70 protein-coding genes (2 of these 70 cut by a window edge) are annotated in these 54,906 nt (G+C 46.9%); 15 read left to right on the top strand and 55 right to left on the bottom strand.

The features are described from left to right. The 5 genes from thiQ to mpl all read right to left on the bottom strand — a co-directional run. A protein-coding gene (gene thiQ, locus J4N45_RS01780) for a thiamine ABC transporter ATP-binding protein (RefSeq protein ID WP_252013234.1) crosses the window boundary here: on the bottom strand, positions 1–698 show its 5' portion. The gene continues 7 nt to the left of window position 1, outside the view; the window shows 698 of its 705 coding nt (coding positions 1–698); it begins with the start codon at positions 696–698; the stop codon falls past the left edge of the window. After that, entirely contained in the window at positions 682–2,316 is a 1,635-nt protein-coding gene (gene thiP / locus J4N45_RS01775; protein ID WP_252013231.1) for a thiamine/thiamine pyrophosphate ABC transporter permease, read from the bottom strand. Before thiP ends, thiQ begins: the two co-directional genes overlap by 17 nt. A 125-nt stretch (positions 2,317–2,441) precedes the next feature. After that, positions 2,442–3,425 (bottom strand): thiamine ABC transporter substrate binding subunit, encoded by a 984-nt coding sequence (thiB, locus tag J4N45_RS01770; RefSeq protein WP_503056842.1) that lies wholly within the window; start codon positions 3,423–3,425, stop codon positions 2,442–2,444. A 355-nt stretch (positions 3,426–3,780) separates the two neighbouring features. Beyond that, complete coding sequence (locus J4N45_RS01765) at positions 3,781–4,401, bottom strand: flavin prenyltransferase UbiX (RefSeq protein ID WP_252013226.1); 621 nt, start codon at positions 4,399–4,401, stop codon at positions 3,781–3,783. Then, the gene (gene mpl, locus J4N45_RS01760) at positions 4,401–5,750 is read right to left on the bottom strand and encodes a UDP-N-acetylmuramate:L-alanyl-gamma-D-glutamyl-meso-diaminopimelate ligase (protein ID WP_252013224.1); all 1,350 of its coding nucleotides are present in this window, start codon (positions 5,748–5,750) and stop codon (positions 4,401–4,403) included. The genes J4N45_RS01765 and mpl overlap by 1 nt, the downstream gene beginning before the upstream one ends. A 284-nt stretch (positions 5,751–6,034) precedes the next feature. Between mpl and fbp the strand changes: the two genes are divergently transcribed. Both fbp and ppa read left to right on the top strand, forming a co-directional pair. Further along, positions 6,035–7,048 (top strand): class 1 fructose-bisphosphatase, encoded by a 1,014-nt coding sequence (gene fbp / locus J4N45_RS01755; protein ID WP_252013222.1) that lies wholly within the window; start codon positions 6,035–6,037, stop codon positions 7,046–7,048. Between the two features lie 135 nt (positions 7,049–7,183). Further along, entirely contained in the window at positions 7,184–7,714 is a 531-nt protein-coding gene (gene ppa, locus J4N45_RS01750) for an inorganic diphosphatase (RefSeq protein WP_252013220.1), read from the top strand. Positions 7,715–7,803: 89 nt separating this feature from the next. On the opposite strand, the gene J4N45_RS01745 is transcribed toward ppa, so the two are convergent. The 4 genes from J4N45_RS01745 to tamA all read right to left on the bottom strand — a co-directional run bounded on the left by J4N45_RS01745 (position 7,804) and on the right by tamA (position 14,091). Next, positions 7,804–8,163 (bottom strand): DUF2799 domain-containing protein, encoded by a 360-nt coding sequence (locus tag J4N45_RS01745; RefSeq protein ID WP_252013218.1) that lies wholly within the window; start codon positions 8,161–8,163, stop codon positions 7,804–7,806. 12 nt (positions 8,164–8,175) lie between these two features. Further along, positions 8,176–8,541: a DUF2799 domain-containing protein gene (locus tag J4N45_RS01740; protein ID WP_252013215.1), complete on the bottom strand. Its 366-nt coding sequence runs from the start codon at positions 8,539–8,541 to the stop codon at positions 8,176–8,178. Positions 8,542–8,617: 76 nt separating this feature from the next. After that, on the bottom strand, positions 8,618–12,376 hold the full coding sequence (tamB, locus tag J4N45_RS01735) for an autotransporter assembly complex protein TamB (RefSeq protein WP_252013213.1): 3,759 nt from the start codon (positions 12,374–12,376) through the stop codon (positions 8,618–8,620). Beyond that, positions 12,373–14,091 carry an autotransporter assembly complex protein TamA gene (gene tamA, locus J4N45_RS01730; protein WP_252013211.1) on the bottom strand — a complete coding sequence of 573 codons (1,719 nt, stop codon included), beginning with the start codon at positions 14,089–14,091 and terminating at the stop codon, positions 12,373–12,375. Before tamA ends, tamB begins: the two co-directional genes overlap by 4 nt. Before the next feature lie 167 nt (positions 14,092–14,258). Here tamA and msrA point away from each other — a divergent pair, with 167 nt between their 5' ends. After that, on the top strand, positions 14,259–14,885 hold the full coding sequence (gene msrA, locus J4N45_RS01725; protein WP_252013209.1) for a peptide-methionine (S)-S-oxide reductase MsrA: 627 nt from the start codon (positions 14,259–14,261) through the stop codon (positions 14,883–14,885). Positions 14,886–14,934: 49 nt separating this feature from the next. On the opposite strand, the gene J4N45_RS01720 is transcribed toward msrA, so the two are convergent. Further along, positions 14,935–15,135, bottom strand: a complete 201-nt coding sequence (locus J4N45_RS01720; RefSeq protein WP_042478719.1) for a DUF1107 domain-containing protein — start codon at positions 15,133–15,135, stop codon at positions 14,935–14,937. A gap of 281 nt (positions 15,136–15,416) precedes the next feature. Between J4N45_RS01720 and J4N45_RS01715 the strand changes: the two genes are divergently transcribed. The 6 genes from J4N45_RS01715 (at position 15,417) to J4N45_RS01690 (ending at position 20,705) form a co-directional block, all read left to right on the top strand. Next, the gene (locus J4N45_RS01715) at positions 15,417–15,968 is read left to right on the top strand and encodes a YtfJ family protein (protein ID WP_252013206.1); all 552 of its coding nucleotides are present in this window, start codon (positions 15,417–15,419) and stop codon (positions 15,966–15,968) included. Positions 15,969–16,211: 243 nt separating this feature from the next. Further along, positions 16,212–16,895 carry a zinc uptake protein ZrgA gene (gene zrgA / locus J4N45_RS01710; protein ID WP_252013204.1) on the top strand — a complete coding sequence of 228 codons (684 nt, stop codon included), beginning with the start codon at positions 16,212–16,214 and terminating at the stop codon, positions 16,893–16,895. A 56-nt stretch (positions 16,896–16,951) separates the two neighbouring features. Continuing rightward, on the top strand, positions 16,952–17,641 hold the full coding sequence (locus tag J4N45_RS01705) for an ABC transporter ATP-binding protein (RefSeq protein WP_234494632.1): 690 nt from the start codon (positions 16,952–16,954) through the stop codon (positions 17,639–17,641). Further along, the gene (locus J4N45_RS01700; protein WP_252013202.1) at positions 17,638–18,897 is read left to right on the top strand and encodes an ABC transporter permease; all 1,260 of its coding nucleotides are present in this window, start codon (positions 17,638–17,640) and stop codon (positions 18,895–18,897) included. The genes J4N45_RS01705 and J4N45_RS01700 overlap by 4 nt, the downstream gene beginning before the upstream one ends. 79 nt (positions 18,898–18,976) lie before the next feature. Further along, positions 18,977–19,438: a DUF3299 domain-containing protein gene (locus tag J4N45_RS01695; protein WP_394154659.1), complete on the top strand. Its 462-nt coding sequence runs from the start codon at positions 18,977–18,979 to the stop codon at positions 19,436–19,438. 364 nt (positions 19,439–19,802) lie between these two features. Next, positions 19,803–20,705: a TIGR03899 family protein gene (locus J4N45_RS01690; RefSeq protein WP_128649137.1), complete on the top strand. Its 903-nt coding sequence runs from the start codon at positions 19,803–19,805 to the stop codon at positions 20,703–20,705. A 13-nt stretch (positions 20,706–20,718) separates the two neighbouring features. Here the strand turns inward: J4N45_RS01690 and cysC are convergent, their stop codons facing one another. The 5 genes from cysC to cobA form a co-directional block, all read right to left on the bottom strand. Further along, a complete protein-coding gene (cysC, locus tag J4N45_RS01685) occupies positions 20,719–21,351 on the bottom strand; it encodes an adenylyl-sulfate kinase (RefSeq protein ID WP_128649136.1) in 633 nt (210 codons plus the stop codon). Between the two features lie 22 nt (positions 21,352–21,373). Then, positions 21,374–23,098, bottom strand: a complete 1,725-nt coding sequence (locus tag J4N45_RS01680; RefSeq protein WP_252013197.1) for an SLC13 family permease — start codon at positions 23,096–23,098, stop codon at positions 21,374–21,376. 79 nt (positions 23,099–23,177) lie between these two features. Beyond that, positions 23,178–24,590 (bottom strand): sulfate adenylyltransferase subunit CysN, encoded by a 1,413-nt coding sequence (gene cysN, locus J4N45_RS01675; protein WP_234494637.1) that lies wholly within the window; start codon positions 24,588–24,590, stop codon positions 23,178–23,180. An 18-nt stretch (positions 24,591–24,608) separates the two neighbouring features. Beyond that, positions 24,609–25,517: a sulfate adenylyltransferase subunit CysD gene (gene cysD, locus J4N45_RS01670; protein ID WP_042478708.1), complete on the bottom strand. Its 909-nt coding sequence runs from the start codon at positions 25,515–25,517 to the stop codon at positions 24,609–24,611. 83 nt (positions 25,518–25,600) lie between these two features. Then, the gene (gene cobA, locus J4N45_RS01665) at positions 25,601–26,476 is read right to left on the bottom strand and encodes a uroporphyrinogen-III C-methyltransferase (protein ID WP_503055666.1); all 876 of its coding nucleotides are present in this window, start codon (positions 26,474–26,476) and stop codon (positions 25,601–25,603) included. 319 nt (positions 26,477–26,795) lie between these two features. Between cobA and cpdB the strand changes: the two genes are divergently transcribed. Both cpdB and J4N45_RS01655 read left to right on the top strand, forming a co-directional pair. Next, positions 26,796–28,757, top strand: a complete 1,962-nt coding sequence (cpdB, locus tag J4N45_RS01660; protein ID WP_252013193.1) for a 2',3'-cyclic-nucleotide 2'-phosphodiesterase — start codon at positions 26,796–26,798, stop codon at positions 28,755–28,757. A 114-nt stretch (positions 28,758–28,871) separates the two neighbouring features. Next, positions 28,872–29,324 (top strand): GNAT family N-acetyltransferase, encoded by a 453-nt coding sequence (locus tag J4N45_RS01655; RefSeq protein WP_252013191.1) that lies wholly within the window; start codon positions 28,872–28,874, stop codon positions 29,322–29,324. A gap of 33 nt (positions 29,325–29,357) precedes the next feature. On the opposite strand, the gene J4N45_RS01650 is transcribed toward J4N45_RS01655, so the two are convergent. Then, positions 29,358–29,954, bottom strand: coding sequence for a LysM-like peptidoglycan-binding domain-containing protein (locus J4N45_RS01650; protein WP_252014634.1), 597 nt, complete (start codon positions 29,952–29,954; stop codon positions 29,358–29,360). Between the two features lie 211 nt (positions 29,955–30,165). Between J4N45_RS01650 and bamJ the strand changes: the two genes are divergently transcribed. Together bamJ and J4N45_RS01640 are read left to right on the top strand one after the other, a co-directional pair. Further along, positions 30,166–30,789, top strand: a complete 624-nt coding sequence (bamJ, locus tag J4N45_RS01645) for a BamJ family beta-barrel-assembly machinery protein (RefSeq protein ID WP_042478697.1) — start codon at positions 30,166–30,168, stop codon at positions 30,787–30,789. 94 nt (positions 30,790–30,883) lie between these two features. After that, positions 30,884–31,351, top strand: coding sequence for a DUF2780 domain-containing protein (locus tag J4N45_RS01640; protein WP_252013189.1), 468 nt, complete (start codon positions 30,884–30,886; stop codon positions 31,349–31,351). Between the two features lie 99 nt (positions 31,352–31,450). On the opposite strand, the gene rplQ is transcribed toward J4N45_RS01640, so the two are convergent. The 39 genes from rplQ to fkpA form a co-directional block, all read right to left on the bottom strand. After that, complete coding sequence (gene rplQ / locus J4N45_RS01635; protein ID WP_031493230.1) at positions 31,451–31,837, bottom strand: 50S ribosomal protein L17; 387 nt, start codon at positions 31,835–31,837, stop codon at positions 31,451–31,453. A 26-nt stretch (positions 31,838–31,863) separates the two neighbouring features. After that, positions 31,864–32,856 carry a DNA-directed RNA polymerase subunit alpha gene (locus J4N45_RS01630; RefSeq protein ID WP_042478691.1) on the bottom strand — a complete coding sequence of 331 codons (993 nt, stop codon included), beginning with the start codon at positions 32,854–32,856 and terminating at the stop codon, positions 31,864–31,866. A 24-nt stretch (positions 32,857–32,880) separates the two neighbouring features. Beyond that, entirely contained in the window at positions 32,881–33,501 is a 621-nt protein-coding gene (gene rpsD, locus J4N45_RS01625) for a 30S ribosomal protein S4 (protein ID WP_042478689.1), read from the bottom strand. Positions 33,502–33,528: 27 nt separating this feature from the next. After that, the gene (gene rpsK, locus J4N45_RS01620; RefSeq protein WP_001118870.1) at positions 33,529–33,918 is read right to left on the bottom strand and encodes a 30S ribosomal protein S11; all 390 of its coding nucleotides are present in this window, start codon (positions 33,916–33,918) and stop codon (positions 33,529–33,531) included. A gap of 18 nt (positions 33,919–33,936) precedes the next feature. Next, positions 33,937–34,293, bottom strand: a complete 357-nt coding sequence (gene rpsM, locus J4N45_RS01615) for a 30S ribosomal protein S13 (protein ID WP_005450559.1) — start codon at positions 34,291–34,293, stop codon at positions 33,937–33,939. A gap of 148 nt (positions 34,294–34,441) precedes the next feature. Then, positions 34,442–34,558 (bottom strand): 50S ribosomal protein L36, encoded by a 117-nt coding sequence (gene rpmJ, locus J4N45_RS01610; protein WP_042478686.1) that lies wholly within the window; start codon positions 34,556–34,558, stop codon positions 34,442–34,444. Between the two features lie 39 nt (positions 34,559–34,597). Further along, positions 34,598–35,932 (bottom strand): preprotein translocase subunit SecY, encoded by a 1,335-nt coding sequence (gene secY / locus J4N45_RS01605; RefSeq protein WP_234494643.1) that lies wholly within the window; start codon positions 35,930–35,932, stop codon positions 34,598–34,600. A 20-nt stretch (positions 35,933–35,952) separates the two neighbouring features. Continuing rightward, a complete protein-coding gene (rplO, locus tag J4N45_RS01600; RefSeq protein ID WP_021712509.1) occupies positions 35,953–36,387 on the bottom strand; it encodes a 50S ribosomal protein L15 in 435 nt (144 codons plus the stop codon). A 5-nt stretch (positions 36,388–36,392) separates the two neighbouring features. Then, on the bottom strand, positions 36,393–36,569 hold the full coding sequence (rpmD, locus tag J4N45_RS01595) for a 50S ribosomal protein L30 (protein WP_004410429.1): 177 nt from the start codon (positions 36,567–36,569) through the stop codon (positions 36,393–36,395). A gap of 7 nt (positions 36,570–36,576) precedes the next feature. Then, entirely contained in the window at positions 36,577–37,077 is a 501-nt protein-coding gene (rpsE, locus tag J4N45_RS01590) for a 30S ribosomal protein S5 (RefSeq protein ID WP_042478682.1), read from the bottom strand. A 14-nt stretch (positions 37,078–37,091) separates the two neighbouring features. After that, on the bottom strand, positions 37,092–37,445 hold the full coding sequence (rplR, locus tag J4N45_RS01585; RefSeq protein WP_038228845.1) for a 50S ribosomal protein L18: 354 nt from the start codon (positions 37,443–37,445) through the stop codon (positions 37,092–37,094). Between the two features lie 9 nt (positions 37,446–37,454). Further along, the gene (rplF, locus tag J4N45_RS01580; protein ID WP_042478679.1) at positions 37,455–37,988 is read right to left on the bottom strand and encodes a 50S ribosomal protein L6; all 534 of its coding nucleotides are present in this window, start codon (positions 37,986–37,988) and stop codon (positions 37,455–37,457) included. Between the two features lie 12 nt (positions 37,989–38,000). Continuing rightward, positions 38,001–38,393 carry a 30S ribosomal protein S8 gene (rpsH, locus tag J4N45_RS01575; RefSeq protein ID WP_252013187.1) on the bottom strand — a complete coding sequence of 131 codons (393 nt, stop codon included), beginning with the start codon at positions 38,391–38,393 and terminating at the stop codon, positions 38,001–38,003. A gap of 29 nt (positions 38,394–38,422) precedes the next feature. After that, complete coding sequence (gene rpsN / locus J4N45_RS01570) at positions 38,423–38,728, bottom strand: 30S ribosomal protein S14 (protein ID WP_252013185.1); 306 nt, start codon at positions 38,726–38,728, stop codon at positions 38,423–38,425. Positions 38,729–38,745: 17 nt separating this feature from the next. Continuing rightward, positions 38,746–39,285: a 50S ribosomal protein L5 gene (rplE, locus tag J4N45_RS01565; protein ID WP_006075572.1), complete on the bottom strand. Its 540-nt coding sequence runs from the start codon at positions 39,283–39,285 to the stop codon at positions 38,746–38,748. A 24-nt stretch (positions 39,286–39,309) separates the two neighbouring features. Next, positions 39,310–39,627, bottom strand: a complete 318-nt coding sequence (gene rplX, locus J4N45_RS01560; protein WP_042478676.1) for a 50S ribosomal protein L24 — start codon at positions 39,625–39,627, stop codon at positions 39,310–39,312. 11 nt (positions 39,628–39,638) lie between these two features. Further along, positions 39,639–40,010: a 50S ribosomal protein L14 gene (gene rplN, locus J4N45_RS01555; protein WP_006075569.1), complete on the bottom strand. Its 372-nt coding sequence runs from the start codon at positions 40,008–40,010 to the stop codon at positions 39,639–39,641. 160 nt (positions 40,011–40,170) lie between these two features. Continuing rightward, a complete protein-coding gene (rpsQ, locus tag J4N45_RS01550; RefSeq protein WP_042478674.1) occupies positions 40,171–40,425 on the bottom strand; it encodes a 30S ribosomal protein S17 in 255 nt (84 codons plus the stop codon). Continuing rightward, entirely contained in the window at positions 40,425–40,616 is a 192-nt protein-coding gene (gene rpmC / locus J4N45_RS01545) for a 50S ribosomal protein L29 (RefSeq protein WP_004736737.1), read from the bottom strand. The genes rpsQ and rpmC overlap by 1 nt, the downstream gene beginning before the upstream one ends. Then, positions 40,616–41,026, bottom strand: coding sequence for a 50S ribosomal protein L16 (rplP, locus tag J4N45_RS01540; RefSeq protein ID WP_006075723.1), 411 nt, complete (start codon positions 41,024–41,026; stop codon positions 40,616–40,618). Before rplP ends, rpmC begins: the two co-directional genes overlap by 1 nt. An 11-nt stretch (positions 41,027–41,037) precedes the next feature. Continuing rightward, the gene (gene rpsC / locus J4N45_RS01535) at positions 41,038–41,736 is read right to left on the bottom strand and encodes a 30S ribosomal protein S3 (RefSeq protein ID WP_112481252.1); all 699 of its coding nucleotides are present in this window, start codon (positions 41,734–41,736) and stop codon (positions 41,038–41,040) included. 16 nt (positions 41,737–41,752) lie between these two features. Next, positions 41,753–42,085, bottom strand: a complete 333-nt coding sequence (gene rplV, locus J4N45_RS01530) for a 50S ribosomal protein L22 (protein ID WP_042478670.1) — start codon at positions 42,083–42,085, stop codon at positions 41,753–41,755. A 10-nt stretch (positions 42,086–42,095) separates the two neighbouring features. Further along, on the bottom strand, positions 42,096–42,374 hold the full coding sequence (gene rpsS / locus J4N45_RS01525; protein WP_031495622.1) for a 30S ribosomal protein S19: 279 nt from the start codon (positions 42,372–42,374) through the stop codon (positions 42,096–42,098). Positions 42,375–42,393: 19 nt separating this feature from the next. Then, entirely contained in the window at positions 42,394–43,218 is an 825-nt protein-coding gene (gene rplB / locus J4N45_RS01520; protein WP_042478666.1) for a 50S ribosomal protein L2, read from the bottom strand. A 15-nt stretch (positions 43,219–43,233) separates the two neighbouring features. Beyond that, positions 43,234–43,536 carry a 50S ribosomal protein L23 gene (rplW, locus tag J4N45_RS01515; protein WP_042478664.1) on the bottom strand — a complete coding sequence of 101 codons (303 nt, stop codon included), beginning with the start codon at positions 43,534–43,536 and terminating at the stop codon, positions 43,234–43,236. Continuing rightward, on the bottom strand, positions 43,533–44,135 hold the full coding sequence (gene rplD, locus J4N45_RS01510) for a 50S ribosomal protein L4 (RefSeq protein WP_042478663.1): 603 nt from the start codon (positions 44,133–44,135) through the stop codon (positions 43,533–43,535). The genes rplW and rplD overlap by 4 nt, the downstream gene beginning before the upstream one ends. 16 nt (positions 44,136–44,151) lie before the next feature. Then, complete coding sequence (gene rplC / locus J4N45_RS01505; RefSeq protein WP_042478661.1) at positions 44,152–44,781, bottom strand: 50S ribosomal protein L3; 630 nt, start codon at positions 44,779–44,781, stop codon at positions 44,152–44,154. Positions 44,782–44,795: 14 nt separating this feature from the next. Beyond that, complete coding sequence (gene rpsJ / locus J4N45_RS01500) at positions 44,796–45,107, bottom strand: 30S ribosomal protein S10 (protein ID WP_031495630.1); 312 nt, start codon at positions 45,105–45,107, stop codon at positions 44,796–44,798. Between the two features lie 371 nt (positions 45,108–45,478). Then, positions 45,479–45,955 (bottom strand): bacterioferritin, encoded by a 477-nt coding sequence (gene bfr / locus J4N45_RS01495; RefSeq protein ID WP_042478657.1) that lies wholly within the window; start codon positions 45,953–45,955, stop codon positions 45,479–45,481. Between the two features lie 81 nt (positions 45,956–46,036). Continuing rightward, the gene (locus J4N45_RS01490; RefSeq protein ID WP_252013184.1) at positions 46,037–46,225 is read right to left on the bottom strand and encodes a (2Fe-2S)-binding protein; all 189 of its coding nucleotides are present in this window, start codon (positions 46,223–46,225) and stop codon (positions 46,037–46,039) included. A gap of 192 nt (positions 46,226–46,417) precedes the next feature. Next, positions 46,418–47,602 carry an elongation factor Tu gene (gene tuf, locus J4N45_RS01485; RefSeq protein ID WP_252012881.1) on the bottom strand — a complete coding sequence of 395 codons (1,185 nt, stop codon included), beginning with the start codon at positions 47,600–47,602 and terminating at the stop codon, positions 46,418–46,420. A gap of 123 nt (positions 47,603–47,725) precedes the next feature. Continuing rightward, complete coding sequence (fusA, locus tag J4N45_RS01480; protein WP_252013183.1) at positions 47,726–49,822, bottom strand: elongation factor G; 2,097 nt, start codon at positions 49,820–49,822, stop codon at positions 47,726–47,728. 77 nt (positions 49,823–49,899) lie between these two features. Further along, a complete protein-coding gene (rpsG, locus tag J4N45_RS01475) occupies positions 49,900–50,370 on the bottom strand; it encodes a 30S ribosomal protein S7 (protein WP_042478937.1) in 471 nt (156 codons plus the stop codon). A 120-nt stretch (positions 50,371–50,490) separates the two neighbouring features. After that, a complete protein-coding gene (gene rpsL, locus J4N45_RS01470; protein WP_004399892.1) occupies positions 50,491–50,865 on the bottom strand; it encodes a 30S ribosomal protein S12 in 375 nt (124 codons plus the stop codon). Between the two features lie 175 nt (positions 50,866–51,040). Further along, a complete protein-coding gene (locus tag J4N45_RS01465) occupies positions 51,041–51,304 on the bottom strand; it encodes a DsrH/TusB family sulfur metabolism protein (protein ID WP_042478939.1) in 264 nt (87 codons plus the stop codon). A 7-nt stretch (positions 51,305–51,311) separates the two neighbouring features. Next, positions 51,312–51,668 carry a sulfurtransferase complex subunit TusC gene (gene tusC, locus J4N45_RS01460; RefSeq protein WP_252013182.1) on the bottom strand — a complete coding sequence of 119 codons (357 nt, stop codon included), beginning with the start codon at positions 51,666–51,668 and terminating at the stop codon, positions 51,312–51,314. Next, positions 51,665–52,060 (bottom strand): sulfurtransferase complex subunit TusD, encoded by a 396-nt coding sequence (gene tusD / locus J4N45_RS01455; protein WP_197058851.1) that lies wholly within the window; start codon positions 52,058–52,060, stop codon positions 51,665–51,667. Before tusD ends, tusC begins: the two co-directional genes overlap by 4 nt. Beyond that, positions 52,061–52,735 carry a helix-turn-helix transcriptional regulator gene (locus J4N45_RS01450; RefSeq protein WP_042478957.1) on the bottom strand — a complete coding sequence of 225 codons (675 nt, stop codon included), beginning with the start codon at positions 52,733–52,735 and terminating at the stop codon, positions 52,061–52,063. A gap of 223 nt (positions 52,736–52,958) precedes the next feature. Then, entirely contained in the window at positions 52,959–53,747 is a 789-nt protein-coding gene (gene fkpA, locus J4N45_RS01445; protein WP_128650077.1) for an FKBP-type peptidyl-prolyl cis-trans isomerase, read from the bottom strand. 168 nt (positions 53,748–53,915) lie between these two features. Here fkpA and J4N45_RS01440 point away from each other — a divergent pair, with 168 nt between their 5' ends. Beyond that, positions 53,916–54,896, top strand: a complete 981-nt coding sequence (locus J4N45_RS01440) for a WD40 repeat domain-containing protein (protein ID WP_252014633.1) — start codon at positions 53,916–53,918, stop codon at positions 54,894–54,896. A gap of 4 nt (positions 54,897–54,900) precedes the next feature. Continuing rightward, positions 54,901–54,906: the 5' end (the start) of a SlyX family protein gene (locus J4N45_RS01435; protein WP_042478959.1), read on the top strand. Its footprint extends 222 nt past the window's final position; the window shows 6 of its 228 coding nt (coding positions 1–6); it begins with the start codon at positions 54,901–54,903; its stop codon lies beyond the right edge, outside the window.

Genomic DNA, 54,906 nt, shown 5'->3' with positions numbered 1-54,906 from the left:
GCAGCTTGTACAAATGCCGCTAGTGCTTGGTTAGGGTGCGTTGAGGTTAATTCTTCTATCTCCTCGATTACCTCGATTTTGCCCTTGGCAAGATAAGCAAAACGATTGGCAATAGCACGCGCGTCACTAAGATGATGCGTCACCATAATCACCGTTGCCTGTTTTTCTGTTGCCAAATCTTGCACCACCGACAGCATCTCTTTGCGAAGGATGGGGTCAAGCGCGGAAAAAGGCTCATCCAAAAGCCAAATAGGATGCGGCTGCACGAAACAGCGTGCAAGGGCGACTCGCTGTTTTTGACCACCTGAGAGCTCTGAGGGTAAGCGAGTTAACATCTCCCCTAACCCTACCTTGTCTGCCGCACTGACCACCGTCGCTTTATCAGAACTAGTGAGCTTAAGTGCTGGGTTCAACCCTAAACCAATATTGTCGAACACCGTCAAATGATCGAAAAGGTTGTGCTCTTGAAATAACATAGAGAGTGGTCTTTCATGAGGCTGCAAAGACGTAATACCCCGCCCTTCGACCTCAATATCGCCAGATTCTGGCTGACAAAAGCCAGAGACCAAAGCCAATAGTGTTGACTTGCCAGCCCCGCTTGGACCAATAAGGGAAACAATATCGCCGCGTTTTACCTCGAGCGAGAAATGAAACCAATCACTGTGGTAACGATAGGCGACGTTATTTAGATTCAGCATGACGAGAGCTTTCCTGACGTTTGGTTTGAGACGTGACGGTATGTGAGTACGAGGCTCGATTCAATGAATCGGTGAGTGAAAAAATACCAATGCTGAAAGCAAATAGCACCAGTGACACCACCGCTGCGGCCTCTAGCTGGTAGCTACCCATCAACTGATAAAGGTAAAGCGGTAAGGTGTTAAAATCTTGGCTACCAAACAATGCAATTACGGTAAGGTCACCCATAGACAAGATAAAACTGATGGCAAAAGCATGCAGTATCGGAGCACGAATAGCACGCCACTCCATCAACCAGAACCGACGCAATCCTTGCATACCTAGGCTCTGCCACAATGGATAGTACTGAGTCGCAATACGTTGCATCGGTTGATTTAGGGTTTTGATGACATAAGGCAGTGCCATCAAAGCATTGACCAACACCACAATGCCAAACGCCAAGCTAAATACGTTCGTCATGCCTCGCAGCATCAAGAAGGTTGCTGTACTGAGCACTAAGGCTGGCGTGACTAGGATGATGGTGCCAATTAGCTCAATGCCATCGGCGCGACGAGGCTGAGATTTGAGCCTGAGCACGCGGGTGGTTGAGAGCAAGATAACACCCACCAGCAGTGAGATACACGCTGCAAGTATAGCCACCTGAATAGACGTGCTGACGGCACTCCAAAAGCGTGGGTCGCTAAGCACGCCCGTCAACTTTGAGTTCAATCCACTAAGCACAATAGCGAGTATAGGAGGGATAACGAGCATTAGGGTTGCCATGATCCAAATGCTATCCCAACTCTTTTTCAGCAGCGTGTCTTTGGGCTGTAGGCTTGGTTTAGTGCGAAAATTACTCTTACCCGATACCTGTTTGCTAAAGCGTCCCACCAACATCACTAAAGCGGCGCATATCACCATCTGCCACAGCGCTAGCACAGCGCCAGTCTGCAAATCAAAATCAAACTTTATCGCTTGATAGATGGCAAGCTCGATGGTGGTCGCCTGTGGACCTCCCCCCAACGCCATAACTGTGGCAAAACTGGTAAAGCAAAGCATGAACACCAACCCAATGACATGGGGAAGATGTGATTTGAGCCTTGGCCACTCCACCAAGCGAAAACATTGCCAACTGTTCATACCAAGATGAAGCGCGAGTTTACGCTGCTCTTCCGGCACGCCTTCGATGGTCACTAGCAACAGACGCGTAGCAAAAGGAAGATTAAAGAAAACGTGCGCTAGGAGAATTCCGTTTAGCCCATAGATGGAAAAAAGCGCCGAGCCATCATTCAACCACCTTGAGATAATGCCTTGATTGCCATAGATGGCAACAATACCAAACACACCGACCAGAACCGGCATCACTAAAGTGGTAGCAAACAACTTGAGCAGCCACTCTCGTCCCCAAAAATGGCGACGGGAGAAAGCGTGAGCGACAGGCACGGCTAGCCCTACGCTCAATAGCGTAGACAGGCTTGCTTGCCAAAAACTAAACTTGGCAACGTATTGATAATACGGGTCAGTAAAAAGAAGACCGATATCACTAATCGAAGAGTATGACAGCAGTGTCCACAGGGACGCCAATACATACACAGCGATAAATAAGGCGACCACTAAGCCAGCTTTAGGGGTTTGAATCACAGTTACCTCAATGGAAAGTGGATGCCTAGAAAAGTCACTCTCAAAACAGGGGAGTAACATCATCGATTGGTGAAAACCGCTCGCCCTTTATGTCTGCACACGGAGGGCGAACGTATTTCTGGGCGTTACTTGATCAGCGCAGCTTGCCACTCACGAATCCAAGCTTTGCGATTGCTTGCGACTTCATCTGGTGAGAACGACAGAGCTTTCGCTGGAATAGTTAGGTTTTCAAACCCTTCTGGCAGCTTTCTATCTACAACAGGGTACATCCAATTTCCAGTTGGGATGTTGGATTGGAAGCCGTCCGATACAATGAACTGCATAAACTCATCGGCGAGTTTCTGGTTTTTACTGCCCGCTACTTTCGCTGCAACTTCAACCTGAGTGTAGTGACCCTCAGCAAAGTCAGCCGCGACAAAGCGATTATCTTGCTCGGCAATGATGTGATAAGCCGGCGATGTGGTGTACGACAATACAAGATCCGATTCTCCCTCTAGGAACATCGAATAAGCTTCTGACCACCCCTTAGTCACTGTCACGGTTTTCTTCGCTAGCTGCTGCCATGCCGCACTAGAATCGTCACCGTAGACCGACTTCATCCAAAGCAATAAACCTTGTCCTGGTGTGGAGGTGCGAGGGTCTTGGTAGATAACCTTTAGGTCATCACGCTGCTCGACCAGCTCCTTAAGGCTCTTAGGTGGGTTAGTCACTTTCTCTTTGTTGTACACAAACGCGAAATAACCGTAGTCAAATGGGACAAAAATATCATTGCTCCAACCGTTTGGTAGCGACACTGAAGACAAGTCTGCGTTGTGCTTGTCGAGCAGGCCTGATTTCTTCGCTTCACTCATCAAATTGTTGTCCAAACCCAGCACCACATCGGCTTGTGTGCTGCTGCCTTCTAGGCGCAGTCGATTAAGGATCGAGACACCATCGTCAAGGGCAACAAAGTTTAGATCACAGCCACACTGTGCTTCGAATGCTTTCTCAATCGCAGGACCAGGTCCCCAGTCAGAAGCAAACGAATCATAGGTGTAGACCGTCAGCGTGTCGGCTGCGGCAAGATGAGAGGTCGCAAGAAGTGCGGTCGCTAGAGCGACTTTGGTGATTGAGTGGTTTTTCACTGGTTCTGTCCTTAGTTATTGTTGTCAGATCCAGAAAAAATGTCGGAACGTTCTATAGCAGCAAAGAGCTATTAAACGCGATGCGATGGACAGAAATAACAGTCACCAGACATCATGATTCAAACCAAGTGAACATGCTCAGTGAGTATTGCAGCCTCATCCCTACGCCAGCATTATCTGGATCAGGGCTGTTCTCGAAAGTACGCGGGTATCAGGCTTCGCCTTCTCTCAGCACCACTGCTAGTGCACCCCGTGAGTTACAACCTTTTGCAGGCGAATTGTAACCTTTTCGTCACAGATTCGCCAAATCTATCCTTAATTTCAGTTAGCCCACGCTTAATTATCGTTGGTCATATCCCCAGCGAGGCACAAGGTTTTGCTCAAGCCCCATATGGTCCAACACGCGAGCAACAATAAAGTCCACCAAGTCATCAATAGACTGAGGCTGATGATAAAAGCCAGGAGCCGCAGGCATTATCGTCACGCCCATCAGTGACAACTTGTGCATGTTCTCCAGATGAATGGTCGAAAATGGCGTTTCACGCACCACTAAAAGAAGCTGACCTTTTTCTTTGATGACCACATCCGCAGCACGCTCGATCAGGTTATCTGACATACCATGCGCAATTGCCGCCACACTGCCCGCAGAGCAAGGACAAACGATCATTTGCTTAGGTGCCGCAGAGCCTGATGCGACAGGAGAGAACCAATCCTCTTTACCACAAACAACCAGCTTCTCTGGGTCGCAGTTAAGGCGCTCGACTAGGGCTTTGTGTGCCGCATCTGGACCACTTGGCAGCTTGATATCGTGCTCGGTCGCCAACACCACGCGAGCCGCGGAAGAGATAAGAAGATAGACGGTGTAATCTTGAGCAAGCAAACATTCGAGCAAGCGCATGCCGTAAGGCGCGCCTGACGCGCCCGTGAATGCAAGAGTAATGGCTTTGTCTGCCGGTTTCATTAGGCAAGTGCCTCCAGTAATTTCTGATGAATGCCACCAAAACCGCCGTTACTCATGACGAGGATTTGATCACCCGCTTGAGCCTGCTCCGCGATCATTGCGACCAGTGAATCGATATCATCACTGACGCGAGCTGGCTGGATACAAGCATCAGCAATGTCTTGCACGGACCACTCAATGCTATCTGGCTGGAACAAGAAGACTTGGTCGGCTATGGTTAAAGATTGCGCTAGCGTTGCTTTGTGTACACCGCGCTTCATCGTTGCGCTGCGCGGCTCTAATACCGCAAAGATTCGCTTATCGCCGACCTTGTTACGAAGCCCATCCAATGTGAGTTCAATGGCTGTTGGATGATGGGCAAAGTCATCATAGACCGTCACTTGATTGACTTCACCTTTTAGCTCTAAACGTCGCTTGGTATTGATGAATTTACCCAGCGCTTCGCAAGCGAGATCCGGTGTTACCCCGACATGTCTCGCCCCAGCGATGGCCATCAGCGCATTATCCACATTGTGATCGCCAACCAAATCCCAGTTGACCTCTCCCACCTTTTCGCCGTGCAAGTAGACCTCAAAGTGTGAGCCATCGATATTTAGTTTATTCGCATGCCAGTCAGCATCAAGGCCGGTGTGCTCGACCTCACTCCAGCAGCCACGCCCTAACACATCCACCAAGGCTTTATCGACTTTCGGCGCCATAATGCGACCGTTACCTGGCACGGTTCTCACTAAGTGGTGGAATTGGCGCTTGATCGCCTCAAGATCATCGAAGATGTCCGCATGATCAAACTCCAGGTTATTCATGATCAAGGTGCGTGGGTGGTAGTGTACAAACTTAGAACGCTTGTCGAAAAAAGCACTGTCGTACTCATCCGCTTCGACGACAAAAAACATTGATTCACCTAGCCTTGCCGACTGACCAAAGTTCCCTAATACACCGCCAACCAAGAAACCCGGTTGATAACCGCAGTCTTCTAATATCCAGCTCAGCATACTGGACGTGGTGGTTTTGCCATGCGTCCCTGATACCGCCAATACCCAGCGGTCATGCAATAAGAATTCTTGTAGCCACTGAGGACCTGAGGTGTATCGAAGATTGTGATTAAGTACATACTCGACACAAGGATTGCCGCGACTCATTGCATTTCCGATAACAACAAGGTCTGGTGCAGGGTTAAGCTGCGATGGGTCGAAGCCCTCGATGATCTCGATACCCTCAGATTCCAATAAGGTGCTCATTGGGGGGTAGACGTTGGCATCACTGCCCGTCACTCGATGTCCTAACTGCTGCGCCAAAACGGCAGCGCCACCCATAAAGGTGCCGCAGATACCAAGGATATGAATATGCATAACTTGCTCTCTTAATCTTTGTTGCGTGTTAGTTTACGCCATTGTCGCTATATATACCCAAAGCGCGTGTTAAAAGCGAGAAAGTTAGTGGTTAGACAAATAAATGTGACATTCATCATACAAATTAACACTCTGTAGTCTTACTTCATTACCATTAAAAAGTTCTGCCCCCTACAATAACCATGTGTGTAGATGAATACCCCCAAACTCGCGCAATCGTTTGACTGCGCGTCACTCCACGCACATACCCCCAAGAAAATAAGCAAAAAAGTTAAGGATATAACATGTCTGATATGCGCACCCTTGGCGAATTCATTGTTGAGAAGCAACATGATTTCCCCCACGCTAGCGGTGATCTCTCCTCTCTTTTGTCTTCTATTAGACTTGCTGCAAAAATTGTTAACCGCGAAATCAACAAGGCCGGTCTTGTTGATATCACTGGTGCTGTTGGCACAGACAATGTTCAAGGCGAAGCTCAACAAAAACTTGATGTCTATGCGAACGATAAGTTCAAAGCAGCGCTAGAAGCGCGTGACCAAGTTTGTGGTGTCGCGAGTGAAGAAGAAGATGAGGCAGTCGCGTTCAATAAAGAACTCAACAAGAACGCTAAGTATGTGGTGTTGATGGATCCTCTAGACGGTTCGTCAAACATCGATGTTAACGTATCGGTTGGTACTATCTTCTCTATTTATCGTCGAATCTCTCCGGTAGGCACTCCACCTACTCAAGAAGACTTCCTACAGCCTGGTAACAAACAAGTTGCCGCAGGTTACGTCGTCTACGGTTCATCAACCATGTTGGTATACACAACGGGTAAAGGCGTTAACGGCTTCACCTATGACCCGTCGATCGGCAGCTTCTGCCTGTCTCATGAGAATATGATGATCCCTGAAGATGGCACTATCTACTCGATCAACGAAGGGAACTACATCCGTTTCCCTATGGGTGTGAAGAAGTACATCAAGTACTGTCAGGAGAATGTGCCAGAAGATAAGCGTCCATATACGTCACGCTACATCGGTTCATTGGTATCTGACTTCCACCGCAACCTGCTAAAAGGTGGCATCTACCTGTACCCAAGTACGCAGAGTCACCCAAGCGGTAAACTGCGTCTACTTTACGAGTGCAACCCTATGGCATTCATTATGGAGCAAGCCGGCGGTGTCGCTTCCGATGGTGAACAGCGCATCATGGATATCAAGCCTACTGAGCTCCACCAGCGCGTGCCATTCTTTGTCGGCTCTAAGCGAATGGTCGAAAAAGTCGAATCATTCCTCGAAGAGTATAAAGACCAATAACTTCGAAGTGCCTCTCATTAGAGGCACTTTTTGTTTCAAAAGTAAGCAAGTATACTGACCTGTAAACGATTCGTGTTTCAGCCCCACATTCCTTGCGTCAAAGGGAATGATGTATAAAGAAAAAGGAAAGTCAAAATGAGCTTAAACAATGTACCAGCGGGTAAGTCGCTGCCTGATGACATCTATGTAGTAATCGAAATTCCTGCCAACGCAGACCCTATCAAGTACGAAGTAGATAAAGATTCTGGCGCAGTATTTGTCGATCGTTTCATGTCTGCCCCTATGTTCTACCCGTGTAACTATGGTTACGTTAACCATACGCTCTCTTTGGATGGAGACCCAGTAGACGTATTGGTTCCAACGCCTTATCCACTGATGCCAGGCTCAGTGATTCGATGCCGCCCTGTTGGCGTCTTGAAGATGACTGATGAGTCAGGTGAAGACGCAAAAGTGTTTGCCGTACCGCACAGCAAGCTTTCAAAAGAGTATGACCATATTCAAGATGTCGGTGATATCCCAGAGTTACTAAAAGCGCAAATCACGCAGTTCTTTGAGCGCTACAAAGAGCTCGAAGCAGGTAAGTGGGTGAAAGTGGACGGTTGGGCTGACGTGCAATCGGCTCGTGATGAGATTCAATCTTCATACGACCGCGCGCAAGGTAAGTAATCGAAGCGGTAATTAATCGAAGTAAATAGCATTTAAAAAGCTCTCGGCTTAACGTTCGAGAGCTTTTTTTGTGGATGACGCTTTACTACTCAATAAAGGCTTCTGCCCCTCGAGGCTTTGCCGTTGTTGTACCAGGTACGAAACGTCGGTCGTAACTCATCACAAATGCCGCGATAGAGCTCGCCTTTCTTACCCAGAATTTTGGGGTCTTGCTTACAGTACTCTGCTCTTCCTTGCTCGTACCCATCAGAATACGCACTGTAGATCTCATTCGTTACTGAAACCGTTGCAGCCGCTGCTAGCTCTTGCGTGGTTTGTTTGACATAACCAACCAGCGCTTCCTCTTTGCCATATTGACGCCAATCGCTCGGCTTATTGCTTGCCGGCCCTGAAGACTGCGCACAAGCGACCAACAGCAACAGGGTTAGAGATGCCATTAACACTCTCATATCTCCCCCTTATCAACGTCGAGCGCGGGCATTCTTGCCACGCCAGTATTCTTCGGCATAACGTCTATCTAAATCATTACAAATGCCGTAGTAGATCTTTCCTTGGTGCCCAAGAATGAACGGGTCCTGCTTACAATATTCATTCTTTCCAGATTGATAGCCCGATTGATAACTTTTGAAATTATCATCGCTGATATTCGGTACTTTTTTGGCAAGTTCATTCTGGCTTTCAATAATGTAGCCTTTCATCGCCCACTGGTAACCAAAATCTTGCCAGTTCTGTTGGTCACCTTGTGTCGGCGGCTTGAGCTGCACGCAAGCGGATATCAGCACCAATGTACTCAGTAGTAACAAGTGTCTCTGCATTTTCTTTGGCATAGAACCTCCTATTCACTTATCTAGTACGAGACAGCCTTGTCTTTGCATCAACTCACTGCTCTTCGTTCGAGGACCGCTAGTCGACCTCAAACTGATATAAGAAGGTCACCGAACTGTACAAGCCCGATACCGCTTCTACGTAGAAATCTTCGATGATTCGATAGCGCACTGTAAACTCACCGAGTGAGTTGAAGATACCTACGCCATATTTGACCTGAAGCCCAGGCAATACATAACCACTCACCGTTACCTGTGAGTCATCACCCGTGCCCGCGGTGTCTAGTTGTAGGTCTTGTACACCGAATGCCTGACCAATATCACCCACAACCTTACCGCTGCGAGCTAGACTCAAGCCGATCAAGGTCGTTGTTAGCGCGTTGCCCCCCGTCTCACCATCAATATCCTGACCTCTAAGTAGATAGGACAGCGCGTTTGCTTGTGGCATTGTTGGGTCAGAGAAGATCTCGATTGTCGGCTCCGTCGCCAATCCAGAGACCTTTACCCCCGCTTTAACATCATCAGCCGTTGTATCTGGATTTCGAATCGCGGTGATGTTGACGTATGGCTGATCCACTGGTCCCGTCATCAGGATCTTACCCTCTTCGATAAGAAGATCTTGACCAAATGAGCTATAGGAACCATCAACAATATTCACTTCACCTTGGACAAACGGACCTTGGTCTTTTTGTGATACATGCAGTTTGCCTCGCAAGCCACCTTTAAGACCGAACGCGGTAATGGTGAAGTCATTGCCAATAGTGATCGAAACGTCGGTTTCAATATTAAATGGCACTGCCGTCTCTTCGTCGACAGGCGTCATATCAGGGTTTAGTAGAACCTGATCGCTTGAGACAGCAACCGCACTCTGTGGCAGTTCCTCGACTAGAATTCGTCCCCATGGCAAACCGATAGAACCCGTTACTTTAGCTAGATTAGGGTTTGCCTCTATGGTCATATCTGGCACTACTTTGACTTTCACCATGGGCGGAACATCCACATTCAGCTCGTCCGCAAACACTCTAAGTTTAGTACGCCAAGCCTTAAGGTCTTGCCAGTTACCATCACCCGCTAGTTTTAGCTCACCGTCAGAGGTTTGAATCTTGGCATCAAGCAGCGCATCGTAGCCACTAAAATCTATGTCTACCTGACCAGAGTCAACTTGGATTGGCGAGATATCACCTTGCAGGGAGAGATCGGAAACTGAGAACTGACCGAATAATTGCGGGTGCAGTGCGTCACCTTTGATCTTAATGTCGGCAGCAAGGTTCGCTTTCAGCTTATTGAACTCACCAACGATAGGTTGCAGAAAGTCTAAATTAAACGTCGATAGGTTAAGCTCGCCGTCGATGGTCTTATTTTCTGCCAATACATTCGGCAAGGTTACCTTACCCGACAGGTCGCCGTTGTCTGTAACATCGATTAGCCAACTGGCATCAAGCTTGTCTTCTGCAAGGTTTGCTTTCACGCTCACCTGTTCCCAGCCGATCACCAATGGCGTTTCTATGTTCTGTGTGACAGTGCCTTTTGGTAGTGCCACATCCAGTTTCACTTCTGGAGAGACATCAGGAGCCCACTTCGCCCACGCGGTAATATTGGCACTGCCATCAATGACCGTATTTTCCGGAATGTAAGCTTTGATCTGATCAAAGTTAAAATTCTTGATCGTAACGAGCGCCTCACCCGACTGTCCCGCCTCAATATCTTTCTCTAGACACAGTCTAGAGTCAGCTTGAGCCCAGCAGTGCGCAGCAACATTGGCAACCTGTTTATCAATATCAACCTTAATTGCGACAGGCTCTGTTAGGTCTAACGGCCCTTGTTCCGTTTCAAGATGAACGTCAGCCAACTCTCCTGCCCATGTAAGGCTCGGCTTCTCTGTCAATGCTCCGCTAACAGCAAGCTTAATCGAAGCAAGCTTGGAGACCACATCGAGTGTCAATGTATGCGCAGCCTGTGTCCCAGAAAGCGTTACGTTTGCAGAATCGACCGACTGATCCTGATACTTGAGCCCACTCGCATTCAAACGAATATCGGCTTGTGCTTGCTCGATCGGCAGAGGTTTAGCGGTACCTACTAAAGAGAGCTGCTCAAGGCTAGCCTCTTGTTTCCACTGAACCTTTTCGATTCGAAGATCGGTAGCAATATCGGGCTCTTGCATCGCGCCTTTGAGCTCAACATTTCCCCTTAAGATGCCGGATAAATCGGGGACGGATTTCGCCAGATCAGAAAAATCGATATCGACCTTCATATCCCAAGTTTTGTCCAGCTTACCCTGAGCATTGAGCTTGTTCGGTCCGTGAGCGATGGATAGCCCTTGAGTATCGACCTTAAACTCACCTGAGCCTTTCTCATCTGACGCCTCGACTTGCCCCTTAATATCGATAGGGTAGTCACGCAGAATACCAACCACATCGAGTGTCGGTACGGCTACTTGCCATCCACCCGCATCGGTTAGAGAGCCCGAGGTAACGATGTGCCCACTGATATTACCCTCAGCATCTGGCCACTGTAGTCCTGGCTGAATATTGGTGAGGTTAATATCCCCCTGCCAATTCACCGGCGCTGCCCAGTTAGCCATCACTTGACCAGACACATTACCGCCCAAACTATCAATCGACAGTTTGCTCAAATCTATTTGCTCGAGGTCGCCTTTACCAACAAGATCAACAGCAACATCCGGAATCTCTTTACCGGACGCGGAAGCTTTTAAGCTCACGTCATAACCATCGAGTGACCCTTTGGCCGCCAATGACTCAACGGCAACTTGATAGTCTGATTCGCCAGTGAGAGGCCAAGTCGCCTTGGCGCTGGTAATGGTGGCATCAAACGGTAAAGTCGGCTCTAAAGGCTTCAATTGCCCCTTGAGGAGCCCCTCGATAACACCCGTAAACTCACTGTCTAAAGTGAGCTCTTCGACACTACCATTTGCTTTAAGCGACAGTTTTTGACCTGCTAAATCGGTTTGTTTTAGGTGAGCATTGAGCAGCAAATCGAGGGGATACCCTTGATTAAGAGTGATATCACCGTTAAGTGAGGCATCAACAATCGGCATCTCAAGCTCAAGATTCGTCACGCTAACATCGTGCTCACCGGCTCTACCTACGAGCTTCAAACGGTCCACGATAACAGGCTCTTCCTGCTCCAATTTAAAATCGACAATCTCGAGGCCCGCAATGTTAACAAACAGCGGGATCAGAACCTCGGGAAGCTCTATGGCTTGAGGGGTATCGTCTGTCTCTGGTGGCGTTGGTTCTGGCTCGCTTTCTGATTCTGGAAGCCTTACGATAGGTGTCACTAAACGAGTATCGCCCACCGTTAAGTTAGAGCCAGTCATGGCAAGTGAGGTGGTAAAACTATCCCAACTCACCTGCGTCCCAAGAATATCCAGCTTGATGTCATCAAAACTGACCCGACCAATCGCAACAGGGATTGGCAGACTGATCTTGGTCAGAGGTTCACTTGGCTCTGGCGATGGCTCACTCGGAGCGACTTCTGGCATTTTGAAATCCAACCCCCGAATCGCCAATTCGTTCACACACACTCGCGGGTCAGACAGGCAATTTAGATCCACCGCCAGAGTGAGTGAGTGAGCGTTTAAATCGATAAAAAGACTTTCATCGACAAACTTCACATCATTGAGGGTAAATCTAGGGAATAGAGCACCTTGTGTCTCACCAACCTCAAGTTGTGGCAGTACCTTGTTAACACCCCACAACACAGTATTAAGACCGGCATTAGTAAACAGCGCAAAACCAATCGTTGCGATGATAAGCAAGATTAAAGTGATAAGGCCGATAGAACACCATTTGGTGACACGCCAAACTTTCGACATCATAGTTCTGGCCCTAAGCTAAAGTGAATTCGCCATTCGGCTTGTGGTTTGTTATCGAGTCCGCGTGCATAGTCAAATTTGACGGGGCCAACTGGTGACACCCAACGCACGCCGAAGCCTGCGCCTCGTTTCCATTCTGGATCATCATCAAAGGCATCACCCACATCAAAGAAGGTTGCTCCCCACCAGTTACCGGTGATTCGATATTGATATTCGAGGGTGCTGGTTGCGATGTATTGACCACCCGTCTTGTTTCCTGCGTCATCCACTGGCGAGATACTCTCGTAGTCATAACCCCTAACACTGTTATCACCACCAGCGAAGAAGCGCAAAGAGGGTGACAGTTTAGACGGTTCCGCTGCTATGTTGGCACCCACATCGACCTTGAATAAGCCTCTATGGTTTTCACCGAGACTCGAAATCCAAGTCGAGGTACCTCGAAGCCTGAATACAGAGGTTTCCGACAGTGCTCGCTCATCCCCTACCTCAAACATAATGGTTTGCTTGTTACCGCTCATAATAAGCGGCCCACTACCACGAGTGACTACTCGTGAATAGGACAAGCCTGGCAGAACAAACTGACCTAGCTCACCCTGCGCGTTAAACTCATAGTTTTCAACAAGGTAACGAATATAGGCGGTACGATGCCAACCACTGTCTAGCACCCAGTGTCTCTCGAAGGCTAGGTTCGACTCCAAGGTTTTCTTATCACTACGGTTAACGTTTTTTAGACCGTATTGAATGACGTAGTAATCTTTGAGCACGTCGTCGAGAGGAATTTTATAACTTGCCGTTACTTGTTGCTCTGGAATCGACAAGTCCAAGCTGGTATCAAAGCTATGCCCATGCTCATTGAGCCAAGGTTTCTTCCACTTGAATTTAAGCTTAGCGCCAACATCGGTTGAATAGCCCAAACCCGTTTCAAACTGATTTCGCACTTGCGGCGCCAGTGACACCTTCATCGGCAACTCGCGCCCTTTACCCACTTGAGAGAGATCAGGCTCAACAAATACTGATGAGAACCATTCCGTATTGGAAAGATTTTGGTTGTGCTGACCCACTTTGCTCACTTGATAATCGTCACCGATCTCATAAGGCTGCAGTGACTGAACCTTTTGAATATCAATTTGGCTGCCTGTAATGGTCGACTTACCAAACTGATAGCGAATGCCACTATCATAGTGAAGACGAATAATCGCTTCATTAAGCTTAGGAATAACCTCCAGACGGCTGACAGAGTAGGCTCCGTCGAAATATCCTTTTTGTAGCGCTAAGTTGCGAATGCCAGACTTAAGGCTATCGTATTGGTTATGGTTAAGGGTCTGGCCCTCTTTTAACGGTGAGAGCCTGATAAGACGCATGAAATCTTCATCATCTTTCGCCTCTCCAGAGAGCTGTACATCGACAAGCTTGATCCTAGTTGGAGGTCCTGGGGTCACATTGACGGTAAGTTGATCCCCTTTATCACTGACGACAAAATCAATCTCTGGGTTGTAATATCCTAAAGCATTGATGGCTTCTTCTATCTCTTTGGTCAATCGAGACTGGAACCTGAGTGATGTGGAGTATTCATTAGTGGGGATCGCAGATACATACGCATCGACATTATCCTGAAGCGCTCCGCTAAGTCCTTTAATATCCAAAGAAACGCTCACTTCGGCAAATACCAAAGTCGGCGATAGGATCAGCAATAGCGGTGGTAAAAGTCTCTTTATCATGCTTTATTGTGAGGCTGTGATGCGTTTGTTTTTGTTGTTACGTAGAATGATAACTCTGATCGATTTAGATGTCTTCAAGCAACAATAAAACAGATGCTATATCGGTGTTATATTTTAGTTTTCAGGCGCTTCGCACTTGAAATAATAGTCTAGAAAAGGAACTGACGATGGGTAAAAAAGAAATGATTTCCTCCGACCAAGCACTACCTGGCCGAGATGTAGCAATTGCCATCATGGAGCCTCATTTTGTTAATCAGTCAGACCTCAACGCTGAACTCAATCAAAATGAAGAAAGTATCGTTCTAGGCCTAGGTTGCTTTTGGGGGGCTGAGCGTTTGTTCTGGCAATTGCCTGGGGTGATATCAACCTCTGTAGGGTATTCAGGCGGCTTTACACCCAACCCTACGTATGAAGAGGTATGCAGTGGTTTAACCGGCCACACAGAAGTCGTTCGAGTTGTGTTCGACACAACTAAGACTTCTTTACAGGAGATTTTACGCACATTCTGGGAAAAGCACGACCCAACGCAAGGGATGCGACAGGGCAACGATATTGGCACTCAGTACCGCTCTGCAATCTATACTGCGAGCCAAGAACAAGACCAGATAGCAAGACAAACCCAGCAACAATATCAGCAAGCGTTAGGGTCGCAAGGGATCACTACAGAGATCTTACCGCTTGGCGAGTACTACTTTGCTGAAATCTACCACCAACAGTACCTGGCTAAAAATCCAAATGGTTACTGCGGAATTGGTGGCACCGGCGTATGTTTTCCTCCGGAGCTAAACCCGTAGACACGAAAAAGCCCTCGCAATGAGAGGGCTTGAAGAATTCTTTTGTCAGTTAGAGTGCTAGTGCAGCAATCTCGACATTAATCTCTTTGAAGGCGACAAGCTTTTGCCTATCTGCAACTTCAGGTAACAACACCTTGCCGTTGTCGAATCGGAACAAACCAATACCAGCAATGAAGAACTGCCCCTTAAATAACGTCTTTACAAACTTCGCGATCTGACGCGGACGATAAACCGTAAACTTACGCAACATAACCTAACCTCAATATCCGTTTGAGTACATCCTAGTGTTACTCGCATCTTGCGAGTGAACTCGCAATATATTTTGCGATCGATTGAAATTATACGCTAAATTTCTTGAGACACAAACAAAAGTTAACAACTTTGCAACAAACTATAAATTGCTGTTATGCTTGAAATGATTTTATCAAGTGAGGGACATTTCTTGGTCAAATCAACACAATTAAAGTTGTGGCATATCGTAAGTTCACCTAAGGTATGCCGCCCAATATTAAAGTAACGGAAACTATTACAATGAAACTAAAGCCTCTCCTCACCCTAGCCGTGCTGTTTATGCCTGCACTTGCTATGGCAACTAACCTCCAAGTAGGCAGTAATGCTCGCTCCGTATCGGTAAAAGATCACGGTGAGCTAATTCTCAACAACGATGCCATCAGCTATCAAGCATGGAGCAGTGGCGATATGCTTGGCAAAGTGCGCGTCATCCAAGCCATCGCGGGTCGCAGCAGCTCTAAAGAAATGAACGCGCCACTCATGGCGGCAATCACCGCTGCTGACTTTCCAAAAGAAAGCTACCAAACCACCACCGTCATTAACCAAGATGATGCTATGTGGGGTACAAGCTCATTTGTTAAATCATCAGCTGAAGACAGCAAGAAAGAGTTCCCATGGTCCTCGATGGTACTCGACAAGCACGGTCTCGTTGCGAACGCTTGGCAACTAGCTGAAGAAAGCTCAGCAATCATCGTTCAAGACAAGCAAGGCAAGATTCTGTATGTCAAAGAGGGTGCACTAAGCGATGCGGATATCCAGCAAGTGCTTAGCCTGGTCACCGACAACATCTAACCAGTGATAAAAAATTCAAAAAGGGAGCCTAAATGGCTCCTTTTTTTGTTGTTCTGAAAGAGAAACCACGAGCCCGATGTTGTTTCTTCTGGAAAATATCTTCGTTTGTTATAACATAACAAACCACAGTTAAACGAGAACAAGTCGCATCGTTCTCGAGGGAGACCTCTGCACCCGGCGATTTATGCGCATCTTTACCGGCATTGGTATCCAATACTTTTACATCGTTATTAAGGATTAATCATGAAACTAAAGATGACACTCTTAGCTGGTCTCGTTGTATCGCAATTCGCGGTTGCCGATGATCACTTCCGTCAACACGACGCCCATGTGCACGGCCACGTAGAATTTAATATTGCTCAAGATGGTCAAGATCTTTTAGTGGAAATTACTGCACCGGGTGCTGATGTTGTAGGCTTTGAGCATGCTCCTAAAACGGATGCAGAGAAAGCGGCAATGGCTGATGCAAAAGCAAAACTGAACAATGTTGATAGCATCCTTACCATTCCAGCAGCAGCAAGCTGTAAGCTAGTAGAAGCGCATGTCGAAAATACGCTAGAGAAAGGCGAGCACCACGACGAGCACGATCACCATGATGAGCATAAGGGTCACGATGATCACAAAGGCCATGACCATGATCGCGAAGGTCACGAGCATCATGACGACCATAAAGGACATGATGACCACGATCACCATGACGAACACAAAGGTCACGACCACGACCACGACCACGACCATCATGATGGCCATGGTGAGTTCTCAGTTCAATACCAATTCTCTTGTGAAGATGTAGCTAAAGTGACTCAAATTGATACACAATGGTTTACACACTTCCCTTCAACTGAGAAAGTATCAGTGAACCTGCTAACGGATAGCGCACAATCGGCAACGGAACTGACTTCGGGTAATACGACAATTAAATTCTAATTCGTCCACCCTTCAGGTCTCACCCCGAGACCTGAAGGTGATTTCCAGAGGACACTATGGCTAGCGTAATCGAACTCAAAGACGTCACCTTCAAGTGGCAACCAGATCAACCCCCAACTCTCGACATTCCATCGCTCACCATAGAACAAGGTGAACATCTATTTTTAAAAGGCCCTAGTGGCTGCGGTAAGTCCACATTGCTCGGCTTACTGACCGGTATTAATACCCCGACGACTGGCGATGTTATCTCACTCAATCAATCACTCAAGACACTGTCTGCCAGCGCGCGCGACAAGTTTCGCGCTGACCATATTGGTTATATTTTTCAGCAATTTAACTTACTTCCCTACCTCTCTGTCATCGATAATGTCACGCTGCCTTGTGAGTTTTCTAGCGTACGAAAAGATAAGGTGAGCGGCTCTTTACACCAGGAAGCTAAACGCATTCTCGACCATCTAAGACTGCCTGAAAAACTACTCAGCAAGCCCGTTATCGAGTTAAGTATTGGTCAGCAACAACGTGTCGCCGCCGCGCGGGCCTTAATCGGTCAGCCAGAGTTTCTGATTGCCGACGAGCCGACATCCGCACTCGACCATGACAACCGAGAAGCCTTCATTGAGCTACTGATGGAACAGGCTAACGCCGCGCATTCCACCTTGATTTTTGTTAGCCATGACCCAACTCTTGAGTCCTTATTTAAAAGAACCGAGAACCTTCAAGATATTAATCAAGTGAGGCCACTATGAGCATCACTCTAAAGCTGGCTTGGAAAAGCCTGCTCAACCGCAAAACAACCGCCCTACTGACCATACTTACGGTAGCGATCTCTGTGATCCTCTTGATGGGCGTAGAGCGAATTCGTACTCAGGCAAAAAGCAGCTTTGCCAATACTATCTCTGGGACCGATTTGATTGTCGGTGGACGCTCCGGTCAAGTGAACCTTCTTCTCTATTCTGTATTTCGCATTGGTAATGCGACCAATAACATCGACTGGAAGAGCTTTGAGGAGTTTAGTAATCACCGCTCTGTAGATTGGGCTATACCTATTTCACTCGGAGACTCACATAGAGGCTTTCGAGTAATGGGGACCAACCATAGCTACTTCGAGCACTACCAGTATGGCCAAAAACAGCACCTGTCTCTTGCCAAAGGCGAGGAATTTGATGGGCTATTTGAGACCGTCATTGGCTCCGATGTCGCAAAGTCTTTGGGTTATGACATTGGTACTGAAATCATTATTGCTCACGGGATCAGCGATGTCGGCTTTAGCCGCCATGATAATACGCCTTTTAAAGTGGTCGGTATTCTTGCGCCAACAGGCACGCCGGTAGACAAAACGGTGCACGTTTCTCTAGAAGCAATAGAAGCGATACACGTCGGTTGGGAATCGGGGGCTAACCTTGGTAATGAGCCGAGTAAAGAGCAGCTACTAAAGATGGATTTCCAACCTAAGCAGATCACCGCCATGTTGATTGGCTTAAAAAGTAAGATCCAAACCTTCGCACTTCAGAGGCAGATTAATACCTACAAACAGGAGCCACTCAGTGCTATCTTACCAGGCGTTGCGCTTCACGAGTTGTGGGGCATGATGAGTGTGGCAGAGACCGCTCTGCTTATTGTCTCGGTCTTTGTAGTCGTTGCCGGACTCATGGGAATGCTCTCTAGCCTGTTGACTAGCTTGCAAGAGCGTCGCCGTGAGATGGCTATTTTACGTGCAATGGGGGCAAGGCCGCGACATGTCTTTACCCTACTAGTCAGCGAAGCCACCGTGCTCACCAGTATCGGCATCGTTTGCGGAATTGGTGGCATGTATGCGATGCTTGCGATTGCCGCGCCCATCATCACGGCAAATTATGGCATCAACATAGCATTATCTGGCATTACGTCGCATGAATGGATGCTGCTTGGATTTGTGCAGCTCGCTGGGGTTATTATTGGTTTCTTCCCAGCGCTACGAGCATACCGACAGTCGTTGAGCGATGGGATGACTATCCGAATTTAGTGAGATTTGAATGAAAACAGTTAAAAGCCTGCTTTGTGGTCTGTTGCTTTCGTTGACGGTTTTAGTACCTCAGCTAGCAATGGCCCAAGAAGAGTCCGATGTATTAACTCTGGACTGGATAGATTTGATTCCAGAAAGTGAGCGAAACCAGTTTGATGCCATGGGCATGCCGGCGATCGATCACTCGGGCGGTGTCATGGAGCAGTCCAAGGTTGGTACGGTTCGCCAAGAGCTTAACGGTAGTCAGGTGAAAATACCTGGGTTTGTCATTCCGCTAGAAGGTGATGAAGACTCAGTCACCGAATTTCTATTGGTCCCTTACTTCGGTGCTTGTATTCACGTACCGCCTCCACCACCTAACCAGATCATCTACGTGAAGTTTAAAGAGGGTGCGCCTGTACACCGTCTATGGGATGTTATCTACGTCGTCGGAACATTGAAGACCGAAACTATCGATTCTGAGCTTGCGCAAACGGGCTACCTAATCGAAGGGGTTGATATTGAAGATTACGATGATGGGTATTATGACGGAGACGAGTAACGGATACTCGTCTCCACAGATCCTGATAGGTAATGATTAACGAAAGGTTGCTAGGCTGTGTTAGCCGATAAGCGTCGAGAGATAGCCTAGCACCCCGATATAAACACACAGCAATAACGCGATTGAGACGTGTTTTTTCGCTCTATTTTCTCCAGAGTGCCTCATAACGTCCTCCTTCATTCTCAACCTAGAATTTAACAAAGTTTTATCATTTATCCCAGACTTTTTTACAACACGCTTTGAGTCACACCAAAAGCGGACATCAGCTCACACAAATTACTCTGGTTTTTGCAGAAGATTCCCGCTAAATTGAAGCTCTATTGCACAATAATCCTTCGTTTTCGCTTTGTACTGAGTGCCGGTAATGAGTCATCACCCTGTTGAGAGCAAGCTAGCTAGCCAAGAACCCAATTCATCCAATGAACAGGGACAAAAAAAAGCCCACCATATGAAAGACAGCGCGAGTCGCCTCAGAGCCATCGCTGAATCTCATTATTTAGATGCACTCATACGAGAAGAAACCCCAAGCCAATCCTTGTTTGAAAGAGCAATGCTGCGCGAGAAGCAAGGTAAAGAACAGCGCCAAAAAAACCTAGAGCAGATCATCAAAGCCGCGATGGCAGCGTGCAAGAATGAAGTTGCGGGCGAGCCTGATTTTGACTGGCTGGTGCGGTATTTTGATATGGCGAAAGAGATCCATAACTCATCGATGCAAAAGCTTTGGGCGCAGGTACTTAAGCGAGAGATCACCAATCCTGGCGCCACCTCGATGAAGGCACTGAAAACACTCAGAGATATGACGCCCAAAGAGGCGCAAACGCTGCAGCGCGCCGCTTCCCTAGCGTGCAGTTTTGGCACCGACACCAGTCGTAAGCTGCTACTTGGTATCAAGCATCAAACGGGCTTGTTCAGCTTTTCTCGCCGCGAGAGCGTTGATGAGTTAAGCCTTGGGGAATATCAGCTCCCCTACTCTAGCATCTTGCTGTTGGTGGAGCTTGGCGTATTATTAGCGACAGAATTGGAATCGGGAGAAATAGCCAGAGAAGCCCCTTTAAAGCTCGGCTATCAGGGTCATGACATGATGCTTACGGCGAAAGGGAAAGGCATTACGCTAACCTACTACCGCTTCACGCCAACAGGCAACGAGCTGTGCCAATTGCTCGGTCATCGCTCTAACGCCCAATATCAAGAGCAGCTCATAGAGCTGCTCAATCGAAAGTTTGTGGTTAAAGGAGACGTGCCAACCTCATTCCATCACAAGGTCTAGCCACGATAAGGGTTTAACGAATCACCTGATTAGCCGCTAATATCGATAGACATTGTTCCACCAGCTCAGCGACAGCGTGATCGCCGGCTTTAAGATGGATCTCAGCCTTAAGCGGCGCTTCGTATTCGGAGTCAATACCCGTGAAGTTAGGGATTTCACCGGCACGTGCTTTTTTGTATAGACCCTTTGGATCTCGAGACTCACACACCTCAAGGCTGGCATCCACAAACACTTCCATAAACTCGCCCTCAGGCAGCAGCTCACGCACCAACGCACGTTCGGCGCGATGTGGTGAGATGAAAGCAGATAGAACAATAAGACCCGCGTCAGCCATCAGCTTAGCTAACTCGCCTACTCGGCGAATATTCTCTCGGCGATCTTGCTCAGAGAAGCCTAAATCTCGACACAGACCGTGTCGCACATTGTCACCATCTAACAAGTAGGTGTGATAGCCACGACTGGCCAGTTCAGTTTCTAACGCGCCCGCTACCGTCGATTTACCCGCTCCAGATAAACCAGTAAACCAAAGTACCACAGGCTTTTGTTTTTTAAGATCGGCGCGCTCTGATTTGGTGACCACATGTTGGTGCCAAATGACATTCTCATCTTTTTCGATAGTCTCAGAGGCTTGTACAGTATTCGACATAACTCGTCCTTAGGTAACGCCGTTAAAAGGGAAAAAAGTATGGGATCAAGGCCAACACCAGTACCGAGTAAACGATAGAGATGGGAATGCCAATCCGCATGTAATCTTTAAGTTGATAGTTTCCAACGCTATACACCAATAGGTTGGTTTGATACCCATAAGGGGACACAAAGCTCGCGCTCGCGCCAAACAGCACCGCCATGATAAAAGGCATAGGATCGACGCCATAGGCGACAGACATACTGTATCCAATCGGAAAAGCGAGTGCGGCAGCCGCATTGTTGGTCACCAGCTCAGTCAGTAAAAGCGTTACTAAGTAAGTAGCCACTAACGCCCCAAACACTCCCCAACCGTTGAACATCTCGATGAACATATCCCCCATACGCTCTGAGAGACCAGTCGAAATCATCAGCTGCGCAATAGAAAGTGCTGAGCCAACAATCACCACAATATCCGTGGGAAAACGGCGACGAAGCTCGCCAAGGTTCACAATACCAAACGCCAAAACGGCAATGAGGTACAGGGCTAAACCTTTGATGATGGGTAACACGTTAGTAAGTGCTAACGCAATCACAGCCACAAAACCAAGCAAAACATAGCTAGACTTTGCAAGGTCGAGTTTAGCGCTCGAGTCTAGGTCATTGACCAAGACAAATTCTTTGCGATGTTGGCGGCGAAGCGATTCAAAACGCTTACCGGGTGCCAGCACAAGCGTATCGCCTGCTTGCAAAATGATATTACCCAATCCGCCTTCAAGGCGTTCATGTCCACGGCGAACCGCAACGACAACCGCGTCAAAACGATCACGGAATTGGCTCGACTTTAGCGTGGTATTACAGAACGTCGCGGATGAGCTAACGACGACTTCCAGTAAGTTTTGACCATTTAGGTGATGCTGGCCAAAGAAGGTTAAACCAGTAATTTCTTGCAGAGTCGCAACACTTTCTACATCACCACAAAACAGCAGTCGGTCTTTCGCCTCAAGGACAAAATCAGGTCCGACTGACGCCAGGGTCTCGCCGCCTCGTACCACTTCTGCTAAGAACAGTTTACGCAGCGCTCTTAGGTTATTTTCAGCGATGCTGCGCCCAACTAGCGGTGAACCAGGCTCGACTCTCGCTTCCAAGAAGTAGGGTAAATCATCTTGGTTAGTATCATCATAATTTGGCAATAGGTAGCTCAGTGGAATAAGCACCAAAACGCCACCGACAAGCACACTCAAACCAATCCAAGTAGGCTCGAAGAATCCAAGGCTTGGCAAACCTACATCTTCAACAAAGCTGTTGATAATCAGGTTGGTCGAGGTACCAATTAAGGTTAGAGTGCCGCCTAAAATTGCCGCATAAGAGAGTGGGATCAGCAACTTAGAAGGTGCGTGACGTTGATTGCGTTTTATCGCGCCAATAAGTGAGACCACAACAGCCGTATTATTGGTGAACGAAGAAAGTAGTGCGGTTGATATGCCGAGTTTCGCAACCACCGCGCCCAAACGCCCCGTGGCAATCGAGCGGCTCACCCAACTAATAAGGCGCGTTTTCTCCAAGGCTGCCGACGACAGGATCAGGAGCACCAGGGTCAATAGCGATGAATTGGTAAAGTTACCGGCAACCGCATTGATGTCTATCATACCCGCAATAAACGCCAAAAACGCAGCACCCGCGAAAATAAGGCTCGGTTTAATTCGGGTTGCTATCAAGCACGTGATGATAGACATCAGCAAAGCTAGCACCACTCCTTGTTCCCACATGACCTCGTTCCTTATTCACTGCGTCGCTGCGTTGTATCATTGGGCTCAGTTGAACACTCGAGCCCTTTCTTTGTTGCGGTTATATTTTTGCGTCCCACTCTGGGAAGTGTTTCATGATTAGCGCCTTCAGTTCTTTCTCGAATGCTCCCATGCGCTCTTGTGGTGAACGCTGCTCTTCAGCCAGAGCTTCACGAACCAGACCCGCACCGACCGTCACATTGGTCAAGCGATCAATCACGATAAAGCCACCTGTATCCTGAACCGAGTCATAACTATCCACTGCCACTGCTTCAGTAAGGGACCACTCACATAAACCAATACCGTTCAGTGGTAACGATTCTGACTCAAAGGACTTGAGCGAGTTGATATCGTACTGATGACGAATCGCGTCTAGTTGTCCTTGGGTTTTCTTACCAGCAATCTTGATGTCATAACTGCGACCAGCAGCTAGCGGTTCATCTGTCATCCAAACCACATCGGCAAGCAAGCGATTCGATGATGCGACTCGCGACTCTTGCTTAACAATGAGATCGCCACGACTGATATCAATCTCATCCGTCAGCGTTAGTGTCACAGCTTGACCGGCGAATGCACGCGGCAAGTCACCATCGAACGTCACAATGCGTTCTACCTTGGAGGTTTTGCCTGAAGGTAGCGCCTTGATTTCATCACCAACACGGATTTCACCAGAGCCAATCGTGCCTGCAAAACCTCGGAAATCCAGATTTGGACGGTTGACGTACTGCACAGGGAAGCGGAATTCGCCTTGCTGTTTGCCTTGGTCGATATCTACTTTCTCGAGCAAATCAAGCAAAGGTTCACCTTGGTACCAACTCATCTTGTCACTGAGATCCACCACATTGTCGCCCTCAAGCGCAGAGATCGGGATCATTTGAATGTCGATGTCTTTGCCTAGGTTCTCGGAGAATGTTAGGTACTCATCACGAATTTCCTCATAGCGCTGCTGTGAGTAATCAACCAGGTCCATCTTGTTCACGGCGACAATAAAGTGTTTGAGACCAAGAAGGCTGGAAATAAACGAGTGACGACGAGTTTGGTCGAGTACACCTTTACGTGCATCAATCAAGATCACCGCGAGATCACAGGTCGATGCACCTGTAGCCATGTTACGCGTGTACTGCTCGTGCCCTGGTGTATCGGCAATGATGAACTTACGTTTCTGGGTCGAGAAGTAACGGTATGCTACGTCAATCGTGATCCCTTGTTCACGTTCTGCCTGCAAGCCATCTACCAGCAATGCCAAGTCTGGCTTTTCACCTGTGGTACCCACACGTTGGCTGTCAGAGTGTACGGCCGCTAGCTGATCTTCATAAATTTGCTTTGAGTCGTGGAGCAAGCGTCCAATTAAGGTACTTTTGCCATCATCCACTGAGCCACACGTTAGGAATCGGAGTAACGATTTGTACTGGTGCTGACTCAGGTAACCTTCAATACCGAGTTCGGCAAGTTGTGCTTCTACTGCGCTGTTCATAATCTGTTCCTTCGATCCTTAAAAGTATCCTTGACGTTTCTTAAGCTCCATCGATCCTGACTGATCGTGGTCGATCGCTCGTCCTTGTCGCTCACTAGACGTTGCAACGAGCATTTCTTCGATAATTCCCGTGAGCGTGGTGGCTTCCGATTCGATAGCACCGGTTAATGGATAACAGCCGAGTGTTCTAAAGCGCACGCTCTTATGCTCAACCGTTTCATCCGGGCCGATCTCCATGCGCTCGTCATCCACCATGATCAACATGCCATCGCGCTCTACCACAGGGCGCGGCGCCGCAAGGTATAATGGAACGATTTCAATGCCTTCTAGTAGGATGTATTGCCAGATATCGAGCTCAGTCCAGTTAGACAGAGGGAAAACACGAATGCTCTCACCCTTGTTAATTTGACCGTTATAGGTTTTCCAAAGCTCTGGACGCTGGTTCTTTGGATCCCATGTATGGTTTTTGTCGCGGAATGAGTAAACACGCTCTTTAGCACGAGATTTCTCTTCATCGCGACGTGCACCACCAAATGCGGCATCAAAACCATATTTGTTAAGCGCCTGCTTGAGACCTTGGGTCTTCATAATGTCAGTATGTTTCGATGAACCGTGCACAAATGGGCTACATCCCATAGCCAGACCTTCTGGGTTCTTGTGCACCAAAAGCTCGAATCCGTAGTTCTTTGCTGTACGGTCGCGAAATTCAATCATCTCTTTGAACTTCCAGTCTGTATCGACATGCAGCAGTGGAAACGGGATTTTGCCTGGATAAAACGCTTTGCGCGCTAGGTGTAGCATCACCGAAGAGTCTTTACCGATGGAGTACATCATGACGGGATTATCAAATTCCGCCGCGACCTCGCGGATAATATGGATGCTTTCCGCTTCCAGCTGTTTAAGGTGTGTGAGTCTTTCTTGGTCCATGAGTTGTGCTTCCTTTGTTCATGTTGACGTGACTTGGCCAACACACGACTGATTTAGAATGAAAACAGGCTTTACGCTTTGGTTTAAGCCCTAATACTTTGTAATGTTTCAACTTGGTTTGGTGTTGCACTCCCTTTACCAAACCAAGAGAGTTCATCGGCCAAAGACACCACCTCACCAACCACAATGAGCGATGGTGATTGAGCCTCTTTTGCCATGTCAGGTAATGTTGCAAGTGTGCCGCGAAGCACCTTTTGGGTTGCTTGTGTCCCACGCTCGATAATTGCGACAGGCACATTTTGACTGCGACCATGCTTAATTAGCTGAGATTGAATGTATTCTGATTTCATCAACCCCATATAGATAACTAAGGTCTGGTTGCCACGAGCTAGCGTGGACCAATCCATATCGTCGCTATCAGGTTTTAGGTGACCGGTGACAAACAGCGCCGACTGCGCGTAATCACGGTGCGTTAGAGGTATGCCTGCGTATGCTGTTGCACCCGCTGCCGCGGTAATACCAGGGACGACTTGGAATCGGATACCGGCTTCAGCTAATACCTGTAGCTCTTCGCCACCACGGCCAAACACAAATGGATCGCCGCCTTTGATGCGCACAACCTTGTGACCGCTCTCGGCAAATTCCACAAGAAGCTGATTGGTTTTTTCTTGAGGCACGCTGTGGTGACCCGCTCGTTTGCCAACACAGACTAAGATAGTACTATCCGGAACGAGAGCCATAATTTCTTCAGACACAAGGTAGTCGTAAAGAACAACATCGGCTTGCTGCAGTAGGTTTAAGGCTTTAAGAGTGAGAAGTTCAGGATCACCGGGCCCTGCACCAATAAGGGCTACCTCACCTTTGCTGAGCTGAGACTTAGGGAGCTTCGGCTTATCTTGGCTGCTAACCAGCGTTGGAGTGGCTACCTTGCCCGGCTGGTTAGTTGTAGTTGGGTTCATAATGACAATCCTTCGCTTATCGAATGATGGCATTATGACCACTCGCCTATATTACTTGAAATTCTAAAATTTCATTTTTTATTCCAAAAGTCACTAAAGGAATCATTTTCTTAGCGATTGAGTTCAAAATTTGAACGCATTTGATATCTAAAACCTGAATCGATTCTAGTCTTAAAGATAAAGCTGGGATACGCCTATCAGAACCTCAACAGGCATTAATCACAGATCACATTTTTAAGTAGCTAGAAACATTTCTTACATAACAAATTGATACACTTGGCAAGTTTTTGAATCACCCTCTAATGTGAAGGATATGAAGATGAAAGTGGCAGTCAAACCTATTTCTATCGCTGTTCTAGGCGGCATGCTTACGATGGCAGGCCCAGCGATGGCAGACGAGATCAAACTTCGAATTATCGAAACAACCGATATTCATACTAACGTCATGGACTATGACTACTACAAAGATAAACCGTCTCAAAAAATCGGTCTGACTCGTGCTGCTACTTTGGTTAAAGAAGCTCGTGGCGAAGTCATCAACAGTGTTTTAGTCGATAACGGTGACCTCATTCAGGGTAGCCCTATGGGCGACTACATGGCATCGAAAGGCATTAAGCCTGGCGAGATCCATCCAGTTTATAAGGCAATGAACCAACTGGATTATGATGTTGGTAATATTGGTAACCACGAGTTCAACTATGGACTCGAGTTCCTCAACACCACAATTGAGGGAGCAAACTTTCCGTACATTAGCGCTAACGTTTTTGACAAAAAAACGGGAGAGCACTATTTCAAGCCTTACCTAATCAAGACTCACACATTTAAAGATACCGACGGAAACATGCACGACGTTAAAGTCGGTTACATTGGCTTTGTACCACCTCAAATCATGGTCTGGGATAAAAAGAACCTAGAGGGTAAGGTGTTTGCAGAAGACATCAAAGAAACAGCTGAGAAGCTCGTTCCTCAGATGAAAAAAGAAGGTGCGGATATTATCGTCGCGATCCCACACTCTGGTGTCTCTAGCGATCCATACAAAGCAGGTGCTGAAAACTCAACATATTACTTGTCTGAAGTTGAGGGGATCGACGCAATCGCATTTGGTCACTCTCACGCCGTCTTCCCGGGTAAAGGATTTGATAACATCCAAGGCGTCGATAACGAAAAAGGCACCATCAATGGCGTAGCCGCTGTGATGCCGGGCCGCTGGGGCAGCCACGTCGGTGTCATGGATCTGGTACTAGAACAAGATGGCGACAGCTGGAAAGTCGCTGATGCGCAAACAGAGGCTCGCCCTATTTTCGATGCTGTTAACAAGAAATCTCTCGCTGAAGCAGACAAAGGCATCGTAGATGCAGTGAAGGGCGATCACAGTGCGACGCGTGACTTCGTGAACCAACCTATCGGCAAAGCTAACGACGTCATGTACAGCTTCTTGGCGCTTGTTCAGGACGACCCTACCGTTCAAATCGTAAACCTTGCACAGAAAGACTACGTTGAAACTATGATTCAAGGCGATCCAGATCTTGATGGTTTACCTGTTCTTTCTGCTGCCGCACCTTTTAAAGCGGGCGGTCGTAAAAACGACCCTGCAAACTTTACCGAGGTTGAATCAGGTCAGCTAACATTCCGTAACGCGGCGGACTTGTATCTGTACCCGAACACGCTTGTGGCACTGAAGGTCACGGGTAAAGAAGTAAAAGAGTGGCTAGAGTGCTCGGCAGGACAGTTTAAACAAGTCGATGCGAATTCAGATAAGCCTCAGGCACTGATCGACTGGGATGGTTTCCGTACCTATAACTTCGACGTCATGGATGGTGTTGAATACCAAATCGATGTGACACAACCAGCGCGCTATGACGGCGACTGTAAGCTACTAAACGAGAACAGCGAGCGTATCGTCGGCCTTACTTATCAAGGTAAGCCTATTGATATGAAGCAAACCTTTATTATTGCGACAAACAACTACCGTGCTTACAGCAACAAGTTCCCAGGTACAGGTAACGACTTTATCGCTTTTGACTCTCCAGATGAAAACCGTTCTATCGTAGCGAACTACATCTCCAAAGTGAGCAAAGAGAAGGGTGAAGTAACGCCAAGTGCAGACAACAACTGGTCGTTTGCACCAATTACGACAGACGTCGCGCTAGATGTTCGATTCGAAACCTCACCATCAGACAAAGCGGCACAATTCATCAATGACAAGGGTCAATACCCAATGAAGAAGGTCGCGACCGATGACGTGGGCTTTGCGGTATACCAAATCGACTTGACGAAGTAACCGAAATCTAAGAGAAACTAGCCACGCTGTATGCGTGGCTTTTTTATTGGACTCGGTTTAGTCTACAGCTATAAATAAATGTTCGCTTTAGACCGTTAAAAAGAGAAATGAATCATGACAATCTGGAAGACTAAAACTTTCTCTGAGCTCACTACCATAGAACTGTATGAGTTGCTCAAACTGCGTGTCGACGTATTTGTGGTTGAGCAAACCTGTCCTTATCCAGAACTGGATAACAAAGACCAAGTAGAAGGTGTACATCACTTACTGGGTTATGAAGACAATGAACTGATAGCTTGTGCCCGCTTGCTACCCAAAGGGACGACTTACAACCAAGTCAGCATAGGGCGCGTAGCAACCAAACAGACCCATCGGGGTGGCGGATTAGGGCATGACTTACTAGTTGAAGCGAAACGCGAGTGTGAACGCCTGTGGCCGAATGAGAGCATCCAGATTGGCGCACAGTCACACCTGCAGGACTACTATTCCAAACATGGCTTCAGTGTCTGCTCAGAAGAGTATCTAGAAGATGACATCCCTCATATTGATATGAGGTTATTGAAATAATAAAGGGGCGAATTCGCCCCTTTTGCATCCATTCTATTTACTGCGGCCAAAGCCTCCATCAGAGAGACGGAAAAACATGATCGACTGATCGCCCCGCTCTATCTGCAAAATATCTAAGCTCCCCTCTTGGTTGAACTTAAAGCGTATCAACTGACCTTGCTTAATCCGGCTGAGTGGCTTGTCACTGCCTTCGATGCGGGCAAGGGCGTTTAAATCGGCCATGGGTAACTGATTGGTTCGAAAGACGCGTGCTAGCGTGTCACCCTTTTTAACGGTGTACTCTCTCCAATCCGTCTCCACCAATTCTTCTACGTTGGCTTGGGAAGGCTGTTCACTTAGCGAGGCGGTATTGACGCTCACTGCGACACGCTGATTTGCTGGCGTTACCTGAGGTGTGTCTGCTTTTTGACTCGGCAGAAACAAAAGTACGATGACAATTGGGACGAGGACGCTCAAAATTCTTCGGTGCAGGCGCGGTAATTGAGTCCAAAGTCCTTTTGCCTTATCTCGAATTTCGGAAAGTCGAGAGGTATCAATCTTCTTAAGGCGAGAGAAGTCGAGCGCTTGCCACTTATCTTTCAGCACTTGAACGTGGTCAACTTTTTGCTTTTTACGGTGACGACGATTCATTCCCATTTGTCTCCTACTACACAACCGTCTCAGTTTAAGAAAACCTGCGTTCAGAGTATAGAAAAATCGCAGGTGTCCTATTTTATAACCGCCTAATGTCACAAGTTTAACAACGAATGCGAATTAATTGGTAAAAGTTAGTTAGAGCGTTTCGGTTTGTAGCCAGAACTGGTATTCTTTCGTCTTCATTCGAATAGCAAGAGAGACCGTCATGTCTGACGTGAAATTAGAAACTGTAGAACAGAAAGCAAGCTATGGTATTGGTCTGCAAATGGGCCAACAGCTTGCAGGTAGCGGCCTTGAAGGTCTAAACGTAGACGCAATCGCTAAAGGCATTGCAACTGCACTTACTGGTGACATGCCAGAAATCGAAATCGACGAAATCAACAACGCACTGCAAGAGCTACACACTCGCGCAGAAGCAGTTCGTCAAGAAGCAGCAAAAGCTGCAGCAGCTGACGGTGAAGCGTTCCTAAAAGACAACGCACTTCGCCCAGAAGTAACAGTTCTTGAGTCTGGTCTTCAATACGAAGTTATCACTGAAGGTACTGGCGAAATCCCATCTGCAGACAAAACTGTACGTGTTCACTACCACGGTGAACTAACAGACGGTACTGTATTCGACAGCTCTGTATCTCGCGGTCAACCAGCTGAGTTCCCTGTAACTGGCGTAATTAAAGGTTGGGTTGAAGCACTTCAACTAATGCCTGTAGGTTCTAAGTGGAAACTATACATCCCTCAAGACCTAGCATACGGTGAGCGTGGCGCAGGCGCAGCGATTCCTCCGTTTGCAGCACTAGTATTCGAAGTTGAGCTACTAGACATCATCGCTTAATCTCAGCTCTGATACGCTATTTTTAAAAGCAGTGACTCGTCACTGCTTTTTTATTGTCTAATCTTAATGGGTAGACAATAAAACGGACGGTATCATGAGAACATTTCTAGCCCTTTCTACGGCACTATTAATTTCAGTGCCTACCCACGCTGCACTTAACCTCTCTGGTGTATCCGCAGACGACGCAAGCAGCTTACTCTCTAGTGCAAACTCTATGATGGAGGCGAAAGACTCACCAGTCGTGAATGACCTGGTAAACGACCTATCTGTCTCGCCAGAACAAGCGACAACAGGTGTTGGTGCACTACTGTCACTTGCGCAAACCTCATTAGGTTCTGAGCAGCAGAGTGAACTCAGCTCACTCATCCCAGGCATGGATTCGCTGACGAGTAGCGGCCTTTTATCTTCAATACAGGATATGGACAGTGTTAAGAGCGCATTCTCGTCAGTGGGTCTCGATCCTTCAATGATTTCAGAGTTCGCGCCAATTGTATTGGATTATCTAGGTTCGCAGGGGGCAAGCTCTGGGTTGATGGACTCTCTGACTTCCTTGTGGCAGTAAAAGGAATCACAGCCGTATCAAAGAATAAAAATACAAATTTCAGATAGCAAAAAGCCGAGCATAAATGCTCGGCTTTTTTAGTTCTACGAACTTTACTGATTACTCAGCAGCAGCTTCTTCAGATGCTTCTGGGCGATCAACTAGCTCAATGTAAGCCATTGGAGCTTTATCGCCAGCACGGAAGCCAGCTTTTAGGATACGAGTGTAACCGCCCTGACGAGCAGCAAAACGTGGACCTAGTTCGTTGAATAGTTTCGCAACTACTTCGTTATCACGAGTACGTGCAAATGCTAGACGACGGTTAGCAACACTGTCAGTCTTAGCTAGTGTAATCAAAGGCTCAACTACGCGACGTAGCTCTTTTGCTTTAGGCAATGTAGTCTTGATTACTTCATGACGTACAAGAGAGCTAGCCATATTGCTGAACATCGCTTTGCGATGGCTGCTGTTGCGGTTGAGTTGACGACCACTCTTACGATGGCGCATGACCTAATCCTTCTAACTAGTATCGATTAATCTTCAGCGATAGACGCTGGTGGCCAGTTTTCTAGGCGCATGCCCAGAGACAGACCACGTGATGCAAGTACGTCTTTAATCTCAGTAAGAGATTTTTTACCAAGGTTTGGCGTTTTAAGTAGCTCAACCTCAGTACGCTGTACAAGATCACCGATGTAGTGAATCGCTTCTGCTTTTAGACAGTTAGCAGAGCGAACTGTTAGTTCAAGATCGTCTACAGGACGCAGTAGAATAGGATCGAACTCCGGCTTCTCTTCCTTCTCCTCAGGAACACGTACATCACGAAGATCTACGAATGCATCCAATTGCTCAGCTAGGATAGTAGCTGCGCGACGGATAGCTTCCTCAGGTTCTAGAGTACCGTTCGTTTCCATATCGATAACGAGCTTGTCTAGGTCAGTACGTTGCTCAACACGTGCCGCTTCTACAGCGTAGGCAATTTTGTCTACTGGGCTGTAAGTTGCGTCAACTAGCAAACGACCGATTGGACGCTCATCTTCTTCAGTATGGATACGAGCTGAAGCTGGAACATAACCACGACCACGTTCGACTTTGATTCGCATAGAAATCTCAGCGTTGTCATCCGTTAGGTGACAAATAACGTGTTCTGGGTTAGCGATCTCTACATCACCATCATGGGTGATGTCACCTGCAACAACAGGGCCTGAGCCTGATTTGTTTAATGTAATAAACACTTCGTCTTTGCCTTCAGCAACGCGAACAGCAAGACCTTTCAGGTTAAGAAGAATCTCTAGGATATCTTCTTGTACACCTTCTTTAGTGCTGTACTCGTGCAGAACGCCTTCGATTTCAACTTCAGTCACTGCACAACCTGGCATTGACGAAAGCAAAATACGGCGAAGCGCATTACCTAGAGTGTGACCAAAGCCACGCTCTAATGGCTCAAGAGTTACTTTTGCGTGTGTCGTGCTAACTTGTTCGATGTCAACAAGACGTGGCTTAAGAAATTCTGTTACAGAACCCTGCATTGTGTCCTCTCTTTAGTTTAAACCTTACTTAGAGTAAAGCTCGACGATCAAGTGTTCGTTAATGTCAGCAGATAGATCTGAACGCTCAGGCATACGCTTGAATGTACCTTCCATCTTGCCAGCATCTACTTCAATCCAAGTTGGTTTTTCGCGTTGTTCAGCAACTTCTAGAGCTGCTTTAATACGAGCTTGCTGTTTAGCTTTCTCGCGGATAGAAACAACGTCGTTAGCCGTAATTTTGAATGAAGGAACGTTTACAACATTACCGTTAACTAGGATAGCTTTGTGGCTAACTAGCTGACGTGCTTCTGCGCGAGTTGCACCAAAGCCCATGCGGTAAACTACGTTATCTAGACGACCTTCAAGAAGCTGAAGTAGGTTTTCACCAGTGTTGCCTTTAAGGCGAGCTGCTTCTTTGTAGTAGTTACGGAATTGTTTTTCTAGAACGCCGTAGATACGACGAACTTTTTGCTTCTCACGAAGCTGAACGCCATACTCAGATAGACGACCGCGACGAGCGCCGTGTACACCTGGTGCGTTATCGATTTTACACTTGGTATCGATCGCGCGTACGCCTGACTTAAGGAATAAGTCTGTACCTTCGCGACGGCTAAGCTTCAGCTTAGGACCCAAATATCTTGCCATGATTCTTCTCCAATTATCCTAGAAACGTTATACGCGACGTTTCTTAGGTGGACGACAACCGTTATGAGGGATTGGTGTCGCGTCAACGATGTTCGTGATGCGGAAACCAGCAGCGTTCAGTGCACGAACAGTAGATTCGCGACCTGGACCTGGACCCTTAACCATAACTTCCAAGTTCTTTAGACCGTATTCTTTAGCCATTTCAGCACAACGCTCAGCAGCAACCTGTGCAGCGAACGGAGTAGACTTACGAGAACCACGGAAACCTGAACCACCTGCAGTAGCCCATGCAAGAGCGTTACCTTGACGGTCAGTAATGGTTACGATTGTGTTATTGAAAGAAGCATGGATGTGCGCAACGCCATCTGCAACTTGCTTGCGTACGCGCTTACGAGCGCGAGTTGGTTGTTTAGCCATTGTACTCTACCTTCCCGATTATTTCTTGATCGGCTTACGCGGACCCTTACGGGTGCGAGCGTTGGTTTTAGTACGCTGTCCACGTAGTGGTAGACTGCGACGATGACGAAGACCACGGTAACAGCCAAGGTCCATAAGACGCTTGATGTTCATTGATACTTCACGACGTAGATCACCTTCTACAGTGTACTTAGCTACACCATCACGCAGTTGATCGATCTGCTCTTCAGTTAGTTCACTGATCTTAACATCTTCAGCAATACCCACTTCAGCTAGGATAGCTTGAGAGCGAGTTTTACCGATGCCGTAGATCGCAGTTAGTGCGATTACAGCGTGTTTTTGATCAGGAATGTTAATGCCTGCTATACGGGCCATTATTCACTCCTAGTGTTTCTTTAAAAGAATAGCCGCAGCAAAGCCCGTTATGGATACGCTGCGGAGTGCTACTTCTTTTGCACGCAAAAGGTAGGCCGAGGAATATACTCGACCATACCTTATATTTCAAGTAAAAATTTCTGCTTAATTAGCCTTGGCGCTGCTTGTGCTTTGGCTCACTGCTACAGATAACACGCACAACACCGTTGCGCTTGATAACTTTACAGTTACGGCAGATTTTTTTAACGGAAGCACGAACTTTCATTGCTAAACTCCGTAGATGAAATCTGAGACTACCGCCGAATTAACGGCCGTAACCTTTCAGATTTGCTTTCTTCAACACAGAATCATACTGTTGTGACATCAGATGAGTCTGTACCTGTGCCATAAAGTCCATAATTACTACCACTACGATAAGTAGTGAAGTACCGCCGAAGTAGAAACGTACGTTCCACGCGACCATCATGAACTCGGGAATCAGACAGATAAAGGTAATATATAGAGCACCCGCTAGGGTTAGTCTAGTCATTACTTTATCGATGTATTTCGCTGTCTGCTCACCTGGGCGGATGCCGGGTACGAATGCACCTGACTTCTTCAAGTTATCTGCTGTTTCACGCGGATTGAAAACAAGAGCCGTGTAGAAGAAACAGAAGAAAATAATCGCTGCTGCATAAAGCATTACATACAACGGTTGACCTGGGCTAAGAGCCAATGACACGTCAGTTAACCAACCGAACGCGCTGCTCTCACCATTCTGACCAAACCACTGAGCCAGTGTTCCTGGGAACAGGATAATGCTTGAAGCAAAGATTGCTGGAATAACACCTGCCATGTTGATTTTCAACGGTAGGTGTGTGCTTTGTGCTGCGAAAACCTTACGGCCTTGTTGGCGCTTAGCGTAGTTAACGACGATACGACGTTGACCACGTTCCATAAACACCACAAAGTAAATCACAGCGAAAGCAAGTACAGCAATCAACAACAGAAGAAGTACGTGCAGTTCACCTTGACGCGCTTGCTCGATTGTTTGACCGATTGCCGAAGGCAATCCAGCAACAATACCTGCAAAAATTAGAATGGAAATACCATTACCAATTCCACGCTCTGTAATTTGTTCACCTAACCACATTAGGAACATGGTACCAGTTACTAAACTTACGGTTGCAATTAGCGTAAACATGGTTTGGTCGATAACGACCAGATTATTGACCATGTTTGGAAGGCCAGTTGCGATACCTATTGCCTGGAATGTTGCAAGTACAAGCGTACCATAACGCGTATATTGGCTAATCTTACGACGCCCTGCCTCACCCTCTTTCTTGAGCTCGGCTAACGCTGGATGAACTACCGTTAGCAACTGGACAACAATCGACGCCGAAATATACGGCATGATGCCCAGTGCTAAAATAGATGCACGCTCTAATGCACCACCGGAGAACATGTTAAACATTTCTACGATGGTACCTTTTTGCTGTTCGAACAAATCGGCAAGTACAGCTGCGTCAATACCAGGGATCGGCACAAAAGAGCCGGCACGGAACACTAAAAGTGCGCCTATCACGAATAAAAGTCTAGACTTAAGTTCGTTTAAGCCATTCTTTGCACTACTAAAATCTTGTCCTGGTTTCTTAGCCATCTGTACCTCATCCCTCGAGATTATTCCTCGATTTTACCGCCTGCAGCTTCGATTGCAGCTTTAGCGCCTTTAGTCACGCGTAGACCTTTAACAGTCACAGCTTTGTTGATTTCACCTGAAAGAACAACTTTAACAAATTCGATGTTCTTAGTGATAACGTTAGCTGCTTTAAGGCTGTTTAGGTCAACAACGTCACCAGTTACTTTCGCTAGCTCAGCTAGACGAACTTCAGCAGACACTAGGCTCTTACGAGAAGTGAAACCGAACTTAGGTAGACGCTGTTTCAAAGGCATTTGACCGCCTTCAAAACCTGGACGAACACTGCCGCCAGAACGTGATTTTTGACCTTTGTGACCACGGCCACCAGTTTTACCTAGGCCAGAACCGATACCACGACCTACGCGCTTCTTAGAAGGCTTAGAACCCGCAGCCGGTGATAGAGTATTCAAACGCATTCTGATTACTCCTCAACTTTAACCATGTAGTAAACCTTGTTGATCATACCGCGAACGCACGGAGTATCTTCAAGTTCTACTGTGTGGTTGATTTTACGAAGGCCAAGACCTTTAAGACACGCTTTGTGCTTAGGTAGGCGACCAATTGAGCTCTTAGTTTGAGTTACTTTGATAGTTGCCATGGTGTTCTTACTCCGAAATAGATTCAACAGTTAGACCACGTTTAGCAGCAACCATTTCTGGTGACTTCATGCTACCTAGAGCGTCGATCGTTGCACGAACGATGTTGATAGGGTTCGTAGAACCGTATGCTTTAGATAGTACGTTGTGTACACCTGCAACTTCTAGTACTGCACGCATCGCACCACCTGCGATAACACCCGTACCTTCTGCTGCTGGCTGCATGTAAACTTTAGAGCCAGAGTGGCGACCTTTCACCGGGTGGTGAAGAGTGCCTTCGTTAAGCGCGATCGTAGTCATGTTACGACGTGCTTTTTCCATTGCTTTTTGAATCGCAGCAGGTACTTCACGAGCTTTGCCGTAACCGAAACCTACACGACCGTTACCGTCACCAACTACTGTTAGTGCAGTGAAGCTCATGATTCGACCACCTTTAACCGTCTTAGAAACACGGTTAACGGCGATTAGCTTTTCTTGCAAATCACTAGCTTGTTGTTGTTCTTTAGCCATCTTCCAACCCTACCTTAGAATTTCAGACCAGCTTCGCGAGCAGATTCTGCTAGCGCCGCTACTCGACCGTGGTATTGGAAACCAGAACGATCGAATGCAACAGCAGATACGCCTTTTTCAAGCGCGCGCTCAGCAACAGCTTTACCTACTGCTTTAGCTGCATCGATGTTACCAGTACTCTTAACTTCTTCACGAATTGCTTTTTCTACCGTAGAAGCGGCTGCGATTACTTCAGAGCCGTTCGCTGCGATTACTTGAGCGTAAACGTGACGAGGAGTACGGTGTACTACTAGGCGAGTTGCACCCAGTTCTGCAATCTTACGACGTGCACGTGTAGCACGACGGATGCGAGATGCTTTCTTATCCATAGTGTTACCTTACTTCTTCTTAGCTTCTTTAGTACGCACATTTTCATCTGCGTAACGAACACCTTTACCTTTGTAAGGCTCAGGCTCACGGTAAGAACGAATGTCAGCTGCAACTTGACCAACTAGTTGCTTATCACAACCAGTAATGATGATCTCAGTTTGGCTAGGACATTCAGCTTTAATACCCGCTGGCAACTCGTGCTCAACTGGGTGAGAGAAGCCTAGTGTTAGACCTACAGCGTTGCCTTTGATAGCAGCACGGTAACCAACACCTTTAAGAGTTAGCTTCTTAGTAAAGCCTTCAGTAACACCAACAACCATGTTGTTAACTAGTGCACGTGCAGTACCTGCCTGTGCCCATGCGTTAGCAACACCGTCGCGAGGACCGAAAGTAAGGTTGTTCTCTTCTTGCGCAATAACTACAGCGTTGTTTAGAACGCGAGTTAGTTCGCCTTTAGCGCCTTTAACAGTCACTTCTTGACCGTTAAGTTTCACCTCTACGCCAGCTGGAATAGCGACAGGTGCCTTAGCAACACGAGACATAATCTACTCCTATTAAGCTACGTAACAGATGATTTCACCGCCAAGACCCGCTTTACGCGCAGCGCGGTCTGACATCAGACCCTTGGAAGTAGAAACAACAGCAATACCCAAACCGCCCATCACAGTTGGTAGCGAGTCTTTGTTTTTGTAGACACGCAGACCAGGACGTGAAACACGTTTGATTTGCTCAATTACAGGTTTCGCTTGGAAGTACTTAAGAGTAACTTCTAGCTCAGGTTTTGCTTCGCCTTCAACAGCGAAGTCAACGATGTAGCCTTCAGCTTTTAGTAGTGCAGCAATTGCAACTTTAAGCTTTGAAGAAGGCATTTTAACAGCAACTTTGTTTGCTGACTGACCGTTACGAATGCGGGTCAGCATATCCGAAATCGGATCTTGCATGCTCATAAGATTTACTCCAAATGATTAAGTGGCAATTACCAGCTAGCCTTACGAAGTCCAGGAATCTCGCCTTTCATGCAAGCTTCGCGAACTTTGATACGGCTTAGACCGAACTTACGTAGGTAACCGTGTGGACGACCAGTTTGGTTGCAACGGTTGCGCTGACGTGATGCACTTGAATCACGTGGAAGAGCTTGCAGTTTAAGAACTGCGTTCCAACGATCTTCTTCTGATGCGTTTACATCGCTGATGATAGCTTTTAGAGCTGAGCGCTTTTCAGCAAACTTAGCTACTAGCTTCGCGCGTTTTGCTTCGCGCGCTTTCATTGATTGTTTAGCCATAACAGTAACCCTTCACCTTACTTACGGAATGGGAAGTTAAAGGCAGCCAGCAGAGCTCGGCCTTCCTCATCGTTTGCAGCAGACGTCGTAATAGTGATGTCTAGGCCACGAACACGGTCTACTTTATCGTAGTCGATTTCCGGGAAGATGATTTGCTCGCGAACGCCCATGCTGTAGTTACCGCGTCCGTCAAAAGACTTAGCGCTAACGCCACGGAAGTCACGTACACGTGGAAGTGCGATAGAGATTAAACGCTCTAAAAATTCCCACATACGTTCGCCACGCAAGGTTACTTTACAACCAATTGGGTAGCCTTCACGAATTTTGAAACCTGCAACAGATTTACGCGCTTTAGTGATAAGAGGCTTTTGACCAGAGATCGTTGCCATATCAGCTGCTGCGTTTTCTAGCAGTTTCTTATCGTTGATTGCTTCACCAACGCCCATGTTTAGGGTGATTTTCTCAATCCTAGGGACTTGCATGACGCTTGAGTAGTTGAATTGTTTGGTCAATTCAGCAACTACAGACGACTTGTAGTAATCATGCAGTTTCGCCATAGTAGAACTCCAAATTACTTTCTATTAGTTAGAAACAGTTTCGCCGTTAGACTTGAAGAAACGAACTTTCTTGCCATCTTCGATACGGAAACCGATGCGGTCAGCTTTACCAGTAGCCGCGTTAAAGATTGCAACGTTAGAAGCGTCAATTGCTGCTTCTTGCTCAACGATGCCACCTTGTTGACCTAGAGCCGGTTGTGGCTTTTGGTGCTTCTTAACAAGGTTGATACCTTCAACGATAACTTTACCAGTTGCTAGAACCTTAGTTACTTTACCTTTCTTGCCTTTATCTTTACCAGCAAGAACGATTACTTCGTCATTACGACGGATTTTAGCTGCCATTTTATAGCTCCTTACAGTACTTCAGGTGCTAGTGAAACAATTTTCATGAATTTCGCGTTACGAAGTTCACGAGTCACTGGACCAAAGATACGTGTGCCGACTGGTTGCTCAGTAGTGTCGTTCAACAATACACAAGCATTACGGTCGAAGCGAATGACAGAACCGTCTGGACGACGTACGCCTTTACGGGTGCGAACTACTACCGCCTTCAGAACATCACCTTTTTTAACTTTACCGCGAGGAATTGCTTCTTTCACAGTAACTTTGATGATGTCGCCGATGTGTGCGTAACGACGGTGTGAGCCACCCAGAACCTTAATACACATTACCTTGCGCGCGCCAGAGTTATCTGCTGCGTCAAGTGTACTTTGCATTTGGATCATTGTTAGTGCTCCGCTAAATATTAAAAACTAGACCCTCTCGGGTCGGGCTGCCTCTTTAAAGGGACGCGAATTGTACCACCCTTTTTTGTGATTGGGTAGACAAAAAATAAGCGGCCCCAAAAATAATTTGGAGCCGCTTGATTTCGCTATAGAAAAACGATTAAATTTTCGCTTTTTCTACGATGCTTACCAAAGTCCAAGACTTAGTCTTAGACAGTGGACGGCACTCACGAACTTCAACAGTGTCGCCAATGCCACACTCGTTGTTTTCGTCATGTGCGTGTAGTTTAGTCGTACGCTTTACGAATTTACCGTAAATTGGGTGTTTAACCATGCGTTCGATTGCAACAACAATAGACTTGTCGCCTTTGTTGCTAATTACACGACCTAGTTGAGTACGGATTTGTTCGCTCATTATGCGCCTGCCTTCTCAGTCAAAACAGTTTTCACACGTGCGATATCACGGCGTACAGCTTTTAGAGTATGAGTTTGCTGAAGCTGACCAGTAGCAGCTTGCATGCGCAAGTTGAACTGTTCACGTAGCAAATTCAAAAGCTCAGCGTTAAGCTCTTCAACGTTTTTTTCGCGTAGATCTTGTGCTTTCATCACATCACCTGCTTAGTTACAAATGTAGTTTTGAACGGCAGTTTGCGAGCCGCTAGGCGGAACGCTTCACGTGCCAACTCTTCAGGTACACCGTCCATTTCGTACATAACCTTACCAGGTTGGATTTGGGCTACCCAGTACTCAACGTTACCTTTACCCTTACCTTGACGAACTTCTAGTGGTTTTTCTGTGATAGGCTTGTCTGGGAATACACGAATCCAGATTTTACCTTGACGCTTAACGTGACGCGTCATTGCACGACGAGCCGCTTCGATCTGACGAGCAGTAAGACGACCACGACCAACAGCCTTAAGACCGAATGTGCCGAAGCTTACGTCTGTACCTTTAGCTAGACCACGGTTGCGACCAGTCTGAACCTTACGGAACTTAGTACGTTTAGGTTGTAGCATCTGTCGACTCCTTACTTACGGCCTTTGCGCTGCTTCTTAGGCTTATCGCCTTTTGGCTCTACAGCGTTAGCTGCTGGCATACCGCCTAGAATCTCACCTTTGAAGATCCAAACTTTAATGCCGATCACACCGTATTGAGTGTGAGCCGAAGAAGTTGCGTAATCAATGTCAGCACGTAGAGTGTGTAGAGGCACACGGCCTTCACGGTACCACTCAGAACGTGCGATTTCAGCGCCGCCTAGACGACCACTTACTTCCACTTTGATACCTTTAGCGCCAAGACGCATTGCATTTTGTACCGCACGCTTCATAGCACGACGGAACATAACACGACGCTCAAGTTGAGACGCGATGCTATCAGCCACAAGTTGGCCGTCTAGCTCAGGCTTACGTACTTCAGCGATGTTAATTTGCGCTGGTACACCTGCGATTTTAGCTACAGCTGCGCGTAGCTTCTCAACGTCTTCACCTTTCTTACCGATAACAACGCCAGGACGAGCAGTGTGAATAGTCACACGGATGCTCTTAGCTGGACGCTCGATAACGATACGTGAAAGAGACGCTTTTGCTAGTTCCTTAGTAAGGAACTGACGTACCTTGAAGTCGCCGTCTAGGTTGTCAGCGAAATCTTTGGTGTTAGCAAACCATGTAGCATTCCAAGGCTTAACGATGCCAAGACGAATACCATTAGGATGTACTTTCTGACCCATTGCTTATCTCCTAGTCTTAAGCGTCTGCAACAACAACAGTGATGTGGCAAGAACGCTTCAAGATACGGTCGGCACGGCCTTTAGCACGAGGCATAATACGCTTCATGATAGGGCCTTCATCTACGAAGATTTTTGCGACTGAAAGATCGTCGATATCTGCACCTTCGTTGTGTTCCGCATTCGCGATTGCTGATTCAAGAACTTTCTTAACTAGTTCAGCAGCTTTTTTGTTGCTGAAAGTTAGTAGTTCAAGAGCTTGATCCACGCTTTTACCGCGGATTTGGTCTGCAACTAAGCGAGCTTTCTGTGGAGAAATACGAGCAAAGTTATGTTTAGCGATAGCTTCCATCATCTACTCCTTATTTCTTCTTAGCTTTCTTATCCGCAGCGTGGCCGCGGTAAGTGCGAGTTGGTGCAAATTCACCCAGTTTGTGACCGATCATTTCTTCGGTAACGAAAACTGGTACGTGCTGACGACCATTATGGACAGCGATGGTCAAACCAATCATTGATGGGATGATCATTGAACGACGGGACCAAGTCTTAACAGGCTTTTTGTCTCCGCTTTCCACCGCTTTCTCTACCTTCTTCAGCAAGTGTAGGTCAATAAAAGGACCTTTCTTGAGAGAACGTGGCATGGCGATTCCTCTTTATAGATTACTTGTTACGACGACGTACGATGTACTTGTCAGTGCGCTTGTTCTTACGAGTCTTAAAGCCTTTAGTTGGCTGACCCCAAGGAGATACTGGGTGACGGCCACCAGAAGTACGACCTTCACCACCACCGTGTGGGTGGTCTACCGGGTTCATTACCACACCGCGAACGGTTGGACGAACACCGCGCCAGCGGCTAGCACCAGCTTTACCTAGTTCACGTAGCATGTGCTCAGCATTACCAACTTCACCGATTGTTGCACGGCCTTCTGATAGTACTTTGCGCATTTCGCCAGAACGTAGGCGTAGAGTTACATATGCACCATCGCGAGCGATGATTTGTGCGTATGCACCTGCAGAACGAGCAATTTGTGCACCTTTACCAGGCTTAAGTTCAACACAGTGTACTGTAGAACCTACTGGGATGTTGCGCATCGGCAGAGTGTTACCTGCTTTGATAGGCGCATCAACACCAGACTGGATAGAGTCACCCGCTTGGATGCCTTTTGGTGCAATGATGTAGCGACGCTCACCGTCTGCGTACAGAACTAGAGCGATGTTTGCGCTACGGTTTGGATCGTATTCTAGGCGCTCAACTTTCGCTGGGATGCCATCTTTAGTACGTTTGAAGTCAACCAAACGGTAGTGATGTTTGTGACCACCACCAATGTGACGTACTGTGATACGACCGTTGTTGTTACGACCACCGTTCTTAGAGTTTTTCTCTAGAAGTGGAGCGTAAGGCTTACCTTTGTGAAGGTCAGCGTTAACAACTTTAACTACGTGACGACGACCAGGGGAAGTCGGCTTACATTTAACAATAGCCATTGTTTAACTCTCCTGTTATTCCGCACCGCCAACGAAGTCAAGATCTTGACCTTCCGCCAGAGTCACATACGCCTTCTTAACGTCGCTGCGGCGACCTTGACGTAGACCTTGACGCTTAGTCTTACCCTTAAGAACAAGAGTATTTACAGTCTTAACTTCAACTTCAAATAGCTTTTCTACAGCTGCTTTGATCTCTTTCTTAGTTGCATCTTTAGCTACTTTGAAAACGATAGTGTTCGCTTTCTCAGCTGCCATAGTTGCTTTTTCAGAGATGTGCGGAGCACGTAGAACTTTTAGGATACGCTCTTCAGTGATCATGCTAGCATCTCCTCAACTTGTTTAACTGCAGCAGCAGTAATAACAACTTTGTCGAACGCGATTAGAGAAACTGGGTCAATACCAGCTACGTCACGTGCGTCAACTTTGTATAGGTTACGAGCAGCTAGGAATAGATTCTCATCTACTTCGCTAGTCACGATTAGCGCATCTGTAAGCTCAAGCTCTTTAAGCTTAGCTACAAGCTCTTTAGTTTTTGGAGCTTCTACAGAGAAGTTATCAACAACGATTAGACGCTCTTGACGAACTAGCTCAGAAAGAATGCTCTTCATAGCACCGCGGTACATTTTCTTGTTAACTTTTTGGCTGTGATCTTGTGGTTTCGCAGCAAAAGTAACACCACCTGTACGCCAGATTGGGCTACGAATTGTACCAGCACGTGCACGGCCAGTACCTTTTTGACGCCATGGCTTAGCGCCACCGCCAGATACTTCAGAACGAGTCTTTTGAGCACGAGTACCTTGACGAGCACCTGCTGCATAAGCAACAACTACTTGGTGTACTAGAGCTTCGTTGAAGTCACGTCCGAAAGTAGTCTCGGAAACAGTTAGTGCATCAGCACCTTTAACCATCAATTCCATTACTTACTCCTAGACGTTAAGCTTTAATAGCTGGTTTAACGATCACGTTGCCGCCTGTTGAGCCTGGTACTGCACCTTTGATAAGAAGCAGATTGCGCTCAGCGTCAACACGTACGATCTCTAGGTTTTGAGTCGTTACACGCTCAGCACCCATGTGACCTGCCATTTTTTTGCCTTTAAATACGCGACCTGGAGTTTGGCACTGACCAATTGAACCCGGAGCACGGTGAGACAAAGAGTTACCGTGAGTAGCATCTTGAGTAGAGAAGTTCCAACGCTTAACAGCGCCTTGGAAGCCTTTACCTTTAGAAGTACCAGTAACGTCTACTTTTTTAACGTCGTTGAATAGTTCTACGTTTAGCTCAGCGCCAACTGCGAACTCTTCGCCGTTTTCCAAACGGAATTCCCAAAGACCGCGACCTGCTTCAACACCTGCTTTCGCAAAGTGGCCAGCTTCTGGCTTAGAAACACGGCTAGCTTTCTTCTCGCCTGCAGTTACCTGGATTGCTGCATAACCGTCTGCTTCAAGTGTACGTACTTGAGTTACACGGTTCGCTTCAACCTCAACAACTGTTACAGGGATAGAAACGCCTTCTTCGGTAAAAATGCGGGTCATACCCACTTTACGTCCGACTAGACCAATCATTCTTCTAATCTCCCTTAACCTAGGCTGATTTGAACATCAACGCCAGCAGCAAGATCAAGACGCATTAGAGCGTCAACAGTTTTGTCTGTTGGCTCAACGATGTCGATCAAACGCTTGTGAGTACGGATTTCGTACTGGTCACGTGCATCTTTGTTGACGTGTGGAGAGATAAGAACAGTGAAACGCTCTTTACGAGTAGGTAGTGGAATTGGACCACGAACCTGTGCGCCGGTACGCTTAGCTGTTTCAACGATTTCCGCAGTTGACTGGTCGATTAGTTTATAATCGAAAGCCTTTAGGCGGATACGAATACGTTGGTTCTGCATGAGACAGAGCTCCAATAATTAAAAATTACACAAACAATATCGCCACTCATACTCGCGAAGGCGAGAGAATGCCGATTGATTTATGTGAAACCGTAGCACTCTAATTGAGCGCATTGTCAGCTAATTTTCGATTCACTCACTGCTAGGCAGAGAGTCAATTGTATTAACTGCGAACATAAGCTGAGTCTACGTTACTAAGCACCTTGCCGAGGCAATTTGCTTACTCCTCTTTGCTCATTGGTTCACAACTGAACTAAGTCAGTGGGCGGTATTATACAGATCACAAAACGGGATGCAATAGGTGGGGGAAAATTAAACGAATTTTGTTTTAGGGCCTAGTGGCTTGATACTAGACCCTAGATTTTAGTGTCTTACTCTTCATCGACAAACTGAGCTTGTAGGTAGTTCTCTATCCCCACTTTCTCGATGAGTCCAAGTTGGGTTTCGAGCCAATCAACGTGCTCCTCTTCATCATTTAAGATGTCTTGGAACAAGTCACGAGACACAAAGTCTCTAGTATCTTCAGCGTAGGCAATGGCATCCTTTAAGTCGGGGATTGCGATCATTTCCAATTTCAAATCACATTCGAGCATCTCTTTAGTGTCTTCACCAATCATCAGTTTCCCGAGATCTTGGAGATTAGGAAGCCCTTCGAGAAACAAGATACGCTCTATGAGATGGTCTGCATGTTTCATCTCATCGATAGATTCGTGATATTCCTTATCTGCTAGGTGCTTTAAGCCCCAGTCTTTATACATTCTTGCGTGTAGGAAGTATTGATTGATAGCAACGAGTTCGTTGCCGAGAATTTTATTGAGATGTTGAATGATGATTGGATCGCCTTTCATGACAAAGCCCTCCTCTTTGGCTCACTATTAACTGTAGAACCTATTAGGGAGGTGTCAAAGTAACCTGGCGAAGGTTTTGGGTTAGCTTACTTTTGCAAGCTGCAGCGCCTGTGTTTCACTTAAGATTTCTTTTGCTTGTTTAACGCATTTACCACATTGGGAGCCAAGAGACGTGCACCTTCTGATAGTACGCATATCACTAATGCCCTCTTCCAGAGCAAGCTTACGCAATTTTTTATCAGAGATGCCGTGGCATAAACAAACAAACATAAAACAACCTTTCACAATTCACGGGGTAGAATATAAACGAGAATTGTTAGCATTACCAGTGCTATTTTAGCTAAATTTACGCAGCTCGGCTAAGTATCTGAACAGACGTTAGATTTATTTTCAGATAAAAAAAGAGGAGCCTAAGCTCCTCTTTTCGCGTTTATTGCGATTATTGCGATTATCAACTAAATATTAGTCGAAGATCTTAGCAACAACACCAGCACCTACAGTACGGCCACCTTCACGGATAGCGAAACGTAGGCCTTCATCCATTGCGATTGGAGCGATTAGCTCAACTTTCATTTGGATGTTGTCGCCAGGCATTACCATTTCTACGCCTTCTGGTAGAGAGATGTCACCAGTTACGTCAGTTGTACGGAAGTAGAACTGTGGACGGTAGCCTTTGAAGAACGGAGTATGACGGCCGCCTTCGTCTTTAGAAAGTACGTATACTTCAGACTCGAACTTAGTGTGTGGGTTGATTGAGCCAGGAGCTGCAAGAACTTGACCACGTTCAACTTCGTCACGCTTAGTACCACGTAGAAGTGCACCAACGTTCTCACCAGCACGACCTTCGTCAAGAAGCTTACGGAACATCTCAACACCAGTACAAGTAGTAGTTGTAGTCTCTTTGATACCTACGATTTCTACTTCGTCACCTACGCGTAGGATACCACGCTCGATACGACCAGTTACAACAGTACCACGACCTTGGATCGAGAATACGTCTTCGATTGGTAGTAGGAATGGTTGGTCTACTGCACGCTCTGGCTCTGGGATGTAAGAGTCTAGTGCTTCAGCAAGCTCAACGATTTTGTCTTCCCACTGCTTCTCGCCGTTTAGAGCGCCTAGTGCAGAACCTTGGATAACTGGTAGGTCATCACCTGGGAATTCGTACTCAGATAGAAGTTCACGAACTTCCATTTCTACTAGCTCTAGAAGCTCTTCATCGTCAACCATGTCACATTTGTTCATGAATACGATGATGTATGGGATACCAACCTGACGGCCTAGTAGGATGTGCTCACGAGTCTGAGGCATTGGGCCGTCAGTTGCAGCAACAACTAGGATACCACCGTCCATCTGTGCAGCACCAGTGATCATGTTCTTAACATAATCCGCGTGTCCTGGACAGTCTACGTGTGCGTAGTGACGAGTTGGAGTGTCGTACTCAACGTGAGAAGTTGCGATTGTGATACCGCGCTCACGCTCTTCTGGAGCGTTATCGATAGATGCGAAGTCTTTCGCTTCACCGCCGTACACTTTAGCTAGAGTAGTACAGATTGCAGCAGTTAGAGTTGTTTTACCGTGGTCAACGTGGCCGATAGTACCAACGTTAACGTGCGGTTTAGTACGTTCAAATTTTTCTTTAGACACGATCGTGTTCCTTCCTAGTTATGATTCGCCCCGAGAACGAATTTTGTCGGGGCGCGCCAGAATTTGCTATTTTATGCGTCAATTTTACTCAACGCAACAGATTCATTACTAAACAATAGCTGATTAGCTGCGCTGTGCAATAATCGCATCAGCCACATTCTTCGGAGTCTCAGCGTATTCGCTAAATTCCATCGAATATGACGCACGACCTTGGGTCGCACTACGCAAGTCAGTTGCGTAACCAAACATCTCAGAGAGCGGTACTTGTGCACGGATGATCTTAAGACCAGCGTGGCCGTCATCCATACCTTCGATCATGCCGCGGCGACGGTTAAGGTCACCAACAACATCACCCATCCAATCTTCTGGAGTCGTTACTTCAACCTTCATCATTGGCTCAAGCAGAACAGGTTGTGCTTCAAGCGCACCTTTTCTGAAGGCCATCGAGCCGGCGATCTTAAACGCCATCTCGCTAGAGTCGACATCATGGTAAGAGCCATCGTACAGCGTTGCTTTGACATCCAGTACAGGATAGCCAGCAAGAACACCGTTGTTCATCTGCTCTTCGATACCTTTCGATACCGAGCTGATGTATTCCTTAGGAACCACACCACCCACGATCTCGTCAACGAACACAAACCCTTCACCCGCTTCAGATGGCTCAAGCTTAAGCCATACGTGACCATATTGACCACGACCACCTGATTGGCGAACAAATTTGCCTTCAACTTCTGTGCTGCCGCGAATCGTTTCGCGGTACGCAACTTGAGGTTTACCCACGTTGCAATCAACACTGAATTCACGCTTCATACGGTCAACGATGATGTCTAGGTGAAGCTCACCCATACCTGAAATTAGCGTTTGGCCAGTTTCATCATCGGTTTCCACACGGAACGACGGGTCTTCTGCGGCTAGTTTACCTAGCGCAATACCCATTTTCTCTTGGTCAGCTTGAGAGCGAGGCTCTACCGCGATCTGAATAACTGGCTCAGGGAATTCCATGCGCTCAAGAATCACTTTGTGGTTCTGGTCACACAGGGTATCACCTGTCGTTACGTCTTTCAGACCAATCGCTGCTGCAATGTCACCCGCACGAACTTCTTTTACTTCTTCGCGCTTGTTCGAGTGCATCTGAACGATACGGCCAAAGCGTTCACGCTTTTGCTTCACTGAGTTATAAACGGCATCACCCGAGTTTACGACACCTGAGTAAACGCGCATAAACGCAAGGGTGCCTACAAACGGGTCAGTTGCAATCTTAAATGCAAGTGCAGCGAATGGTTCGTTGTCGTCAGCATGACGCTCTACTTCGTTCTCATCATCGTCGATACCTTTGATCGCAGGTACGTCTACTGGAGAAGGAAGGTATTCGATAACCGCGTCTAGTACCGCTTGTACACCTTTGTTCTTAAATGCACTACCACATGTTGCGAGTACAATTTCGTTATTTAGTGTACGAGCACGTAGACCCGCCTTGATTTCAGCTTCCGTTAGTTCGCCTTCTTCAAGGTATTTATCCATTAACTCTTCGCTTGCTTCTGCAGCGGCTTCAACCATGTTGTTGCGCCACTCTTCCGCTTCATCTTGCAGTTCTGCTGGAATCTCTTCGTAAGTGAAGGTCATGCCTTGATCGGCATCGTTCCAGTTGATTGCTTTCATCTTGATTAGGTCGATGACACCTTTGAACTCATCTTCTGCACCAATATTTAATTGGATTGGAACTGGGTTCGCACCAAGACGATTTTTAATTTGGTCCACAACGCGTAGGAAGTCTGCGCCTGCACGGTCCATCTTGTTCACAAATACCATACGTGGAACGTGATATTTATCAGCTTGACGCCATACAGTTTCAGACTGAGGTTCAACACCTGATGAGCCACAGAATACAACCACTGCACCATCAAGCACACGCAAAGAACGCTCTACTTCGATAGTAAAGTCAACGTGTCCAGGGGTATCAATGATGTTTACGCGATGATCTTGGAATTGTGCTTCCATACCACGCCAGAAGGTAGTAGTCGCAGCAGATGTGATAGTGATACCACGCTCTTGCTCCTGCTCCATCCAGTCCATGGTTGCAGCACCATCGTGAACTTCGCCGATTTTGTGAGAAAGGCCAGTGTAGAACAGAATACGCTCACTTGTGGTTGTTTTACCTGCATCTACGTGAGCAACGATACCGATATTACGATAGCGCTCAATAGGAGTTTTACGAGCCACGATTGTATCCTCTTACTAAGGTTAACCTTAGAGTATAGAAAAGTGCTGCGAGAGAACCTCGCAGCACTGAAAAGGTATTACCAGCGGTAATGAGCAAACGCTTTGTTAGCGTCAGCCATGCGGTGAACGTCTTCACGTTTCTTAACCGCAGTACCTTTGTTCTCAGACGCGTCTAGCATTTCAGCAGCTAGGCGTTGAGCCATAGATTTTTCACCACGCTTACGCGCAGCTTCAACCAACCAACGCATAGCAAGTGCGTTACGGCGAACCGGACGAACTTCTACAGGTACTTGGTAAGTTGAACCACCTACACGGCGAGATTTAACCTCTACCGCTGGGCGAACATTTTCAAGAGCTTCTTCAAATACAGCTAAGTGGTCTTTGCCAGACTTCTCAGCCATAGTTTCTAGTGCACCGTAAACGATTTTTTCAGCAGTTGATTTCTTACCGTCAACCATTACGATGTTTACAAATTTTGCCAGCAGCTCAGATTTGAACTTTGGATCTGGAAGGATCTTACGCTGACCAATTACGCGACGACGTGGCATGGAATTTCTCCGTTGTCTTATTCTTCAGGTTATCCAAAACTTTACAGTTTCTTCAAAAATTAAAATTTTAATTTTAGTGTTTGGCCTTACTTAACGCTTCTCTTTATAAAAAGAAGGGCATTAAGACTTAGGACGCTTCACACCGTACTTAGAACGACCTTGTTTACGGTCATTTACGCCAGCACAGTCAAGTGCGCCGCGAACAGTGTGGTAACGTACACCCGGAAGGTCTTTAACACGACCGCCACGGATTAGAACAACTGAGTGCTCTTGAAGGTTGTGACCTTCACCGCCGATGTACGAAGTTACTTCGAAGCCGTTCGTTAGACGAACACGACATACTTTACGAAGTGCTGAGTTAGGTTTTTTAGGTGTAGTAGTGTAAACACGAGTACATACACCACGTTTTTGTGGGCACGCTTCTAGTGCAGGCACGTTGCTTTTAACAACTTGCTTTGCACGAGGCTTACGTACCAACTGGTTAATAGTTGCCATTAACTAGCTCCTGATTTACTTGAAAGTAAGCTTTGTGAAAAATCTAGCCCCAATCACCAATGGCAATTAGGGACGCAAAATTCTATGCAGCAGTGAGAGGTGTGTCAAGAAATATACAGATCTTTTTTGGAATATGCGTATCTCAGTATCGGGAACTAAGACATAAGAAAGAAGGTTAATCCCAAGTCGTGCTGGCGACGTGACGTTCTGTCAGCTCAACAAAGCCTTTAAAATCGGTCACTTGCAACGCTTGCCCATTATCCTTGGCCAAGCCACGCGCATCCATATCTTGTTCTAGAAAGTAGCACTGCCACTCTTGCGTCGTATCAATACTAACTACTAAGTAACACGCACTCTCAACAAAAAGGACATCATCCCCTTTTTGCAGGTACGCCTTAGCCTGTTGATAGCCTACTTCGCTTTTAATAATGTGCAGCATGGTAATCCTAGAAAGTTAATACTTTATGACATTGATTGAGTTCATCAGCAATCGCACACGCTGAGACAACTTGAGCAGAAATAAGCAACTCTTCTTCTGTTAAGCGATAACGCTCTAGGCTTTGCTCACAGACAAACACTTGCTCAATGTCGTAAAGATCCATCAGTTTGAATGCACTGATGTAGTCTCTAGATAGAATAGAGCGAGTCTCCTGCCCTTTCCGCAGCTGATTCACACCGTTTCCGACAAAGAACACTTTGATGTCTTCTGTAAACGCGGACGTCGCGAGCAGCGCATCCAAGCCTTCTCTACCCGCAGCACTCGCATGCGGTAGTGAGCTAAATACAAAAGCTAATGTTGTCAAAACTGCACCACCCTATCTTGGGTTAGCATCGCACTGGCAAGACTGCCTAGCCCTGCTTGCTCGAAGCCGCTGGCTAGGTTGTCGGCATCTCTTTGATGCTGCGACGCCTCATCACTCCCCAGCACGCCACGGCGTAATGAAGCTGCGACACAGGTTTCCAAACGAACGCCGTGTTCATTCGAAAGCGCTTGCCAAGCAGAGACCAAGTCGAATTCATCATTCGCTGGCACCGTTAAGCGCGATGCGTTGTGAACACCATCTTGGTAAAAAAAGACGCTGACAAGCTTATGCCCTTTCGCAATCAGCGCGTTGGCAAATTGATACGCATTACGGGCTGACTGACTTCCATACACAGAGCCGTTTACCACTAGACTGTAGGTCAAAGCAGACAATTACTCGTCCTCTGTCTTGCGCTGACGAATATACAGGTAAACGGTGTGTTTCGAGATATTCAATCTATCGGCAACGCGGTTAATGGCGTCTTTGATATCGAAGATCCCTTTGTCATAGAGCTCCATAACAATCTGACGATTCTTAGTGTTGTTAGACACTGACTTGTCGGCATTGATATCTTCAATCGTACGCTCTACCGTTTGGTCGACAAGCTCTTCTACATCACTCGCGAAGTTAACCGATGAAGCCGCATCTTTGGCATCTTGTGTCGGCATAAAGGATTGAAGAATCTGTGAGAACGGCGCATCTAGGTTGACGTTGATACACAGCAGACCAATCACTCGGTTATCACCGTTGCGGATAGCAATAGTAATCGACTTCATCAATACGCCACCTTTGGCGCGAGTGAAGTAAGAGCGAGAGAAGTTGCGCTCAGAGCCTTCAATATCTTTCAGCATTTTAAGCGCTAAGTCGGTGATCGGTGACCCCACCTGACGCCCCGTGTTCTCGCCGTTAGCGATCTTTACTGCTGACGTGTTCAACGACTCAAGTGAGTGCAAAACGATTTCACAGAATGGTCCGATCAAGCTCGCAAGCCCATCTACCACCGCTTCATAGGATTGTAAGATGATTTTGTCGTGCTCGCTAAATGGCGCCACGTCAACCGACTCCATCTCGAGCAATTCATCTGGGTTAGAAATTTCAGTCACTGTAGTTGGACCCTAACGATACTTAAAAAAATTACCGTAAGTTTATCAGAAAATTTGAGAGCCACCTCTATGTATGTATCCAACAAGTGATTTAGGGCAAAAAAAGTGCTGTTTTTTCTTGTACCTGAAATAAACCGCAATAAAAAAGGCTCACCGTAGTGAGCCTTTTGTCATGCAATATCAAGCATTATTGCGTTGCTTGAGCGTCATCGCCTTCAATTTTCAGTAGTTCAACTTCAAATACTAGCGTTGAGTTAGCAGGGATAGTCGGAGTATCTTGTTCGCCGTATGCTAGCTCTGGCGGGATAACAAACTTGTACTTAGAACCCACAGTCATCAGCTGAACGCCTTCTGTCCAACCAGGGATGACGCGGTTAAGTGGGAACGTTGCTGGCTCACCACGATCGTAAGAGCTATCGAATTGAGTGCCGTCGATAAGCGTGCCTTTGTAATGAACCTGAACGGTGTCAGTCTCTTTAGGCTTGTCACCAGTACCTTCTGTTTCTACTTGGTAAAGTAAACCAGATTCCGTCGCTGTTACGCCTTCTTGTTTCGCAAACTCAGTGCGGAAATCATCACCCGCCTTCATTGCAGCTGCTGCTTTCTCTTCAGCTTGCTTTTGCATCGTTTCCGCAACACGCTTGTCTAGACCTTCTAGCGCCGCACGGATCTCGTCTTCACTTAGCTCAGCATTGCCAGCAAAAGCCTGCTCGATACCTTTAAGTACCAGCTCTTTCTTAAGCTCAATACCAAACTCTGCTGGTTTCTCGATGCTTGTGCTTAGGTAGTTAGCAAAAGACACACCGATTGCGTAAGCCGCTTTGTCATCTTCTGTTTTAAAGTGAACCGCTTTACCTGTTTCAGCTTGTACTTGCTCTTGCGCTGCTGGCTCAACTTTTGGTTCTTCTTCTTTTTGACAACCGACTGCCAACATAACTGTCGCAGCAAGTAGCGACACTTTAAATAGTGATTTCATTTATTTCTCCAATGATGGACATTCTTGTAGACTTAATACCTAGCCATGCTCTAAGAATAACGTTCAGCAAGCATGCATAACTAACTAAATCTAGTAACTATTTCCTAGTAGCTCAAACTATAAATATACTAGCTTAAACTCAATACTCAACGTGGAATAACAGTAATGATGCGAATAATATCTCATTCTGTGCTGTGGTTAATTGTCATCAGCCTGTTAAATGGTTGCCTATTCTCCACAGACTCAGAAAAACGTTGGGACCTAGCGCTTGAAGGCTCGACCGCAATGGCACTGAGTCGAGATGCGAGATTCGCACTCCTCTATTCCAAACAGCAACACCTACAGCTTTGGGATCTCGAACAAAATAAGATCCTAGCTCGCTTAGGTATTCAAGACCCTGACGAAAACATTATTTCCCTCATTCGCTTTAGCGACAATGGACGCTTTGCCGTCACTGCCACCCAAACCAATTTCGCTATTTGGGACCTAGCTTGGTCTCAATCAACGGGGCTTTGGTCGATCTCAGATGGATTAATTCAAGACATCGCACTCGGTAATTCTGGTGACGAAGTCCTTGTTGGTCTTAGTAATGGTAAAGCAATATTTATCGATTTAGTCACTGGAAGGCGGCTAGAGTTCCTTGCGCACGTAGAAAAAGTTAATTCCGTGTCGCTGTCGCCTAACGGTAAATACGCACTATCCGGAGGCAATGACCATAACGCCTATTTCTGGAGTACGGAATCTGGTCAGATATTACATCGTTTTGAACATCAGCAACGTGTCGGAACGGTCGAGCTACAGAGAGATGGATTATTTGCGCTTACCTCTGATACAGGTAATGACGCGATTATTTGGGATTTAACATCGGGCAAGCAGATTAGTCAGCTCAGTACCTGGACCCGACAACTGATCTTTTCCTCGGCCCGCTTTTCTGATGATGGTAAGCGATTAGTCACTGGCTCTCCCTCTTCACGTCTCATGGTTTGGGATAGTAAGACCGGAAAACGACTTGAGGGGTTCGAAGTAGAATTGCTAAAAGATGTTCGTCCGCCACGAGGAGTAGTGTATGATGCCGCCTTTGAGAGCAACCAGCGCGTACTTTCTGCCTCGTCAGCTGGTGTCATCCAAGCTTGGAAAATTAGTGAGTAACCTTATGAGC

It is taken from the genome of Vibrio sp. SCSIO 43140, assembly GCF_023716585.1.
Lineage (GTDB): Bacteria > Pseudomonadota > Gammaproteobacteria > Enterobacterales > Vibrionaceae > Vibrio > Vibrio maritimus_B.
The sequence above is the reverse complement of the archived record's forward strand: the minus strand, read 5'-3'. Positions and strand labels throughout refer to the sequence as shown.

Coding starts and splice junctions, on each gene's coding strand:
- rpsH (WP_252013187.1), bottom strand. CDS start 38,393: ATGAGCATGCAAGATCCGATTTCGGATATGCTGACCCGCATTCGTAAC.
- J4N45_RS01690 (WP_128649137.1), top strand. CDS start 19,803: ATGAGTCATCACCCTGTTGAGAGCAAGCTAGCTAGCCAAGAACCCAAT.
- rpmC (WP_004736737.1), bottom strand. CDS start 40,616: ATGAAAGCACAAGATCTACGCGAAAAAAACGTTGAAGAGCTTAACGCT.
- zrgA (WP_252013204.1), top strand. CDS start 16,212: ATGAAACTAAAGATGACACTCTTAGCTGGTCTCGTTGTATCGCAATTC.
- J4N45_RS01715 (WP_252013206.1), top strand. CDS start 15,417: ATGAAACTAAAGCCTCTCCTCACCCTAGCCGTGCTGTTTATGCCTGCA.
- rpsN (WP_252013185.1), bottom strand. CDS start 38,728: ATGGCTAAACAATCAATGAAAGCGCGCGAAGCAAAACGCGCGAAGCTA.
- rplQ (WP_031493230.1), bottom strand. CDS start 31,837: ATGCGCCATCGTAAGAGTGGTCGTCAACTCAACCGCAACAGCAGCCAT.
- cysC (WP_128649136.1), bottom strand. CDS start 21,351: ATGTCGAATACTGTACAAGCCTCTGAGACTATCGAAAAAGATGAGAAT.
- rpsD (WP_042478689.1), bottom strand. CDS start 33,501: ATGGCAAGATATTTGGGTCCTAAGCTGAAGCTTAGCCGTCGCGAAGGT.
- rplX (WP_042478676.1), bottom strand. CDS start 39,627: ATGGCAGCTAAAATCCGTCGTAATGACGAAGTAATCGTTCTTGCTGGT.
- rpsC (WP_112481252.1), bottom strand. CDS start 41,736: ATGGGTCAGAAAGTACATCCTAATGGTATTCGTCTTGGCATCGTTAAG.
- rplE (WP_006075572.1), bottom strand. CDS start 39,285: ATGGCGAAACTGCATGATTACTACAAGTCGTCTGTAGTTGCTGAATTG.
- tamA (WP_252013211.1), bottom strand. CDS start 14,091: ATGATAAAGAGACTTTTACCACCGCTATTGCTGATCCTATCGCCGACT.
- J4N45_RS01450 (WP_042478957.1), bottom strand. CDS start 52,735: ATGGAGTCGGTTGACGTGGCGCCATTTAGCGAGCACGACAAAATCATC.
- rpmJ (WP_042478686.1), bottom strand. CDS start 34,558: ATGAAAGTTCGTGCTTCCGTTAAAAAAATCTGCCGTAACTGTAAAGTT.
- rpsK (WP_001118870.1), bottom strand. CDS start 33,918: ATGGCTAAACAACCAACTCGCGCTCGTAAGCGCGTACGCAAGCAAGTT.
- msrA (WP_252013209.1), top strand. CDS start 14,259: ATGGGTAAAAAAGAAATGATTTCCTCCGACCAAGCACTACCTGGCCGA.
- J4N45_RS01765 (WP_252013226.1), bottom strand. CDS start 4,401: ATGAAACCGGCAGACAAAGCCATTACTCTTGCATTCACGGGCGCGTCA.
- cpdB (WP_252013193.1), top strand. CDS start 26,796: ATGAAAGTGGCAGTCAAACCTATTTCTATCGCTGTTCTAGGCGGCATG.
- fkpA (WP_128650077.1), bottom strand. CDS start 53,747: ATGAAATCACTATTTAAAGTGTCGCTACTTGCTGCGACAGTTATGTTG.
- J4N45_RS01655 (WP_252013191.1), top strand. CDS start 28,872: ATGACAATCTGGAAGACTAAAACTTTCTCTGAGCTCACTACCATAGAA.
- rplF (WP_042478679.1), bottom strand. CDS start 37,988: ATGTCTCGTGTTGCTAAGGCACCTGTCGCTATTCCAGCTGGCGTAGAG.
- J4N45_RS01680 (WP_252013197.1), bottom strand. CDS start 23,098: ATGTGGGAACAAGGAGTGGTGCTAGCTTTGCTGATGTCTATCATCACG.
- rplO (WP_021712509.1), bottom strand. CDS start 36,387: ATGCGTTTGAATACTCTATCACCGGCTGCGGGTTCTAAGCCTTCTAAG.
- rplV (WP_042478670.1), bottom strand. CDS start 42,085: ATGGAAGCTATCGCTAAACATAACTTTGCTCGTATTTCTCCACAGAAA.
- J4N45_RS01650 (WP_252014634.1), bottom strand. CDS start 29,954: ATGAATCGTCGTCACCGTAAAAAGCAAAAAGTTGACCACGTTCAAGTG.
- mpl (WP_252013224.1), bottom strand. CDS start 5,750: ATGCATATTCATATCCTTGGTATCTGCGGCACCTTTATGGGTGGCGCT.
- rpsS (WP_031495622.1), bottom strand. CDS start 42,374: ATGCCACGTTCTCTCAAGAAAGGTCCTTTTATTGACCTACACTTGCTG.
- J4N45_RS01740 (WP_252013215.1), bottom strand. CDS start 8,541: ATGCCAAAGAAAATGCAGAGACACTTGTTACTACTGAGTACATTGGTG.
- rpsE (WP_042478682.1), bottom strand. CDS start 37,077: ATGGCTAAAGAACAACAACAAGCTAGTGATTTGCAAGAAAAGCTAATC.
- cysN (WP_234494637.1), bottom strand. CDS start 24,590: ATGAACAGCGCAGTAGAAGCACAACTTGCCGAACTCGGTATTGAAGGT.
- ppa (WP_252013220.1), top strand. CDS start 7,184: ATGAGCTTAAACAATGTACCAGCGGGTAAGTCGCTGCCTGATGACATC.
- J4N45_RS01720 (WP_042478719.1), bottom strand. CDS start 15,135: ATGTTGCGTAAGTTTACGGTTTATCGTCCGCGTCAGATCGCGAAGTTT.
- rplD (WP_042478663.1), bottom strand. CDS start 44,135: ATGGAATTGATGGTTAAAGGTGCTGATGCACTAACTGTTTCCGAGACT.
- rpsL (WP_004399892.1), bottom strand. CDS start 50,865: ATGGCAACTATTAACCAGTTGGTACGTAAGCCTCGTGCAAAGCAAGTT.
- rpsQ (WP_042478674.1), bottom strand. CDS start 40,425: ATGAGCGAACAAATCCGTACTCAACTAGGTCGTGTAATTAGCAACAAA.
- cysD (WP_042478708.1), bottom strand. CDS start 25,517: ATGGACCAAGAAAGACTCACACACCTTAAACAGCTGGAAGCGGAAAGC.
- bfr (WP_042478657.1), bottom strand. CDS start 45,955: ATGAAAGGCGATCCAATCATCATTCAACATCTCAATAAAATTCTCGGC.
- fbp (WP_252013222.1), top strand. CDS start 6,035: ATGTCTGATATGCGCACCCTTGGCGAATTCATTGTTGAGAAGCAACAT.
- J4N45_RS01465 (WP_042478939.1), bottom strand. CDS start 51,304: ATGCTGCACATTATTAAAAGCGAAGTAGGCTATCAACAGGCTAAGGCG.
- rpsM (WP_005450559.1), bottom strand. CDS start 34,293: ATGGCCCGTATAGCAGGCATTAACATTCCTGATCAAAAACACGCTGTA.
- rplP (WP_006075723.1), bottom strand. CDS start 41,026: ATGCTACAACCTAAACGTACTAAGTTCCGTAAGGTTCAGACTGGTCGC.
- rplC (WP_042478661.1), bottom strand. CDS start 44,781: ATGATTGGTCTAGTCGGACGTAAAGTGGGTATGACCCGCATTTTTACC.
- J4N45_RS01700 (WP_252013202.1), top strand. CDS start 17,638: ATGAGCATCACTCTAAAGCTGGCTTGGAAAAGCCTGCTCAACCGCAAA.
- rplR (WP_038228845.1), bottom strand. CDS start 37,445: ATGGATAAGAAAGCATCTCGCATCCGTCGTGCTACACGTGCACGTCGT.
- tamB (WP_252013213.1), bottom strand. CDS start 12,376: ATGATGTCGAAAGTTTGGCGTGTCACCAAATGGTGTTCTATCGGCCTT.
- rplB (WP_042478666.1), bottom strand. CDS start 43,218: ATGGCTATTGTTAAATGTAAGCCGACTTCCCCTGGTCGTCGTCACGTA.
- rpsG (WP_042478937.1), bottom strand. CDS start 50,370: ATGCCACGTCGTCGCGTAATTGGTCAGCGTAAGATCCTTCCAGATCCA.
- J4N45_RS01440 (WP_252014633.1), top strand. CDS start 53,916: ATGCGAATAATATCTCATTCTGTGCTGTGGTTAATTGTCATCAGCCTG.
- bamJ (WP_042478697.1), top strand. CDS start 30,166: ATGTCTGACGTGAAATTAGAAACTGTAGAACAGAAAGCAAGCTATGGT.
- rpmD (WP_004410429.1), bottom strand. CDS start 36,569: ATGGCAACTATCAAAGTAACTCAAACTAAGAGCTCAATTGGTCGCCTA.
- J4N45_RS01490 (WP_252013184.1), bottom strand. CDS start 46,225: ATGTTTGTTTGTTTATGCCACGGCATCTCTGATAAAAAATTGCGTAAG.
- J4N45_RS01695 (WP_394154659.1), top strand. CDS start 18,977: ATGGCCCAAGAAGAGTCCGATGTATTAACTCTGGACTGGATAGATTTG.
- cobA (WP_503055666.1), bottom strand. CDS start 26,476: ATGAACCCAACTACAACTAACCAGCCGGGCAAGGTAGCCACTCCAACG.
- rplN (WP_006075569.1), bottom strand. CDS start 40,010: ATGATCCAAATGCAAAGTACACTTGACGCAGCAGATAACTCTGGCGCG.
- J4N45_RS01640 (WP_252013189.1), top strand. CDS start 30,884: ATGAGAACATTTCTAGCCCTTTCTACGGCACTATTAATTTCAGTGCCT.
- J4N45_RS01745 (WP_252013218.1), bottom strand. CDS start 8,163: ATGAGAGTGTTAATGGCATCTCTAACCCTGTTGCTGTTGGTCGCTTGT.
- rpsJ (WP_031495630.1), bottom strand. CDS start 45,107: ATGCAGAACCAACGTATTCGTATCCGCCTAAAGGCTTTCGATTATAAA.
- secY (WP_234494643.1), bottom strand. CDS start 35,932: ATGGCTAAGAAACCAGGACAAGATTTTAGTAGTGCAAAGAATGGCTTA.
- J4N45_RS01630 (WP_042478691.1), bottom strand. CDS start 32,856: ATGCAGGGTTCTGTAACAGAATTTCTTAAGCCACGTCTTGTTGACATC.
- rplW (WP_042478664.1), bottom strand. CDS start 43,536: ATGATCACTGAAGAGCGTATCCTAAAAGTTCTACGTGCTCCGCACATC.
- J4N45_RS01705 (WP_234494632.1), top strand. CDS start 16,952: ATGGCTAGCGTAATCGAACTCAAAGACGTCACCTTCAAGTGGCAACCA.